This window comes from Bradyrhizobium sp. SZCCHNR1098 (assembly GCF_032489375.1).
Taxonomy (GTDB): Bacteria; Pseudomonadota; Alphaproteobacteria; order Rhizobiales; family Xanthobacteraceae; genus Bradyrhizobium.
Genome location: NZ_JAUEXY010000001.1, coordinates 1 through 57255 on the forward strand (window position 1 = coordinate 1; position 57255 = coordinate 57255).

The window sequence follows — 57255 nt, forward strand, 5'->3', positions numbered from 1 at the left end:
ATCCTCCGAGGGCCGGATGGTTCGGAAATCCAATCCTAACCCTTCTTGACCACCCGCCGCCCCATAGGATCTGTGGTACCTGCCGCCTGCATTTTTCTCGCAGGCGGGCCACGGGCCTCAGTCGAGGTCCGGCCTTCCCTGCGCCCTCACGCTCAACGAGGGCCGACGGACCAGCACACCCCGGACATCCGATGTCGCGGGAACGTGAAGACGCGGCCTGCGTATCCTTTGATAGGCCGGACCACGGGGCCGGATCCCGGCAGACGCCGCTTGAAATCAAACCATCACAGAGGGCACTTAGGGTGCGGATTTGGCCGGCAGCCCCGCCGGCGCGAACCAGCCCTCAGCGCCACGACAAGGAGACGTCCGGAGCCGTCGGCTGCGGACGACGAGACGAGACACGCGGATGATGCTTCAGGACCTCCGGACAACCGTGCTGCGCGACGCAGTGCGCCCCAACGTCTGGGACGTGGTCGCACTGATCATCGTGGTCGGCGCAATGGTGCTGATCGTCTATGGCGGTGAGCAGACCACGCAGCCGCTGTCGGCGCTGGACGTGGTCCCGGTCTCGCTCGATCCGGCCAACCTGCCGCTCTACGCGCTGCGCACCACCTTGCGCATGCTGCTCGCAATCACCTGCTCGCTGGTGTTCACCTTCGTCTACGCCGCGCTGGCGGCCAAGAGCCGGCGCGCCGAGATCGTGCTGATCCCGCTGCTCGACATCCTGCAGTCGGTGCCGATCTTGGGCTTCCTGACGTTCACCGTCGTGTTCTTCATGAACCTGTTCCCCGGCAAGGTGCTGGGCGCCGAGCTCGCCTGCGTGTTCGCGATCTTCACCAGCCAGGCCTGGAACATGACCTTCAGCATGTACCAGTCGATGCGCAACGTGCCGAAGGATCTGGAGGAGGCGACGCGCAGCTTCCACCTCTCCGGCTGGCAGCGCTTCTGGCGGCTCGACGTGCCCTTCGCGATGCCCGGCCTGATCTGGAATGCGATGATGTCGATGTCCGGCGGCTGGTTCTTCGTCGTGGCGTCGGAGGCGATCACGGTCGGCAACACCACGGTCACCCTGCCCGGCATCGGCTCCTACGTCGCGCTCGCCATTCAGCAGAAGGACCTTCCGGCGATCGGCTATGCACTGCTGACCATGCTGCTGGTCATCACGGCGTATGACCAGCTGCTATTCCGTCCGATCGTGGCCTGGGCCGACAAGTTCCGCTTCGAGCAGACCGCCTCCGGCAATCCGCCGACCTCCTGGATGCTCGATCTGTTCCGGCGCACCCGCGCGCTGCGCTCGCTGTCGGTCCCGTTCGCAGCGGTCAACCGCACCTTCTCGAACCTGCGCCTCAACTGGCCCCGCGCCTGGAGCGGCCCCGTCCGCCACGCGCCGCCGTCGCAGCTCGTCGACGGCCTCTGGCTCGCCGTCGTCATCCTCGGCTGCGCCTATGCCGGTTGGAAGACCTATCTCTACCTCTCGGCAACGCTGGCGCTCGCCGATATCCTCTCTGCGATCGGCTACGGCCTGATCACGCTGGTGCGGGTGGTGGTGCTGATCGCGCTGGCGTCGCTGATCTGGGTCCCCGTCGGCGTCTGGATCGGGCTGCGGCCGAAGCTCGCCGAACGGATGCAGCCGCTGGCGCAATTCCTCGCCGCATTCCCGGCCAACCTCGCCTTCCCGGTGTTCGTCGTGCTGATCGTGCGCTACGGCCTCGACGCCAATGTCTGGCTGAGCCCGCTGATGATCCTGGGCACGCAATGGTACATCCTGTTCAACGTCATCGCCGGCGCCAGCGCCTTCCCGACCGACCTGCGCGAGGCCGCCGCGAGCCTGCAGCTGACCGGCTGGCGCTGGTGGTTCAAGGTCGTGCTGCCCGGCGTCTTCCCCTACTACATCACCGGCGCCATCACCGCCTCCGGCGGCTCGTGGAACGCGGCGATTGTCGCCGAGGTCGCGAGTTGGGGCGATACCCATCTCACCGCGAGCGGCCTCGGCGCCTACATCGCCGCGGCCACGGAGCGTGGTGACTTCCCCCGCGTCGTGCTCGGCATTGCCGTGATGTGCATTCTCGTCACTCTGTTCAACCGGCTGCTGTGGCGGCCGCTCTACGCCTTCGGCGAACGCCGGCTGCGGCTGGGCTGACCGGGAGAATTTGTCATGCGCGACCAGGTCAAAGACACATCGCTGATCGAGATCAAGAGCGTGAGCCGGCTGTTTCCGAAGGGCAGCGGCGAGGATCTCGTGGTGCTCGAGAAGGTCGACCTCACGATCCGCGCCGGCGAGATCGTCGGCCTGCTCGGACGCTCCGGCTCCGGCAAATCGACCTTGCTGCGGATCATCGCCGGCCTGGTGTCGCCCTCCTCCGGCGAAGCGCTCTGCCGCGGCGAGATCATCGCCGGCCCCCCGCGCGGCGTCGCCATGGTGTTTCAGTCGTTCGCGCTGTTTCCCTGGCTTACCGTGCTGCAGAACGTCGAGCTCGGCCTGGAGGCGCTCGGCATCGAGGCCGCTGAGCGGCGCAAGCGCGCGCTCGCGGCGATCGATCTGATCGGCCTCGACGGCTTCGAATCCGCTTTTCCCAAGGAGCTGTCGGGCGGCATGCGCCAGCGCGTCGGCTTCGCCCGCGCGCTGGTGGTGCATCCCGACCTCCTGCTGATGGACGAGCCGTTCTCGGCGCTGGACGTGCTGACCGCCGAAACACTCCGTACCGACCTCATCGATCTCTGGACCGACGGCCGGCTGCCGATCAAATCGGTGCTGATGGTGACGCACAACATCGAGGAGGCGGTGCTGATGTGCGACCGCATCCTGGTGTTCTCCTCCAATCCCGGCCGCGTCGCCGCCGAGTTCAAGGTCGACCTGCCGCATCCGCGCAACCGGCTCGATGCGGCGTTCCGCCAATTGGTCGACAGCCTCTACGCGCGCATGACGCAGCGGCCCGAGCCGAAGCTGCCGAGCACCGCGAGCGCCGGCGTCGGCATGGTGCTGAGCCACGTGTCCTCGAACTCGATCTCCGGCCTGGTCGAGACGCTTGCCGGCGAACCCTATAATGGGCATGCCGACTTGCCCGTGCTGGCGGGCCATCTGCAGCTCGAGGTCGACGAGATCTTTCCGTTGGCCGAGGCGCTGCAGCTCTTGCGCTTCGCCCAGCTCAGCGAAGGCGATCTGACCTTGACCGAGGCCGGACGGCGGTTCGCCCATCTCGATACCGACGAACGCAAGAAGCTGTTCGCGCAGCATTTGATGGAGAACGTGCCGCTGATGGGGCTGATCCGCCGCGTGCTCGACGACCGCCCCGCGCACGCAGCACCAGCGGCACGCTTCCGCATCGAGCTCGAGGACTACATGTCCGAGCACTATGCCGACGAGACGCTGCACACCATCGTGTCATGGGGCCGCTATGCCGAGCTGTTCGCCTATGACGAGCAGTCCGAAACCTTCAGCCTGGAGAACCCGCATTGAGGCCAACGGCGTCACGGCGCGATCGTGAGGGTCGCTTTCATGTTCGGGTGAAAGCGGCAGTAGTAGTCGACCGTGCCCGCCTTCTTGAGGACCGAGCTCACCGTCTTGCTCGGCGGCAAAGTGACATCGAAGGCGCCATCCCGCGCCGTGGCCGTATGAGCCAGCGCATCCTTGTTGACCCATTCGACGGTGTCGCCGACCCTGGCCGAAACCACGGCCGGCGAAAACGCGAGCTTGTCTATCGTAATCCGGATCGTGGCCGCGCGCGCCGGAACGCTCACCGCGGCAAGCACGACCACACTCAGGAAGGCGAGACGTCCCGACAGCATCGGCTGATCCTACTTCAGATCCGCCGCGACATGCTCGGCGTGCTGCTCGTGCCCCTGAAACAGCTTGAGGCCGGTCTGCAGCAGCTCCTTCAGCTCGGAATTGCTCGCCGACGGAATGAGCTGCGTTTCCAGCGCGCCATTCACCGTCTTGTGGTAGGCGACCTCGTTGGCGATGTAGGCCTTGTCGAACGCGGCGCCCTTGAGTTTGCCGAGTTCGTCGAGCTTCTCGCTCGCCTGCTTCGACAGCGCGCGGCTGGTGTCGTTGTCCTCAGGCGTGACCTTCAGCTTCTTGACGAGCGCGAGGGCCTGTTTGTTGACCGCCTCGTGGTCGCGCACCATGCCTTGGGCGAACTCCTTGACCTCCTTGCTGCTGGACTTGTCCAAGGCCTGCTTCGCCGCCTTGATGTCGATTTCACCGGCCGTGTAGGCGATATGGGCGATCTGCGGATCGTTGAGCTTGGCGCCCTGCGACAGCGCGACACTGCTCGTGAGGCAGAGCACGACGACCGTCGTGCCGATATGCTTGAACATGGCTCTCATCTCCTGTGCCGCCGGACCTCGTGGCCGGCGGATGAATGGCTGCACAGGGATTGGATGAAAAACGGGAGCCGACGTTCCCAAGAATCTTCAGCTCGGACGTGCCAGACGCTCAAGCACGGCATCCGTCAGCCGCTCGCAACGCGCGCCAGCGAAGGGAAACGCGTCCATAAGGACGGGGCCGATCTCTTTTTCGACGTTCTCGCGCAACATGCCGCGGGCGCGATGCAGGCGCGTCTTGACGGTCTCGGGCTTCAACCCCAGCAAGTCCGCGGTCTCGTCGATGCTCATCTCCTCGATCACGCGGGCGATGAACACCAGGCGAAACGGCTCGGACAGTTCATCGATGGCCCGCTCGACGACGGCCTGGATCTGGCGCTGTGCCACAGACTTCTCCGGATCGCTCGACGTGGCGGGAAATTGGATCACCTCGGCCCCAGGTTTGTTCTCTCGCTCCGCATCCAGTTGCAATGCCGGTCGCTGGCCGCGCAGCCGCCCCATCGCTTCGTTCATCGCGATGCGAACCAGCCACGTCGACAGGCTGGACTGGCCGCGAAACTCGTCCAGATGGGTGAGTGCGCGGACATAGGTTTCCTGCACGACGTCCTCCGCCTCGCTGTCGTTGCGCAGGATGCCGCGGGCGATCCGGAACAGGCGGCGGTTGTTGGCCTGCAGGATGGCCCGAATGGCCGCCTCGTCGCGGGCTTTTGCCCGTCGGATCAGGTCATCCTCGGCGGTCGTCGCCGCAGAGACTGTGGTCGCTATGGTCCAAGGCATTGTCGATCATCCCAACTGAGCACGCATGGCTTAGATGGAATTCGAGCCCGAAGGTTCCCAAAAAAGATTGCGCGAGACGCTTCACTGCACCGCCGCGAACGTATCAGGCCGCGCCAGCGCCCAGGCATCACGGAAGCGGATGTCCTGCGTACCCTCGAGCAGCTCACCCGGCCGCAGCGCCGGATAGAGTTTTGCGAAGGAGGAGACCTCGGTGGTCGACGTCCGCTGTGAGAAGTGGATGGGACGCAGGTCCTGCGGATGTTCCAGGCCGGCGGCAGCGAGCAGCTCGGCCAGCGCATGCAGGGTCGCATGATGATAGTTGTAGACGCGATCGATCTTGTGCGGAACGACCAGCGCGCGGGCGCGCGTCGGATCTTGCGTCGCAACGCCGGTCGGGCAGCGGTCGGTGTGGCAGCTCAAGGACTGGATGCAGCCGAGCGCGAACATGAACCCGCGCGCCGAGTTGCACCAGTCGGCCCCGATCGACATTGCGCGGGCCATGTCGAAGGCGGTGGCGATCTTGCCGGCGGCGCCGATCTTGATGCGGTCGCGGATGTTCATCCCGACCAGCGCGTTATGCACGAAGTTGACGCCCTCGCGCATCGGCATGCCCAAATGGTCCATGAACTCGAGCGGCGCCGCACCCGTGCCGCCTTCATTGCCGTCGACCACGATGAAGTCGGGATAGATGCCGGTCTCCTGCATCGCCCTGCAGATCGCCAGGAATTCCCAGGGATGGCCGATGCACAGCTTGAAGCCCGCGGGCTTGCCGCCCGACAGCCGGCGCATCTCGCCGATGAACTGCATCATGCCGATCGGCGTCGAGAACGCGCGGTGCGCCGCCGGCGAGATGCAGTCCTCGCCCATCGCGACGCCACGGATCTTGGAGATCTCCTCGGACACTTTGGCAGCCGGCAGCACGCCACCGTGGCCAGGCTTGGCGCCCTGGCTGATCTTGAGCTCGACCATCTTGATCTGCTCGGTGGCTGCGACCCGCGCGAACGCGTCGGCGTCGAACGTGCCGTCATGGCGGCGGCAGCCGAAATAGCCGGAGCCGATCTCCCAGATGATGTCGCCGCCCATCTCGGCATGGTACGGGCTGAAGCCGCCCTCGCCGGTGTCGTGCGCGAAGCCGCCGCGCTTGGCGCCACCGTTGAGCGCGCGCACCGCATTCGGGCTCAGCGCCCCGAAACTCATGGCCGAGATGTTGAACACCGAGGCCGAATAGGGCTTTGCACAATCGGGGCCGCCGATGGAGATGCGGTATTTTTCCTCCGCACGCGGCTTGGGCGATATCGAATGGTGCATCCATTCATAGCCCTCGCGGTAGACATCCTCCTGGGTGCCGAACGGGCGCTTGTCGAGCACCATCTTGGCGCGCTGATAGACCACCGCACGGGTGTCGCGCGAGAACGGCATGCCGTCCTTCTCGCTCTCGAAGAAATACTGCCGCATCTCCGGCCGCATCTCCTCGAGCAGGAAACGCAGATGCGCCGCGATCGGGTAGTTGCGCAACACCGCGTGGCTCTTCTGCATGAGATCGCGGACGCCGAGCAAGGTCAGCGCGCCGAAGATCAAGAGTGGGATGAGGACGAGATCGAAGATTTTGCGGTCGTAGATGCCGAGGATCAGCAGCAGGGCGGTCGCCGTGGCGCAGATCGTCAGCACGATGAAGCGCGGCGAAAACGGGAGCAGCAGCGTATCCATGGGAGGCCTCGAGGCGGCTCGTGGAAGGTCTGGTGTCACCATACTACGCGTATCGCGAAGCAATCGTTACACAAGCGCGCGCAATCGGCCATCGATGATATCACATCATCGATAGCCGCCTTCTGTCGACTGCCGCGCTGCGAGATCGAGCCGCAGCGCCGGGCGGGCCTCCGAGACTCCCGGCGCCGATATGCACTGTTCGAAGACGGCAGCCGCTTACCCCTGCGCGAACAACCCCGAATGCGCCTCGCGCAGCTGCCGCTTCAGCAGCTTGCCGCTGGGGTTCTTGGGCAGCGCATCGACGAACACGATCCGCTTCGGCGTCTTGAAGGTGGCGAGACGGCTCGAGGCCTGCTTCAGCACCGCCTCCTCGGTCAGCTCGCAGCCGGACTTGACCACGACCATCGCCACCACGGCCTCGACCCAGCGCGGATGCGGCAGGCCGACGACGGCGACCTCGGACACTTCGGGGATCAAATAGAGCGCCTCCTCGACCTCGCGGCTGGCGACGTTCTCGCCGCCGGTCTTGATCATGTCCTTCTTGCGATCGACGATGGTGATGTAGCCCTCCTCGTCGATGGTCGCGAGATCGCCGGAGTGAAACCAGTCGCCCTGGAAGGCCGCGGCGGTGCGCTCGTCATCGTGGAAGTAGCCGAGCATCAGATGCGGCGAGCGGTGCACGACCTCGCCGACCAGGCCCGGCGCGACGTCGTTCATCTCATCGTCGACAACGCGGGTCTCGACATTGAGCACGGCGCGGCCGCAAGACCCCGGCTTGCGCAACTGATCATCGGGTCCCAACATCGTCGCCAGCGGCGCGATCTCGGTCTGGCCGTACAGATTCCACAGCCGCACCTTGGGCAGCCGCTGCGCCAGCTCGCGCAGCACCTCGACCGGCATGATCGACGCGCCGTAATAGCCCTTGCGCAAAGTCGACACGTCGGTGGTCTCGAACAGCGGCGAGCGCAGGATCGAGATCCACACCGTCGGCGGCGCGAAGAACGAGGTGATGCGATATTTCGCGATCAGCGGCAGCAGATTATCGGGCGTCGGAAACGCCGTGATGATGTTGGTGGCGCCGACATAGATCGAGGGACCGAAGAACACGTCGAGCTGCGCGCAATGATACAGCGGCAGCGCGTGCAGGGTGACGTCATCGGCGGCGATGCCAGCATCGACGATACAGCTCACATACTGCCAAATGACGGCGTCATGGGTGAGCATGGCGCCCTTCGGCAGCGACTCCGTACCAGAGGTGTAGACGATCTGCGCGACGTCGCTTCCGGCGATCTCGACGGCAGGCACCGTCGCCGTCGACGCCGCGAGCTCCGCAAAGTCGATCATGCCGCTTTGCCGCTCGCTCGGACCTTCTGACGGCAGCCAGATCAGCTGCTCGACCGCCGGCACCAGTGCCTTGGCGGCGCGCGCCACGCCGGCGAAGCCGCTGTCGGTCGCGAGCAGCCGCGCCCCGGCGTGCTTGAGGATGTAGGCGACCTCCTCCGGCTTCAGCATGAAGTTGATCGGCACCAGCACGGCGCCGAGCCGCGCCAGCGCGAAGCGCAGGGCGGCAAAGGCATGCGAGTTGCGCGCGAGGATCGCGACGCGCTCGCCCTTGGCGACCCCCTGGGCGGCGAGGCCGGCCGCGAGGCGGTCGACGATGGCGTTGAACTCGGCGTAGGTCCAGCTGATCTCGCCGCAGATCACGGCCGTCTTGGTCGGTGTCCGCGCCGCGCTCCGCCGCAGGAGATCACCGAGCGTCTGTCGCCGTACGATGGAATCCATGCTCATCCCCTCTGTCATCACGGGGATGGCCGCCACGCGGGCAATCCAAGTCCCCTCCCTGTTTCGCGCCGGACGTCTGAAGGCCCGGTCTTGGCGCCGAAAATCGCACGGCCGCTCGGACGCGCGCAAGGAGGATATTGCCAACGAAAAGAGCGCCCCGATTGCGTCGAGGCGCTCTTTCAGAAAAGTCGCAAACGAAGGGTCGGCGGCTCAGCGCTCGACGAAGGCCTTCTCGATCACGAAGTGTCCGGGCTGGTTGCCGCTGCCTTCGAGGAAGCCGCGCGACTCGAACATGGTCTTGAGCTCCTCCAGCATCGCCGGGCTGCCGCACATCATGATGCGGTCCTTGGCGATGTCGAGCTCATGCTGGCCGATATCGTTGAAGAGCTGCTGCGACGAGATCAGGTCGGTGATGCGGCCGCGGTTACGGAACGGCTCGCGGGTGACGGTCGGATAATACTGCAGCTTGCCGTCGAGCAGCGGCCCGAACAGCTCATCCTCGCGCAGCTTCGCGACGACGCTCTCGCCATAGGCGAGCTCGGCGACCTGGCGGCAGCCATGGACCAGCACGATGCTCTCGAACCGCTCGTAGACGTCGGGGTCCTTGATCAGGCTGGCGAACGGGGCAAGGCCGGTGCCGGTCGACAGCAGCAGCAGCCGGCTGCCGGGCAGCAAATTGTCGGGGATCAGCGTGCCGGTCGCCTTGCGGCCGACCAGGATGGTGTCGCCTTCCTTGATCTGCTGCAGCCGGGAGGTCAGCGGGCCGTCCTGCACCTTGATGCTGAAGAACTCGAGTTCCTCCTCGTGATTGGCGCTGGCCATGCTGTAGGCACGCAGCAGCGGGCGGCCCTCGACCTCGAGGCCGATCATCGCGAACTGACCATTTTGGAAGCGGAAGCCCGCATCGCGGGTGGCTCGGAAGGAGAACAGGGTGTCCGTCCAGTGGTGAACGGAAAGAACTTTCTCTTTATAGAACGCGCTCATGTCGTTTGTTTTTTCACGTGGGCTGAAGTTGGAAGAAACAAGTCGTGACGGAGGCAGGACCGCAAAAACCCTATAGATCCAGCGATTTCGGCGCCTGATGTACGTGAAAACAGCGAATAATCAACCCGCATGGACGCACCATTGATCACGATCAAATGCATGCCGGCTGATGCCCGGATTCGCCTCGATCGGCCGTTCGTTCGTACACAAACGATAATGGTAATTTACTTGCCGAGATTCCAATTTTCCAGCACTTTAATTCCGCATCCTGGCCCAATCCTTGAGCAATGATTAACCATCCGCAGACCCAGCTCGCCGCCATCACCCGCTACTGCGTCGAACGAGGCATCGCGCTCGACGTGCGGGAGGACGGCTGGCTGCTGGTGCTCGAGGATGCCAACCGGCGTCACCTGATCTTCGGCTATGATCTCGGCCTGAACAGTGCGGTGGCGCACAGACTGGCCTGTGACAAAGCGGCGACCTCGGCGCTGCTGAGAGCCGACGGGATTGCCGCAGTTCCACACGCGTTCTTTCTTGCTCCGGCTCTTGGTGGCCAGCCCGGGCAGACGGCCGAGGCCGCGCTGGCGCTGCTGGAAACTTATCCGCGCGGGCTGGTGGTCAAGCCCAACGAGGGTACCTCTGGACGTATGGTGGTCCGCGTCACGGGAAAGGATGAACTGCTGCGCGCAGCGAACCGCATCTTCGGGACCGGCGCGAACGTTGCGATCGCACCGCTCATGGACATCGTTGACGAAGTCCGTGTCGTGCAGCTCGATGACGCGTCCATGATCGTCTACCGCAAGCAGCGCCCCACCGTGACCGGCGACGGCGTGCAGCCGCTGCTCGATCTCGCGCTGTCGGCGACTCCGGCCACGGGGCACGCACAGCTCCTGCGGCGCCTCGATGCGGAATTCGACGCGTCGGCCTTGCGCGCGATCGTGCCGCGCGGCGAGCAGCGCCTGCTGAGCTGGCGGCACAATCTCGAGTTCGGAGCTCACCCCGAGCTGCTCGAACCAGGCGCGCAGCGGGACCTCTGTGCCGCGCTCGCGACCGCGGCGGCACGCGTCATCGGCATCCGCTACGCATCGGTCGACCTCGTGCTGGCCGATGGGCGCTGGCAGGTGCTCGAAATCAATTCGGGCGTGAAGATGGAGGCGCTCGGCCGGCATGCGCCGGAGCTGGTCGAAAGCACCTATATCGCCGCACTCGACGCGATCTTTGGCAGAAGCCCGTCGGGGTGACCTGCGGCCGCCGGCTCGATCTTCAGCAATAAGATTTCCCTGGCCTCGATCGAAATGAGGGATTAGTCTCCGATCCAAACTAAACAGTATACTGTCAATGTGGAGGACGCCCTTGCGCATCGCCGTGCTCGGCGGCGGCCCTGGCGGGCTGTATTTCGCCTATCTCTGGAAGAAGCGGCACCCCGCCGCCGTGGTCGATCTGTTCGAGCAGAACCCGGCCGGGGCGACCTGGGGCTTTGGCGTCGTGTTCTCCGACCAGGCGCTCGAATTCCTGCGTGCCGACGATCCCGACACCGTGGATGCGATCGCGCCGTGCATGGAGAGCTGGCGCAACATCACGCTCAATCTGCGTGGCGAGAACGTCGAGATCGACGGCGTCGGCTTCTCTGCGATCGGCCGGCTCGAACTCTTGAAGCTGCTGCAGGCGCGCGCCGAAAGCGTCGGCGTCGTGGCCCGTTACGGCACGATCATCCAGTCGCTGGATCAGCTCGCAGGCTACGACCTCATCGTCGCTGCCGACGGACTGAACTCGCTGGTTCGCCGCAGCTTCGAAGGCGATTTCGGCTTCTCCGTCTCCTACTCCAGCAACAAGTTCGCCTGGTACGGCACGTCGAAGACCTTTGCCACGCTGTCGCAGACCTTCGTCGCGACCGACCGCGGCAGCTTCAACGCGCACCATTATCGCTATGCGCCGGACATGAGCACGTTCCTGGTGGAATGCGATCGCGCCACGTGGCACGCCTATGGCTTCGCCGAGATGTCGGTCGACGAATCCCGGCGCGTCTGCGAGCAGGTGTTCGCCGCCACGCTCGACGGTCGCGCGCTGGTCTCCAACCGGTCGGTGTGGCGCAATTTTCCCTGGGTCTGGAATGAGCACTGGTGGCACCGGAACATGGTGTTGATCGGCGACGCGCTGCATACCGCCCACTTCTCGATCGGCTCCGGGACGCGGCTGGCGATCGAGGATGCGATCGCGCTCGCCAAGGCGCTCGATGCGGAGACCTGCCTCTCGGATGGCCTCGCCCGCTATCAGGCCGAGCGGCAGCCGATCGTGAAGAAGCTGGTGGCGGCGGCCCGGACCAGCGCCGAGTGGTACGAGTCCTTCCCGGCGCACATGACGCTCGGCCTGATGGAATTTGCCTACAGCTATATCACCCGGTCCGGCCGCATCGACGACACGCGGCTGCGAGCCATGGCCCCGCAGTTCATGGCCCGCTACGAGGCATCTCGGAACACGGGAGCACGCGTATGACGCGAGAGATCGCCGACCACGTTCCGCGCGACAGCGCCGGCGCGCGTGAGATCGGCTTCGCGATTCCCGCCCGCTACAATGCCGGCCGCGTGCTGTTCGACAATCTCGCAAAGGGCAACGCGGACAAGCCCGCGCTGATCGGCCCGGCCGGTCAGCGCAGCTATGCCGAGCTGTGTGCCGAGGCCTGCCGCTGGGGTAACGGTTTCACCTCGCTCGGGCTCAGCCGCGGCGACCGTGTCCTGCTGTTCCTCGACGACACGCCGGCCTATCCGGCTGCGTTCTTCGGCGCGGTACGCGCCGGCTTCGTGCCGCTGCTGATCAACACATTGACGCCGCCGGATTTGCTGCAATTCTATCTCGCTGATTCCGGCGCCAAGGTCGCGGTCGCCGATGCCGAGTTTGCCGCACGATTCGACGCGCAGGCCTGCGCCGAGACCGCGCTGCGCACACTGGTCGTCGTCAATGGCGAGGCGCCGGCTACCGCCGCCGCAACGACGGTCGCGGTCGATGCGTGGCTGCCAGGCTTCACCGATCAGCTGCCAGAGGCCGACACGCACCGCGATGAGATGGCGTTCTGGATGTATTCGTCCGGCTCGACCGGACGTCCCAAGGGCATCGTCCATCTGCAGCACGACATGGCCTTTAGCGAGCAGGCGTTCGCCCGCAACGTGCTGCGGCTCAAGCCGGACGACGTCTGCTTCTCGGTGCCCAAGATCTTCTTCGCCTACGGCTTCGGAAATGCGATCACCTTTCCATTCTCGGCCGGAGCGACGACGCTGCTGCTGCCGGGCCAGCCGAAGCCCGCCGCCATCTTCGATGCGATCAGCCGCTTCCGTCCGACCGTGTTCTTCGGCCTGCCGACGCTCTACACCGCGCTCACCAAGGCTGAGGGTGCGAAGGAGGCGGACTTCTCGTCATTGCGGCTCGCGGTCTCCGCGGCCGAGGTGCTCTCGGCCGAGGTCTTCAACGGCTGGAAGAGCCTGACCGGCCTGGAGATCGTCGAAGGTCTCGGCTCGACCGAGGTTCTTCACGTCTATCTCTCGAACCGCGAGGACCGCAAGAAGCTCGGCGCCGCCGGACTGCGCGTTCCCGGCTACGAGATCGCGCTGCGCGACGGCGAAGGACGCGAGGTCGCCACCGGCGAAGAGGGCATTCTCTGGGTGCGCGGCGACTCCAACACGCCGCTCTACTGGAACCGTCCGGACAAGACCGCGGAGACGATCCGCGACGACGGCTGGATCTACACCGGCGACCGTTTCGTGCGCGATGCCGACGGCTTCCATTTCTTCCGCGGCCGCGCCGACGACCTGGTCAAGATCTCGGGCCAATGGGTCTATCCGCTCGAGGTCGAGCTCTGCCTCGCCGAGCATCCCGATATCAGGGAATGCGCCGTGTTCGCGCATGAGCTATCGGATCGGCGGATGAGCCTGAAGGCCGTGGTGGTGACCAATGGCCGATCGCACGACGCGTCGGCAATGACGAAGGCGCTGCAGGACTACGTGAAGGCGAAGCTGCTGCCTTACAAATATCCGCGCGAGATCGTCTTCATCGACGAATTGCCGAAGACGGGCACCGGCAAGATCGACCGTCAGGCGGTGATGCGGCTGTGAGCCTATGCCTTCCGCCCGACAACCGCGGACTTCCGCGATCAGCCGGTCTTGCCGAGATGCTCGAGCGCATCCTCGGCACGCAGCGGCACCCGCGAGACCTCGTTGTTGAGATCGACGAGCTGCGCCAGCAACGCCATCAGCATCTTGCGATCCGCGGCCTTCAGCGGCGCCAGCATGCGGGCCTGGGCGCGATCGACCGCGGGCATGATCGCTCGGAGCAGCGCGCCACCTGTCCTGGTCAGATAAAGCAGCTTGACGCGCTTGTCCTCGGCCGACGGCCTGCGCTCGATATGACCCTTGCTCTCCAGCCGCTCGATCACGCTGCCGAGCGTCGAACGGTCGAAGGCGATCACCGCCGACAACCTGGTGGCATCGATGCCCGGGTGCGTCTGGATCGCGACCAGCGCTGCATATTGCACCGGCGTCAGGTCGAACTCCCGGCACTCCTCGACGAAGATCGACACCGCAATCTGCTGCATCCGCCGGAACAGATAGCCCGGCTTGGTGTAGACTGCGTCCATCGTGATGTCGGGCGGCCTACTCGGCATCGGCCTGACGCTCCGGAGCAGCATCGGCGAAAGCCGGCAACGCCTTCGCCGCGGCTTCGGCCTGCAGCAGGCGCGGGAACGCTGCGACATCGACGCCGAAGCGACGTGCATTGCCAAGCTGCGGCACCAGGCAGAGATCGGCCAAGGTTGGCGTCGCGCCGAAGCAGAATGGGCCAGGCTCATGCTTGATCAGCGCTTCGCACGCAGCGAGGCCCTCGCGGTTGGCCCAGCCGGCCCAGGCCGTGACCTTGTCCTCGGGCAGGCCGAGCTCACGCAGCCGCACCAGTACCTTCAGGTTCTGCACCGGATGGGTGTCGCAGGCGAGCACCTGCGCGAAGGCACGGACCTGGGCGCGGCGCAACGGATCCTTCGGCAGCAGCGGCGGCTCGGGATGGGTCTCGTCGAGCCATTCGATGATCGCAAGCGACTGGATCAACGCGGCACCGCTGTCGTCCTCCAGGGTCGGGACGAAACCCTGCGGGTTGAGCGCGAGATAGGCGGGCGCGCGCTGCTCGCCCTTGCGGAGGTGATGCGGCAGATGCTCGGCCGTGAGACCCTTGAGATTGAGCGCGATCCTGACGCGATAGGATGCGCTGCTGCGGAAATAGCCGTGCAGCTTCATCATGGCAGTCCTCCCGAATTGATAGCTCTGGTTGCAATTGACGGTAGCGGAATTGACAGTATACTGTCAATCAAGAATGACATCTGATCGGGAGGCGCGTATGGCCGCAGTTTCGACCCCGGAACGCGAGGCGTTCTACAAGAAGATCGACGGCGAAAACATGACGGCGCTGTGGACCGTGATGAGCGATCTCATCACGCCCGAGCCAAAGAGCGCCTGTCGCCCGCATCTGTGGCAGTTCGCGGCGATCCGCGACTACATGGTCGAGGCCGGACGGCTGATCACGGCGAAGGAGGCCGAGCGGCGGGTGCTGATCCTGGAGAATCCGGGCCTGCGTGGGCAGTCCAAGATCACCACCTCGCTCTATGCCGGCGTTCAGATGGTGATCCCGGGCGACGTTGCACCCGCCCATCGGCACAGCCAGTCCGCATTGCGCTTCGTGCTGGAAGGCAAGGGAGCTTTCACGACCGTCGAGGGCGAGCGCACCCTGATGGAGCCGGGCGATTTCATCATTACCCCGTCGATGACCTGGCACGATCACGGCAATGAGACCACCGAGCCGATGTTCTGGCTCGACGGCCTCGACATTCCCCTGGTGCAGTTTCTCGACGCATCGTTCGCGCAGGGCTCGCAGGAGGACCAGCAGAAGGTTGCGCGCCCCGCGGGCGACAGCTTCGCCCGCTACGGCCACAACCTCCTGCCGATCGACGCCAAGCGCAAATCCAGAACATCACCGATCTTCAACTATCCCTACGCCTATACGCGCGAGGCGCTGGAGAACGCGAAGCGGAGCGAGGAATGGGACGCCTGCCACGGGCTGAAGCTGAAATTCTCCAACCCGGAGACCGGCGATTTCGCGATGCCGACGATCGGCACCTTCATCCAGCTGCTGCCGAAAGGCTTCAAGACTGCGCGCTATCGCTCGACCGACGCGACCGTGTTCACCGCGATCGAAGGCAAGGGCCGCAGCCGCATCGGCGACCAGACCTTCGAATGGGGACCGCGCGATCTGTTCGTCGTTCCGAGCTGGCAATGGGTCAGCCATGAGCCGGACGAGGATGCCGTGCTGTTCTCGTTCTCGGATCGCCCGGTGCAGGAGAAGCTCGACCTGTTCCGCGAGGATCGCGGTAACGCGTGACGGGCCAATCAGCGCCAGCGCAGGAGCCGCGCTTCCAGCATGCTGATCAGCCGGCCGACGGCGAGGCCGAACAGCGACAGGATCAGGATCCCCGCCATCAGCTGATCGGTCTGCATCAGATTGCCGGCCTGCAGCACGAAGGTGCCGATGCCGGTCTCGGCGCCGATCATCTCCGCCGAGACCACCAGCATCAGCGCCACCGACGCGGTGATGCGGAAACCGGCGAGGATCGAGGGCAGCGCCCCGGGCCAGATCACGCGGCGGACGATGGTCGGGAACGGCACGTCGAAGCTCTGCGCCATGCGGATCAGGTTGCGCGGCACCGCGTCGACGCCGCTATAGACCGAGATCGTGGTCGAGAAGAACACGCCGAGCGCGATCGTCGCGATCTTCGGCTGCTCGCCGATGCCGAGCCAAAGAATCAGCAGCGGCAGCACGGCGATCTTCGGAATCGGAAACAGCGCAGAGACGAAAGTGATGCCGATACTGCGCGCAATGCGCCATAGGCCGATCGAGAAGCCGACGACGATGCCGGTGGCGGTGCCGAGCGCCCAGCCGGATACGATGCGCACGAACGATGCCGAGACATGCAGCCAGAGCGCGCCGCTTTCGGCCAATCGATACAGGGCACGCAGGATCATCAGCGGCGCCGGCAGGAACAAGGGATTGACCAGGGCGAAGCTGCCGATCAGTTGCCACAGACCGAGAGCCGCCGCGAGCGCAAGCCAGCCGGCCCAGCGGCTTGCGGCCGGCGTGAAGCCGCCGCCCCGGAACGGCACCTTCCGGGCCTGCGTGCCGACGACCTCAGGCGGTTCGGCCGGGGAGCGTTCAAGCATTCTGAACCTCGCGCTCGGCATCGATTGCCTCGGTCCGGATCAGCCCCCAGAGCTCGTTCTGCAGGTCCAGCAGTTGCGCGCGTACCCCGGCATTGCCGCGGCTGCGCCGCGTCGCCGGGACGCTGACGACCTTCCGGATGCGGCCAGGACGACGCGACAGCACGACGATGCGGTCGGCAAGCCGCACTGCCTCCTCGAGATTATGCGTAACATAGACCGCGCCCATGGTGCCGTCGGCGAGCAGATCGACGAAGTCCTCCATCAGCAGCTCGCGGGTCTGCGAGTCGAGCGCCGACAACGGCTCATCCATCAGCAGGATCGCCGGGCGGACCGCCAGCGCCCGGGCAATGCCGACCCGCTGGCGCATGCCGCCCGACAACTGCTTGGGATAGACGGTCCGGAAGTCTGCCAGCCCGGTCCGCTGCAACGCATCGTTGACGGCGGCGGCGCGCTGCTGCGCCGACAGAGATGTATGGAGGAGCGGAAAGGCAACATTGTCGGCGACGCTTGCCCACGGCAGCAGCGCGAAGTCCTGGAACACGAACGTCAGGGGATTGAGGCTGCCGGGCGGCGGGGCTCCGCGCAGCAGCGCCTGACCTTTGCTCGGCTGCAACAACCCTCCGAGGATCGCCAGCAGCGTGCTCTTGCCGCAGCCGGACGGCCCAACGACGGCGACCACCTCGCCGGCTCCGACCGTGAATGATACGCCATCGAGCACTTCGAGCGCGTCGAAACGATGGCTGATGGTCTCGGCGATCAGGTCCATGTCAGGCGATCCCGCTGCAGTTCCGCGCTGCGCCCGCCTTCATCAATCCGGCTTCACAAGGTCTTTGGCGATGATCGCGGCCGCATCATAGCCCTGGTCCGCGAACCCCTGCGCCTGCAGCCATTTGATCTGGCTGTCGATGTTCTTCACATCGAGCTTGCCGTCAGGATCGATATAGGCGCAATTGCCGACCACCTGCTCGACCGGCAGGTTGGTGTACTTGCCGATGATTTCCAGCAATGGCCTGGTCTTGACGTCGATCGCGGCAGTGCCGTCCTTGACCGAGGCGAGCACGACATCATGATACTCGCGCTCGGCGCGCTGAAGCGACGCCAGCAGCTTGCCGACCAGCGCCGTGTTGGCCAAGATTTTCGGCCCCGCGAACACGCCGCTGACCTGCCACGGCGTCTCGTCGCCAACCCAGCCAAGATGCTTGACGGCGCCCTCCTCCATCAGCTTGCGCGCGACGGAAACCGGCATCAGCGCCGCGTCGACGGTCTCACCCTTGATTGCCGCCGACATGTTGGACATCGATTGCAGCGGCACGATCTTCACGTCGGCGAGCTTGAAGCCGTATTTGTCGGCCAGCAGTCCCACCGAATAGTGAAAGCTCGACCCGACCTGGGTCATCGCCACGCGCTTGCCGGCAATATCCTTCGGCGCCTTGAGACCTGCCTCGTAAGCCTTGTTGCTGGCGAAGTAGCCGATCAGCGGAAACCCGGGGCGGTCACGGCTCATGCCGGCGATGATCTTCAACGCGCCCTTGCCTGCGAGGTTATACAGTCCTGCGGTGAAGGCGGTCACCCCGACATCGACGTCGCCGGTGGCCGTCGCCACGGCGATCGGTTGCGCTGCATCGAAAAACTTCAGCTCGACGTCCAGGCCAGCTTCGCGGAAGTAGCCCTTGTCCAACGCGATGAACACTGGCGCGGACGAGGACAGCCGGAGAACGCCGATCCGGAGCTTGGCGTCGTCGGCCAGCGCGGTGCTGATCGATACGAGGCTCCAGAGCAGCCCCAGGACGACGCCAACGTATCGGAACATCACACTCTCCAAGATCTGGCGACCCGCACACCCGGCCTCACCCACGACGCCGACTTGTTGCAATATTTCGAGCTTGATGTCGCGCCAAATTTTCGGGAGTCGGGAGATCGCAGCCTCAGAGGACGGGCGTCTTGCTCCAAGCCGGCTCGTCCATCACGGTAACGCGTGTTGAGCTAAACGCCCTTGCAGTCGGCGGTCCGGTCCTTCCGCGACCGTGAGCTTCTTGCAGGCGCCGTGAAACGTCTCGATCCCCTTCAATCCATCCTCTGCACGGACCGACTTGGCCGGCAGGCTCGCCGCGCCGAGGGCCAGCAGCCAAACGGATGAAGCTGTCTTTCTCATCACGATCCTCTGACAAAGTGGATATTGCCGAGCAGGCCGGATTTGCCGCGTAGACCGTACGGTGGCGAGTGACGACCGGCGACGCAGCGACGAGCTCTCCTGCTGGCTCATCCTGCTTGCGCACAGAGGTGACGGCCTCAGAAGGTCTGCATCACTGGCTTCTCCCCATTGGACAGAAATAGCCCTTCAAAGCGGCCGATCTCGCTGTCGGCCGTGCATTCGATCAGGTCGGGTCCCTTGAAGGGATTGCCGTGACGGCATTGCCCCTTCGCCGTCACCTTGTTGATCGTCTTCCGACTTTGGCCAATGATCATCATATCGACCGGCGTGACGAACTTGTCCGGTCCGGGTTGCTCCTGCAGATCGCCGCGGTTCGAGAACGTGACCACGCTGCCGTCGAGCAAGGTGAAGTAGAAGCCGGTGCGCTGATCGTCATAGTCGGTATTGAGCAGCGCGCCCTTGCATTCGGAGCTGCGATCCTCTCCCGCGACGATGAGCTTCTGGCAAGTCCCCTTCACGACCACCATGCCGGTGAGCCTGGCATCGGCGCGCGACGGAGCTGCAGAGAGCATCAGCACGCCGAGCGCGCATACCGACACCGCCAACACTGCCGACCTCATCGAACTCCCCTCCCTTTTATTATAACTATGCCTCAACCTCTGGTGACGGAGAAGTTCTATTTTTGTTCTCATGCCATTTTTCTCCGAAAGAGGCGCTCGGCGCGTCAGCCGGCACGCGCTTCCAGAGTCTCCAGCCACGCCGCAAACGCCTCCGTCAGGTCCTCCATGACGGCCTGATCATTCCGGCCGGAGCGCGCAGGCACGTGGAAGGCGTGGTCGGCCTGATCGATCCAATGCACGGTCGCGCGCGGTCCCAGCCGCTTCACGACGGGCGCGAGCAGCTCCATCTCCGCCAGCTTGTCGCGCGTCCCCTGCAGGAACAGCATCGGGACCTCGATCGGAGCGAGATGATCGGCGCGCATAATGGAGGGCTTGCCGGCGGGGTGAAGCGGAAAGCCGAGAAAGGCGAGCCCGGTCACGCCTGGCAGCGGCGCTGCACTCTGCGCCTGCGACGTCATGCGCGCTCCGAACGACTTGCCGCCCGCGACGAGCGGCAGCCCCGGACAGAGCCGCGCGGCCTCCGCCACGGCAGCCCGCACCGCGGCGTGGGCGAGCGCGGGCGGATCCGGGCGCTTGCTGCCTTTCTCCATGTAGGGAAACTGAAAGCGCAGCGTCGCGATGCCGCGTGCAGCGAGGCTTGCGGCCGCCTGGTTCATGAAGACGTGGGTCATGCCGGCGCCCGCGCCATGGGCGAACACGAAGCAGGCGCGCGCCTCCGCCGGAGACATGAACAGCGCGGACACGACGCCCGCGCCGTCGATGGGAAGTGTGAGGGAACGCGGCTGGTGCTCGGTCATGCCGCAGAGTGTGAGCCTGCGCTCCTTGCGTCAACTCCAGTCGCCACCGACTTTGCAGCTCAGGCCGCGGTCCGGATCGTCTGCAGGAAGTCGGCGACATTGCTCTTCAGCGAAGCGGCCTGCTGCTGCAGCGCGGCGGCCGCCGCCAGCGCAGCTTCAGCGCCGGCATCGGTCTGCCCGGCCACGTTACGCACGTCGCCGATCTCCTGCGTGACCGCCGCCGTGCCGCTGGCCGCCTGCTCGACGTTGCGGGCGATCTCGCTGGTCGCAGCCCCCTGCTGCTCCACCGCGGCGGCGATCGCATTGGAGATCTCGGCAATCTCCCGCACGGTCGTGCCGAACTGGGCGATCGCGCCGACCGTCTCCTGCGTCGCGCTCTGGATGGTCGCGATCTGGCTCGAGATCTGCTCCGTCGCCTGCGCGGTCTGCGAGGCGAGGTTCTTCACCTCGCTCGCGACGATCGCAAAGCCGCGGCCGGCCTCGCCGGCGCGCGCCGCCTCGATGGTGGCGTTGAGCGCCAGCAGGTTGGTCTGGCTCGCGATCGCCTGGATCAGCTGCACGATGGTGCCGATCCTCTCCGCCGCGCTGGACAGCCCGTCGATCAGCTCGGATGTCCGCTGCGTCTCGTGCGTGGCCCGGGTCGACACCGTGACCGAGCGCTGGACCTGGGAGGAGATCTCCCTGATCGAGGCCGCGAGCTCCTGGGTCGCCGAGGCCACGGTCTGCACATTGACGGAGGCCTGCTCGGCCCGGCTGGCGACCGCTTCCGCAAGGCCACGGCCGCGTTCGGCGACGCGCGCCAGCTCGCTGGCGCTCTCGCCCATCTCGGTCGCACGCCCGCCGACGCCGGTGATGACGCCCTGCATGCCCTGCTCGAATCGACCAGCCAGATCGGACATCATGCGGGCGCGCTCGGCCTCCGCAGCTTCACGCTGTGCCGCGGCCTCCTGCTCCATGCGGCGTACAGCAAGCGCATTGTCACGGAAAATCTCCACGGCGCGCGCCATCCGGCCGATCTCGTCGCGCTGCTCGCCGCCGGGAATCGGCTGATCCAATTCGCCGGCCGCCAGCGACTGCATGCGGTCGGTCATGCCGCGGATCGGGTTCGACACGCTGGCGCCGATCAGCCAGGCCAGCACCGCTCCGAATATCACGGCTGCGGCTGCCGTCACGATGATGGTCTGCTTGGTATCTTCGACCGCGACGCCGGTCCTCGCGGCCTGCTCTGCGCGCGCCGCACCGAGCTGCTGGTTGATCCGGCTGACCTGGGTATCGATCGAGGCGCTCGCCTTGGCGAGCTCCGCCTGCTTGGCGCGCAGGTCAGTGGCCACCTTGATCACCTCCTCGAGCGCAGCCGCATCCGCCGTGAGAGCCTCTTTCAGCGCAGCAACCAGCGCCTTCAGCTTGGCATCATCGACACCCGCGATCTCGGCCTCCGCATCGGCAATCGCGAGCTTCGCATAGACGAAGGTGAGCCTGGCATCGTCGGCATCGCCATTCGACAACGTGTTGGTATAGCGCATCACCGCGATGCGGACCGCGTCGACGACGCTGGCCAGACGCAACGGATTCATCAACGGCTCGCTGCCCGCGCGATTGGCGAGGGCAACCTGGATGCCGCCCATGTTGATTCCGGCGACGGCGCCCAATGCGTCGGTCTTGGTCGTCGCCGCGCGCAGGCGGTCCACGGCCTCGGCCGCGGCAGCGAACGATGAGCGATAGGCCGCCAGCGCGCTTCGCACCGGGCCCATGCCGTCAGCCAGCACCTTCAGCCTGCCGGACTGCTTCTCGACCTGATCGGCGAGACCGCCGACGGCGTCGATGGCCTTGCTGGCCGCATCCTTGTCACCGACGTTCCAGGTACGGATGAATCTCTCAACCGCGCCGTTGGCAGCGAGCAGCGCGGCACGCACCTGCGACATGCCGGCGTCCCCGGCCGCGCTGGTGACGAGTTCGTCCACGGTGCCGCCGATGCGCCCGACCTGGATCATGGCGAAGCCGCCGAGCAACACCAGGAAGCTCAGGATCAAGGCAAAGCCGCCGAAGATTCGCGGGCGGACACCGATCCAAGACATCAGAGAAGACAATTTCATCGATTTGCCCGGCTGTTTCACGGAGTGGACCTGATAGTGGCGAGCAGCTCCTTGCCGAAGCGCTTCTCGAAGTCGGGATCGAGCGGCCTGACCGCATCGACGAAGGTCTTGCGATCGAACGTCTCGATCACCTCCATGCCGCCCTTGCGCAGCTCATCGAGCTTCTGCGCATCGAGCTGGGCCTGCCAAGTGACCTCCGCAGCCGCCTTGGCGGCGGCAACCAGCGCGTCACGGTCCGCCGCATCGAGATGATCGAACATCGCGCGGTTGGCGACGAAGGCGATCGGCGCGAAGAAATGGCCGGTGAGCGTCAGATATTTCTGCACCTCGTCGAAGCGATTGGCCGCGATGGTGGCGACCGGATTTTCCTGACCGTCCAGACGACCGTCCTTGAGCGCTGCATAGACCAGCGGAAAATCCATCGGCATCACGTCGGCACCGAGCGCCTTGAAGGTCATCTGGTAGACGGGATTGGGGATCACGCGGATCTTGAGGCCCTTGACGTCATCGACGGTACGGACCGGACGCTTCGAGTTGGTGAGATTGCGAAAGCCCTGCTTGCCCAGCGCCAGCAGCACCAGTCCCTTGTCGGCGAACTTGGCGCCGATCGCGGCGGCGACCGGCCCTTGCGCAACCGCCTTGGCATGCGCGGTGTCACGGAACAGGAACGGGATGTCGAAGACGCCAAGCTCGGGAACGACCGCGCTGGCGATGCCGCCGGACACCACGGCCACGTCCACCGCGCCGCTCCGGGTCGCAGCCAGCACCGCCGCCTCGCTGCCGAATGCGTTGCCCGCACGCTCATCAATGATGAGCCGCTTGCCGGCCAACGCCTGCAGCTTCACGCGAAATTCGTCCGACCCGATCTGCTGCGGGTTCTGAATCTGCGAGTTGAAGACCAGCGACACCATTCGCGGAGACGCCGTCGCCGCTTGGGGTCCGAGCAGGGTTCCCACCAATGCCAAGAAACAAACTTCAAGCAGCTGTCTGCGCATGAAACACCGGGTTCGTTTTTCCTCGATGCACAACTACCAGCGAGATATGGTTAAGATGTTAAGACGCGATTCCCGTCTTGCCCGCTTCAGCCATTCACTCCCTGATAGTCACATGCGATACGGCCGTAAAACTACGGAGACCGCCGAGTTCACCTGTCGATCCAAAGCCTGAGGCGCGGCGCGATACTTGATTTCTATTTATCGAAAATGGTGAGACCAAGCCGCTACGCAAGAGCGGCAGGCTCGATCATCGGCGCATGGCCCCTGACAGCATCACTCGCGTGCCGGCAACCGTAGGAACAGCCATCAGCAGTGCATCGGCGACGTCCGCCGCCGCGATAGGCTTGTAGTTCGCCGGAATCAGGAAGCCGATGATGCTGTTCAGCCTGTTGCCCCATTCCTCGCCCGGACGACTCGGCTGTCCGAGCTCCGCCCGCGGGCCGACCAGCAGCGAAGGCCGCGCGATCACCAGGCCCTCGAAGGGCAGCGCGGTCAGATCGTCCTCGAACTCGCCTTTCACCCGGCTATAGAAGACGGGCGAGCTGCTGTCGGCGCCCATTGCGCTGACCAGACCAACGCGTCTCGTGCCGCTCGCGAGCGCGGCCTTGGCGACGGCGAGGTTCGCGTCGTGATCGATGGCGCGGAAGGCGGCCTGGCTCCCGGCCACCTTGATCGTGGTCCCGAGTGCCAGATAGAGCTCGTCGGCCGGCGGCAGGGACGGCAGCGCGGTGAAATCCACGACATGCGCCGTCAGCTTGGGCGAATGGTCAGGCGGCGCGCGGCGGCCGACGACATGCACGCGATCCACTGTCGGGTCGGCAAGCAGGCCGCGAAGAAGCTCCCGTCCCACCAGCCCGGTCGCGCCGGCAATGATCACGGTCCGGTTCGTCATGCTCGGTCTCCACTCGCGGCCCGCCGAGCAAGGTAAGCATCACCGCACAGATAGGGAAGACCGACACGCCGCCGAATGGCATGACGCTGCAGACATGACGCCGCAGAGGGGGCATGTCCTCCGCGGCGCCTCATCGCCATCCGCCTCAGGCGCCCTTGCGCCGCTCCGCCGCCTTGGCCATCGCCGCCGCAAGCGCGCCGCCGCCCGACGACTTCTCCTCACGCGTGGTCATGCGGGCCGCTGGCGGCCGTGCGCTGGTCCGCTTCTCGCCCTTCGCCGGCAGCGGATCAGACAGCCGAAGCGTCAGCGAGATGCGGTTGCGCGGCACGTCGACGTCGAGGACCTTCACCTTCACGACCTGCCCCGGCTTCACCACCTCGCGCGGATCATTGATGCGCTTCTCGGACATCGCCGAGATGTGGATCAGGCCGTCCTGGTGCACGCCGATATCGGCAAAGGCGCCGAACGCCGCGACGTTGGTGATAGTCGCCTCCAGGATCATGCCGGGCTTGAGATGGGTGATCTTCTCGACGCCCTCCTGGAAGGTGGCCGTCTTGAACTCCGGACGCGGATCGCGGCCGGGCTTCTCCAGCTCCTTGATGATGTCGGTGACCGTCGGCACGCCGAAGCGCTCGTCGGCGAACTTCGTCGGGCTCAACGCCTTCAGCACCTTGGTCTCACCAATCAGCGCCTTGATGTCGCTCTTGGTCGCCTCGAGGATCTTCTTCACGATCGGATAGGATTCCGGATGCACGCCGGAGGCGTCGAGCGGATTGTCGCCGTCGCGGATGCGCAGGAAGCCGGCGCATTGCTCGAACGCCTTCGGTCCGAGCCGCGGCACTTCCTTCAGCTTGTCGCGGCTCGGGAACGGGCCGTTGCTGTCACGGTGCGCGACGATGTTCTGTGCGAGGCTCTCCCCGATGCCCGACACGCGTGCGAGCAGCGGCGCCGAGGCGGTGTTGAGGTCGACGCCGACGGCGTTCACGCAGTCCTCGACGGTGGCATCGAGCGCGCGTGCCAGCTCATACTGATTGAGGTCGTGCTGATACTGGCCGACGCCGATCGAGGCCGGCGGTACCTTGACGAGCTCGCCGAGCGGATCCTGCAGGCGGCGCGCGATCGAAACGGCGCCGCGGATCGACACGTCGAGATTGGGGAATTCCTTCGCGGCGAACTCCGAGGCCGAATAGACCGACGCGCCGGCTTCCGACACGATCGCCTTGGTCAGCTTGAGATCCGGCTTCAGCTTCATCAAATCGTTGACCAGCTTCTCCGTTTCACGCGACGCAGTGCCGTTGCCGATCGCGACCAGCTCGATGCGATGCTTGATGCAGAGCTGCACGAGCGTCAGCATGCTCTCGTTCCACTGCCGCTGCGGCTCGTGCGGATAGATCGTGGCGTGGTCGACGAACTTGCCGGTGCGGTCGATCACCGCGACCTTGACGCCGGTGCGGAAGCCGGGATCGAGGCCGAGCGTGGCGCGGCCGCCGGCGGGAGCAGCGAGCAGCAGATCACGCAGGTTCGCCGCGAACACGCGCACCGCCTCCTTCTCCGCCTCCTGCCACAGCCGCATGCGGATATCGAGCGCCAGCGAGGTCTTGATGCGGGTGCGCCAGGCCCAGCGCACGGAGTCGGACAGGAACTGATCGGCCGGGCGGCCCTGCCGCGAGATGCCGAAGGTCACCGCGATGCGGTTCTCATACAGCGACGGGTCCTTCGAATCCTCCGGCTCGCCGTCGCCGAAATCGAGCTGCAGCACCTCTTCCTTCTCGCCGCGCAGCATCGCCAGGATGCGGTGCGACGGCAGCTTGGTGAACGGCTCGGAGAAGTCGAAGTAATCGGCGAATTTCGCGCCCTCGGTCTTCTTGCCGTGCCGCACCGTCGCCTTCACCGCGCCGCGGGTCCACATCTCCTCACGCAACGAGCCGACGAGATCGGCATGCTCGGCGAAGCGCTCGACCAGGATCGCGCGTGCGCCTTCCAGCGCCGCCTTGACGTCCTTGACCGGATTGTCGCCGTCCTTCTTGATGAACGCCCTGGCCTCGACCTCCGGCGCCTTCATCGGATCGCCGATGAGCATGTCGGCGAGCGGCTCGAGTCCGGCTTCCTTGGCGATCTGCGCCTTGGTGCGGCGCTTCTCCTTGAACGGCAGATAGATGTCCTCGAGCCGGGCCTTGGTGTCGGCGGTCGCCAGCGCCAGCTCGATCTCCGGCGTCATCTTGCCCTGTGCCTTGATGCTCTCGATGATCGCGGTGCGCCGTGCATCCATCTCGCGCAGATATCGCAACCGTTCCTCCAGCGTGCGCAGCTGCGTGTCGTCCAGCATGCCAGTCGCTTCCTTGCGGTAGCGCGCGATGAACGGCACGGTCGCGCCGCCATCGAGCAGGTCGATCGCGGCCTGGACCTGGGCATCCCTGACGGCGAGCTCAGCGGCGATGATGGAGGCAAAATTCGACACGGTGTTCTTCCGAGATTCGTGACGGGGCTGATTGGATAGGAGTGCACGCGCGCCAGCGCAAGCGGCTGGCGGACGCTCTGTGGGCAACCGTGACAAAAAAGACCGGTTGCGAATCATGTAAAACGCTGCCGCGACCGGGCCATCGCGTTGCACATGAGGCGCAAATCACTGATTCTTGCAGGCTGAGGGACGATTCGTGCAGGCCACGGCTGCGACATATCTCGACGATCTCAATCCGGAGCAGCGCCGCGCCGTCGAGCATGGCGGTGCGCTGGCCGCACCGGGCCCGCCGCTGCTGATCATTGCCGGCGCGGGATCGGGCAAGACCAACACGCTCGCGCACCGCGTGGCGCATCTGCTCGTCAATGGTGCCGATCCGCGCCGTATCCTGTTGATGACGTTCTCGCGCCGCGCGGCGAGCGAGATGAGCCGCAGGGTCGAGCGCATTGCCCGCAAGGTGCTGGGCGGCAAGGCCGAGCCGATCACGGCCGCGCTCACCTGGGCCGGCACGTTTCATGGCCTGGGCGCGCGGATGCTGCGCGACTACGCTGAGCGCGTCGGCCTCGACCCCGTGTTCACGATCCATGATCGCGAGGATTCCGCCGACCTGATGAATCTGGTGCGGCACGAACGCGGCTTGTCCAACACGCAGCGACGCTTTCCGACCAAGGGTACCTGCCTTGCGATCTATTCGCGCTGCGTCAACGCCGACATGCCGCTCGACGAGGCACTGGTGCGGCATTTTCCGTGGTGCGCGGAATGGGCCGGCGAGCTGAAGGGCCTGTTCGCGGCCTATGTCGAAGCCAAGCAGGCCAACGCCGTGCTCGACTACGACGATTTGCTGCTGTACTGGGCGCAGATGATGGCGGACGAAGCCATCGCGCGCGAGATCGGCGATCGCTTCGACCACGTGCTGGTCGACGAATATCAGGACACCAACCGGCTGCAATCGCAGATTCTGCTCGGCTTGAAGCCCGACGGCGCGGGACTGACGGTGGTCGGCGACGACGCGCAGTCGATCTACGCCTTCCGCGCCGCCACCGTGCGCAACATCCTCGAATTTCCCGATCAGTTCAGCCCGCGCGCCGACATCATCACGCTCGACCGCAACTACCGATCGACGCAGCCGATCCTCACCGCGGCCAACGGCGTGATCGGGCTGGCGCGCGAGCGCTTCACCAAGAATTTGTGGACGGACCGCACGAGCTCGCGCAAACCGCAGCTCGTGACGATCAGCGACGAGACCGACCAGGCGCGCTACATCGTCGAGCAGGTGCTGGCGAAGCGCGAGGAAGGCATCGTGCTCAAGCAGCAGGCCGTGCTGTTCCGAACGTCGTCGCACAGCGGGCCGTTGGAATTCGAGCTCACGCGCCGCAACATCCCGTTCGTGAAGTTCGGCGGGTTGAAGTTCCTCGATGCCGCCCATGTCAAGGACGTGCTGGCCTGCTTGCGCTTCGTCGCGAATCCGCGCGACCGCATCGCCGGCTTCCGCGTGCTGCATCTGATCCCCGGCATCGGACCCGCGTCGGCGCAGCGCCTGCTCGATGCCATCAGCGAGAGCGCCGATCCGATCGCACGGTTGTGCGAGCAGCCCGCGCCGGCCCGCGCCGGCGAGGATTGGACGGCGTTCGTGCGTGCGTTGGAGCAGTTGCGCGTCTCGGAATGGCCCGGGGATATCGAGCGCGTCAGGCACTGGTATCAGCCGCATCTCGAACGCGTTCATGAGGATTCGGAGGTGCGAACCGCCGACCTGCTGCAGCTCGAACAGATCGCGAGCGGCTATCCGTCGCGCGAGCGTTTCCTCACCGAGCTGACGCTCGACCCGCCCGACGCCACCTCCGATCAGTCCGGCGTGCCTTTGCTCGATGAGGACTATCTGATCCTCTCCACCATCCATTCCGCCAAGGGCATGGAGTGGAATTCCGTGCACATCCTCAACGTCGTCGACGGCTGCATGCCCTCCGATCTCGGCGCCGGCACGAGCGCCGAGCTGGAAGAGGAGCGCCGGCTGCTCTACGTCGCCATGACCCGCGCCAAGGACGACCTGCATCTGCTGGTGCCGCAGCGCTTCTTCGTCCATGGCCAGCCGGTGCGCGGCGATCGTCATGTCTATGCCTCGCGCACGCGGTTCATTCCGGAAGCGCTGGTGCCGCTGTTCGAACGCACCAGCTGGCCGCGGGCGCAGCCCGGCGCGGCGTATGCGAGCCAGGGTCCGCGCATCGACCTCGGTGCCCGCATGCGCGAGCGCTGGCGGTGAGCGGATCCTTCGCCCTCCCTGCTACGAACTGGGCCCTTGCTGCTTGCGCAGTTTGCGTCGTTTGGCGGGATCTCTCGCCGCGCAAGCGGGGCGAGGTAAGCACCGCGCTCGCCGCAGGATCTAATTTCATGACGTCTCGGCTTTCCTCTCCTTCCACTGCGCCCGAAACCACGCCCAGGTCTGCCGCGTCACCGCAATGTAGCCCTCGCCGCGATACTTGATCTCGCCGTCGACGATCGCATGCAGCTTCGGCAGCGCGTGGAACGGCACCGCGGGATAGGCGTGGTGCTCGACGTGATAGGGCATGTTCCAGGCGAGCCAGTGCACGGCGCGTGTGGTGAAGGTGGTGCGGGTGTTCTGGAAGGCGCTCCTGGTATGGTCGCAGCCGGTGTGTTCGGCGTAGAGATAGGGTCGCAACACCAATTGCCCCAGCAGCAGCGGCAGCACCCAGACCCACAGCAACAGCGCGCTGTGCAGCGCGAGCGAGCCGAGCAGCAGCAGCGCGTAGCCGGCGGCATAGGCGCGCGCCTCGCGTACGATGGTGGCGCGGCGGCCGGCAGGCACCCATGGCACCGTCACCTCGCCGGTGATCGCATGTTGCAGCAGCAGTCGCAGCCGGCCGGCCACCTGGACCAGGCCGGAATAGGCAATCGCGAGTTGCGTCTCCGAGCGCGGCTTGGGGCCGACGATCAGCTCCGGATCGCGCAGGGGATCCTGGGTGTGGCGGTGATGCTCCCAATGGAACAGGCAGTAATATTCATAAGGCAGTCCGATCAGGAAGCCGGAGAGATAGCCGACCGCGAGGTTGAGCCTGCGGCTGTCGAAGGCGGTCTTGTGCGCGGTCTCGTGCACCGCCATGAACAGGAACGCGATGAGCACGCCCTGCACCGGCAGCAAGGGCAGCGTCCACAGCACACCATGCGTCGATGCGATCGCTCCGATCAGCGCACCCACGCCGATGATCGCGCCGTAATGGCTGAGCGTGCGCAGCGCGCCCTGCATGTTGGAGCGCGTGCAGAGCTGCTGCAGCACCGGCGGTGTCAGCAGCTTCGGACGGGGCGCGAATTCGTCGGTGGGCACGTCGGTCATGTCGAACTCGGGTGTCAGCTCTGGAGAAGGGCGGAGACGTTGGCGTTGATGAAATCGCGGTCCGCCGGGATGCGGATCGGATTGCCCGCGCGGTGGCCGTGGATCGAGGGGATCGGCCGCAGCGCCGCGGAGCGGGCGTTCACCAGCTTGGGAAGTTCTCGCTCGTTGTCGCGCCAATCGAAATAGCGGTCGGTCTGGCCCGGCATCAGCAGCATGCGGGCGGTGATCGCGCCGAGCGCACGGTCGAGATCGCCGCCGAACGCCGCGCAATTGCTGATGTCGCCGCCCTGCCAGATCGCGATCTGCACCAGCAGGTTGTTCGCGTCGCGATGCGCGAAGGCTAAGTCCCAGGTGGCGGCGAGATAGTCCTCCTGCGAGCCAAAGCCCTGCTCGCGCCAGACCTCGTCGCGGTAGAACTCGTAGGACATCGCCCAGCCCGCATAGATGCGCCCCATCGCGCGCAGGCCGGCCATCGGCTTCTCGGCAAAGCGGCCGTTGCGAAACGCGGGATCGGCCATCAGCGCCGCCTTCACCGCATCGAGAAACAGGTGATTGTAGGGCGAGCAGCGCGCGCTGCCGCACACCACCGCCGCACGCTCCACCATGTCCGGATGACAGGCGGCCCAGTGATAGGCCTGCATGCCGCCCATCGACCAGCCATAGACCAGCGCGATCCGGCCGATCCCGAACTGCTCCTCCACGAGCCGCCGCTGCACCGCGACCGCATCGTGATAGCTGATGGACGGGAACGGCGCGTCGCCGAACAGCTCGCGCGTATTCGAGGGCGACGACGACAGGCCATTGCCGAACAGGTTGGGAATGATGATGAAGTAGCTGCTCGGATCGAGCGCGCCGCCGGGTGCGATCAGCCACTCGGTGTCGACGTGCTGGGCGCCGAACGAGGTCGGATAGAGGATGACGTTGTCCTTGGCCGCGTTCAGCGTGCCATAGGTCTTGTAGGCAAGCCGCAGCGACGGGAACGTCACGCCCGACTGCAACACGACGTCGCCCGCCTCGAAGATCTGATAGTCGCCGCCTGTCGTCATGCGCGTGTGTCCGGGTGAGAGGTGCCTTGAGCCTACGTGATGCGTCACCGGCTCACACGCCCATTTTTTGGCATGGCATGACCGCGCAAGAGGCGCGGGCAGCAATCGCATCAGCCGAGGCCATGGGTTCGCATTCCCGCGGCCTCTCAAGCCCGAGCTTTGTCCGGATCGCGTGCCCTCTGAAACGTGAGGGCGCAGGGAAGACCGGGAGCTCGCCGCCCCCATGGCCCGCCTGCGAAAAAAATGCAGGCGGCAGGAACCACAGGTTCGGCTGGGACATCCCGGCCTTCCCTGCACGATGGTCTTAACAGCTGCTTCGCGCTCTCCCTGGGGACCGGCAGTGTTGCCCCCATCGTCGGCGTGATGCGCTTCCGCACCATCATCCGGCTTGACCTCAGCATCGGGAGGCCAGGACCACGCGACTTGACTGTCCGCAACGGATCGTTCGTCGGCGCGACACCGCGCTGCGACCGGCTACGGCCACCGCATCCCCGCCTCGCGTCTCGTGACGACCGCGCGTACGCCCCTCATCGATGAGGCAGGATGGACGCAGTAGAGCATATTTTCTGGAAAAACGAAAGCAAAATTCTTGTCGGTCGTCCGGACCGTCTGATCCGCCCGGTATGACGACCACGTCATTCCGGGGCAAGGCCGAGAGGCCTTGAACCCGGAATCTCGATATCGTCTTGCGTCCATTCTGAACGACTTCGAGATTCCGGATTCAATCGTCAACACGCAGCCGCTCCGCGCCTGCGCATCGACGATTGCCCCGGAATGACGGAGAATGGCGACGGCCCAACCTTCTCATGATGCGCTCAAGCTCACGGAAACCTTGTGTTTCGCTTTCCTCCGCTTGCAATCCGGCTACGCCCCTTCCAGCTGACGAGCAGAGGCCGTATGACGGCCCGACGCAACGGAATGAGACATGAGCACAGCAATCGAATTCGGCCTGGACACGTTCGGCGACGTCACCCGCAACGCGGAGGGCGCGATGACCGCCCATGCCCAGGTGATCCGCGACGTCGTCGAGGAGGCGGTGCTGGCCGACCAGCTCGGGCTCGATTTCATCGGGCTCGGCGAGCACCATCGCGGCGATTTCGCGATCTCGGCGCCGGAGGTGGCGTTGGCGGCGATCGCCGCACGCACCACGAAGATCAAGCTCGGCTCGGCGGTGACGGTGCTGAGCTCGGATGACCCGATCCGCGTGTTCCAGCGGTTCTCGACGCTCGACGCGGTGTCGAACGGCCGCGCCGAGGTCATCCTCGGCCGCGGCTCGTTCACCGAGTCCTTCCCGCTGTTCGGCTTCGATCTGAAGGACTACGAGGCGCTGTTCGAGGAGAAGCTCGATCTGTTCGTCAGCCTGCTACCGCAGCAGCCGCTGACCTGGCAGGGCCAGTTGCGCCCGCCGCTGAGGGATCAACTGGTCTATCCGCCGGTCGAACATGGGCGGCTGAAGGGCTGGATCGGCGTCGGCGGCAGTCCCGAGTCCGTGGTGCGCGCCGCGCATTACGAGCTGCCGCTGATGCTCGCGATCATCGGCGGCGACCCGAAACGGTTCGCGCCCTATGTCGAGCTGTACCATCGCGCGCTCAAGCAGTTCGGCCGCGAGACGAAGCCGATCGGCGTGCATTCGCCGGGCTATGTCGCCGACACCGACGAAGTGGCACGCGAGGAGCTGTGGCCGGACTACAAGACCATGCGCGACCGCATCGGCCGCGAGCGCGGCTGGCCGCCGATGGGCCGCGACGAGTTCGTCCAGGAGGCCGATCACGGCTCGCTCTATGTCGGCTCGCCGGAGACCGTGGCGCAGAAGATCGCCGCGACGATCAAGGCGCTCGGCCTGTCGCGGTTTCAGCTGAAATACTCAGCCGGTCCGCTGCCGCATGCGAAACTGATGCGGAGCATCGAGCTGTATGGGCGGGTGGTGGTGCCGAGGGTGCGGGAGTTGCTGGGGGAGGGTTAAGATATCCTGCGGAGAAGGACGAGCGCGAGACCACGCACAACCGTTCTGAGTGAGCCCAGCGTTAGAATTTGTCCACCGGCAGATGTGCAGAGGTGCAGGTTTGATCAGTGACGATATTCATATTCTGCAGACGTTTCGCGAGCCGCTGATCGGTCTGCCCCTGTCTCATCTCTGGCGTGGCGCCGGATCGGCTATTTTTTTGGAGTTCGGACGGCTGACAGAACGTACGTATCTCCGTCGGGACGGGACCTCCCCCAATCCGCTTGGAGAATTCGGACTGATGATCCAGTGGAGCTGGCGCATCGAAGACAAGAAGTCGATCATGTGCGGAAGCTGGAGCGAGGAGCCGTTGTGGGAGCCAACGTTTGATCGCATTCGTAAGAAGGCTGTTTCGGACCTATCTATTTTCGGTCGGTTGCCTGAAATCGTCGTGGCTCTGTCGGATGATCTTTACGTCTCGTCATTCATGACCGCTGAAGGCGATCCACAATGGACACTCTTCGACAGACGGAACGTGGGCTTGAGGACGTTAAACGTCGAGCGAGCGCGCCTAAAGCTGGATGTTGATCCGGCTCCTTGAGTTTCTTTGCGCGCGCGACACCCACTGCTGTCGTCCCGGCCTCCGAGCCGGGACCCATAACCCCATCTGGCTATTTGTTGCACGCGTCGCCACCATCGCGCGCCACCGAGAGATCACGCGGTATGGGTCCCGGGTCTACGCCCGGGACGACAGCGGAGAGGTGGACAGAGCACCCTCCACAACGCAGCGCTCCGTCAGGATGCGTCGAACAAGTCAGGCAGCAGCAACTCCCGCTCCCCCGCCGCAACACGCGCCAGCTCTGCTGCCGTCCGCGCCAGCACACCGTCCCACGCCATCGGCTGCCCCTGCCTGAACAGCCGCATGGTCGGATACCACGGGGTGTCGGCGCGGTCGCGCAGCCAGCGCCAGTCGAGCGCATAGGGCAAGAGCACCCAGACCGGGCGGCCGAGCGCGCCGGCGAGATGCGCCACCGACGTGTCGACGGAGATGACGAGGTCGAGCGCGGCAACGGCGGCCGCGGTCTCGGCGAAGTCGCTCAGCAGCGGCGCGAGATCGATGACGTCGGTGCCAAGCTCGGCGAGCCCTAGCGCATCGTCCGGCCGCGGCTCCTTCTGCAAGGAATAAAGCTGCACGCCCGGCATCACCAGCCGCGGCAGCACCGCCTGCGCGGTGAGCGAGCGCTGGCGGTCGCCCTTGTGCCTGGGATTGCCAGCCCAGACGACGCCGACTTTCAACGACGGCGCGCGCCCGAGCACGTTGCGCCACGCGGTCACCTTGATCGGATCGGCCGCAAGATAAGGCACCTCGGCCGGAATCGTCTCCAGCGTGGTACCGAAGATGCGCGGCAGATCCATCAGCGGCGCCTGCAGGTCGATTGGCGGCAGCGGCGCGCCGCGCGGCACCACGGTCACGCCCTCCAGACAGCGCAGCAGCGGCGCGATCGCCGGCTGCACCTGCAGCACGATATTGCCGCCCATCGTCTTGACGCGATCCACATAGCGCACGAATTGCAGCGCATCGCCGATGCCATATTCGGCGAACAGCAGCAGCGTGCGTCCGTCGAGCGGCTCACCCTGCCATTCCGGCGCGTCGAAGCGCGGCATGCCCGCGGAGAGATCAGGACGGTCGCGGCCCCAGCGATGCTCGGCGAAGCCGTTCACGAGGTCGCCGCACATCAGCAGGAAATGCGCGTGGTTGTAGCGGGCGAGCGCGTTGTCGGGCGCGAGCGAAATCGCGTGATGCGAGACTGCCAGCGCGGCGTCGATGTCGCCGGCATTGCGCAGCGCCACCGCGAGATTGGCGTAGCCCTTGGCATAGGCCGGATCGGCGGCGACGGCGCGGCGATGCGCCGCGACGGCCTCGATAGTCTCGCCGCGCATCTCATGGATGATGCCGAGGTTGGTATGCGCCGGGGCGTGATCGGGCTGCAGCGCCAGCGCGTGCTCGCAGGCGGCGATGGCGGCGTCGAGCTGGCCTGTCCCGCACAGGCAGGCGGCGAGATTGCTGAGCACGACCACATCGGTGGGATCGAGCGCCGCGGCGCGGCGATAGGCCTCGACGGCCTCGGCCGGGCGGCCGGCCTCGTGCAGCGCGTGCCCCAGCAATCGCGCGGCCTTGGCATCGCCCGGCGCAAGATCGCCGGCGCGGCGGTAATGGATCGCGGCGTCAGCGTAGGCGCGCTGCTTGTAGAGCACGTCGCCGAGGGCGAGGTGGAGGCCCGCATCGGCCGGCTGCGCCGCCAGCGCATGCAGATAGGCGGGCACGGCCTCGTCATATCTGGCCTGGTCGGCGAGCACATGGGCCAGCGCCCGCCATGTGCCGGGAAAGGACGGATCGCGCTCGCGCAGCGCGCGATAGGCCGCTTCCGCCTCGGCAAGCCGCCCCTGCCGGTTGAAGGCGAGCGCGAGATTCCAGCGCGCGCGCAACAGCGCCGGATCGAGCGCCAGCGCGTGGCGATAGGCGGCTTCGGCCTCGGTAAAGCGGGCGAGCTCCAGCAGCGCGCTGCCGAGCTTGCTGTGGATGGCGGCATCGTGCGGCCTCAACGCTGCGGCGCGCGCAAAGGCGTCGGCAGCGCCGTCGCGCTCACCTTTCACCGCCAGCGCGTCGCCGAGCGTCACATAGGCCGGCGCATGGTTGGGATCGCGTGCGAACACGCACGCCAGCAGCTCCGCGCCGTCTGCCATGCGGCCATCGGCGAAGGCGAGGATCGCGGACAGATGCAGCGCCGGCAGATGATCCGGCACCGCCCGGAGGATGTCGCTGCACAGGGCCTTGGCCGAACCGGCACGCCCGGCATTGTAGTGTTCCGCCGCCTCGATCAGCAGCCGCCCGACGGCAACAGCCCCCATGATGTCCTCAACCTCTCGCACTCGGATGCAGAGTTGAACGTGTGGCAGCGCGATTCCAGGCGAGACTCGGGGCCGAGCCGGCTCAGCCTGCCGCCACCTCCGTCCGCATGGCCGCCTTGCGGGCGCGCTCGACGTCGGGCGTGCGATAGGCCGCCTCCGGAATGGTGCCCAGTCGCGACTCGTGAAGGCGCGCGCCCAGGCCATAGAACTGCTGGAAGCTCATGATCAGCGGCCGCCATTTGTCCGGGTCGATGCGGTCACGCGTGCCGTCCATCAGGATGGCCTCGTCGACATGGACCCGCTGCACCCGCACCTCGAAGCACTGGATGTGCCCCCTCAGGATCGCGTCGTCGTCGGCGATGCCATGCACCGACTCGATGCGCGCTTCGAGCTGGACCGCGCATTCGGCGACGCGCGGAGCCGCAACGGTCTCCGACGCCGTTGCGGTCAGCCCGGCGGCGGCGAACTTGTCGGACAGGTGGCGATAGCCCTTGCGCTGCTTCATCGCCGGCACCGGGTCCGATCCCGTGGTCTGCGCCAGGCGATCGACGGCGGCGACGAGATCGACCGACGGCAGGTTCAGCACGCACTCGCCGGTGCGGCGCATGTTCTGCGGCGTCTTCGATCCGGCGGCGAGGCCCAGCATGCAGCGCCAGCCGAGCCAGAACGCCGACGACATCGGCGCGAGGTTGAAGCCGCCGTCCTCATTGACCGTGCTGATGAGGACGACCGGCGTCCCAAAATAAAGGATGCCCGGCTCGATGGTCGTGTGCATGGAAAGCTCTCCAGGGTGATGCATCTCGGCGGCGATTGCGCGCCGCACGGACGGGGCTCAGGCCGCCGTCTCACCCGGAGAAGTTCCTCGATGGCAGCGAACCGCTCCACCCGATTCCCGAACGGGCCGGATCACGCGTGCGCCGGGCTTGATCTGGAGAGGTCTGCGCGCGCAAGGCTGCGGCAGTTGGCGATCCCGGCATGACTCGAACATGCGACCTACGGTTTAGGAAACCGCCGCTCTATCCAGCTGAGCTACGGGACCGGAGCCTGCACCGAAGTGCACCTGCTTCGCCGCCTCCATAGCAGACCCGGCCACCGACCGGAAGCCTCTCCGGTCGTCGCCTGAACCGGACGGCCGGCCGTGGCACAACGACGCTCGGGTCCTGTGAGGGGAAGACGGCGGGAACGCGGCCGCGTGATCCCGGTTGAGGCGGGGCGCCTACCGATCACAGGCCCGTAGGGAGGGGTGGTTTGACTATCCGGAAGGCAGCCGATGGTCTAAGAGAACGGCGCCGATCCGGACCCCGGCCTTGGGATCGCCGTATTGGTCGTGCCTGAGCGCGTCACGCGGCCGGGCCAGCCGTCCGGCGCGACGAGATCCGCTTCATCCAGCGCGCCGGCCCATTTCAGCCGAGGGAAACAGACAAGTCGATGCTCATCCGGTCGGTCATTTCAGGCGCGCTCGCAGCTCTCCTCTCCGTCGCCGCCGCAAGCGCGCAGGATACCCGCCATCTGCTGGAGTCCAAGGAGTCGCTCTACAACAACATCTATGTCTATGAGCAGGCGCCCTACCGCAGCATGACGTTCGGTCACAACCGGCGCATCTATACCGAGAGCGTCTACAACACCCGCGACGAGCTCGATTTGCCGGTCGACTATACCCGCTTCATGACCGCGAGCGTGATGTATGCCAAGGACGTCCGCTCGATCCTGGAGATCGGCTTCGGCGGTGGCCGCACCGCCTGGTACCTGCACCGCTCCCTGCCCAAGGTGCAGGTGACCTCGGTCGAGCTCGATCCGACCGTGCTGGAGCTCGCCAAGAAATATTTCGGCATCAAGGAGGAGCCGAACTTCCACGTCGCCAACCGCGACGGACGGCTGTTCGTGCAGGAATCCAAGGAGCGCTACGACATCATCCTGATCGACGCCTATCGTGGGCCGTTCGTGCCGTTCCATCTGCTGACCAAGGAATTCTACCAGCTCGTCAAGGACCATCTCGCCGAGGGCGGCGTGGTGGCGCAGAACGTCGAGCCGTCGACCATGCTGTTCGACGCCGCGGTCAAGACCATTCACAGCGTGTTCCCGCAGGTCGACTTCTACGAGGCCGGCGGCAACATCGTCATGGTCGGCTATCTCGGCGACGAGCGGAAGCCCGAGGATCTCGCCGCGACAGCGCAGGAGCGCGACAAGGAGTTCGGCTTCCGCTACAATCTCGCCGAGATGCTGGCGCAGCGCAAGCGCATCGACATCGACGGCGGCCAGGTGATCGATGCAAACGCCAAGGTGCTGACGGACGACTTCGCGCCGGTCGAGGCGCTGAAGAGCATCGAGCGCCACAACAGGAAGCTGCCGTGAGCGCGCCGGTGTCACGCTCGGGCCTGCTGGCGATCTATCTCTGCTCGTTCCTGGTCGGCTGCGTGCTGATGGGCTTCGAGATGCTCGGCAGCCGCTATCTCAACCCGTATTTCGGCAGCGGCATCGGTGCCTGGGCCAGCCTGATCTCGACGGTGCTGTGCGCACTCGCGATCGGCTATTTCGCCGGCAGCGCCATCGTCGACCGGCAGCCGACGACGCGCACCATCGGCACCATGATCCTGATCGCCGCCGCCTACATGGCGCTCGTGCCGGCGACGGCCGACATCGTCATGGCCGACATCCTCGACACGGTCGGCGACGGTCCGGCGGCCACGCTGATGGCCTCGACCGCGCTGCTGCTGGTGCCGCTGACCCTGCTCGGCACCTTCTCCCCGATCGCCGTCAGCCTGTTGACGCGCTCGGCCGACGAGGCCGGCCGCGTCGCCGGATTGGTCTACGGCGTCTCGACCATCGGCAACGTCGTCGGCACGCTGGTCACGACCTTCGCGCTGATCCCGACGATCGGCTCGCGCGCGATCACCTATTATTTCGCGGTGGCGCTGGCTGGCTGCGCCGGCATCCTGTTCATTCCGTTCGGCAAGAAGACGTCCTGATTTTCATTTTGAAGAGCTTCTCGATGACTGAGTTCTGGCCTCGCCTGACCGCTACGGTGGCAATGGCGGCATTGCTGTTTGCATCCCCCGCGGCACGCGCCGCAGAGGCGCAGATCGAGCTCTGGGACGGGCAGCGCGCGATGGCCCATATCGCGGACCTGCTGAAATTCACGCCGCGCTCGATGGGCGAGCCGGGCCACCAGAAGACCATCGACTACATCAAGGCGGCGATGGCCAAGAGCGCGGCGGACGCGGTGCTGACGCAGAGCTTCACCGCCAAGGGCGATGACGGCAAGGCGATCCCGCTGACCAACATCATCGCCCGCTTCCAGACGCAGAACCCGCGCCGCATCATCGTCGCGACGCATTACGACAGCATCGTCAAGGCCTATCGCGACCCGAAATCGCCGGACGCACCGATGCCGGGGGCCAACAACTCCGCCTCGGCGGTCGCGCTGCTGCTGGAGACCGCACGCGTGCTGTCGCTGTCGCCGAAGCCCGACGTCGGCATCGACCTGATCTTCTTCGACGGCGAGGAGGGGCCGAAATCGCTCGGCGCCGGCGATCCGACCTGGCGTCCGCTGGGCTCGCCGCATTTCGCGGCCAATCTGAAGACCTATTATCCGGCGCACAAGCCGGAGAAGGCGGTCGATTTCGACATGGTCTGCGACAAGGATCTCAAGCTGCAGCCGGAGCCCTCGTCGCTCGGCTCGGCGCTGCCGGAGGTCAAGAAGTTCTGGAGCATCGGCAGCCGTATCGCGCCACAGGCCTTCTCGCCGGAGCCCACGGCGTATCCGATCAGCGACGACCACACGGCGCTGCAGCAGGCCGGGATTCCGAGCTTCCTCGTCATCGACTTCGACTACGAGCCCTATTTCAACACCACGCAGGATACGATCGAGCAGTGCTCGGCGCAGAGCCTGGAGACCGTCGGCCGCACCCTGCTGCGCTACCTCTATACGCCTTGATGCGCCCGAGCTGCGGCAGGCGGCGCGCTCACGCCGCCCGCGCCCGTGCCTTCAGCGGATCCGACGCGACCTCTGATGCGCGCGCCAACAGGCCGGGCACGAGCGCTTCGGCCGCCTCAGCGCCCGAGATCACCACGGCCTCGACGCCCGCTCCGGCATTGCCGCCGCCGGCGATGACGAGGTTGCGCAGCGGAGCCTTGGCGCCCTTCAGCCGTCCCGACCGGGCCACGCCATAGATCGCGCCGGCGCTGGCGAGGTCGTAGCGCGCATAGGTCACGGGGCTGGCATCGGTGCGGTAGACGATGTGCTGCGACAGGCCGGGAACGATGGTCTCGGCGGCCGCGACCATGGCATCGCCGAGCTGCTGCTTGCGCGCCTCGTAGTCCGGCGAGCGGCGCCACGCCTTCCAATCGTCGCCGCCCTCGCCCGGAAACCAGCCCTTGGCCTGCTCGTGAGGAACGAGGGTGATGATCGTCATCGTCGCATGTCCCTCGGGCGCCGCCGACGGATCGAGCTTGGACATCACCGCGAGGCCGATCCCCATCGGCGAGTCGAGATGCGTGGTGGGCGCGATGTCGGGCACCATGTCGAGGCCGAGATGCACCGAGAAGCACGACGTGGCCGGCGCGAGGGTGCGGGCACGCTCACGAAAGACGGCGGGCAGATCGTCGGGCCTCAGAAGCTCGGTCAAGGTGCGGCCGAGATCGGCATTCGAGACCACCGCCTGCGCGCGGACCGTGCGGCCATTGCCGAGCACGACACCGGCGGCACGGCCGTCCTCGACCAGAATGCGCGCGACCTTGGATTTCAGATGCACCTCGCCGCCCCGGGCAGTGACCGCCTCGGCGAGCACGTCCGCGAGGTGGCCGGAGCCGCCGACCGGATAAAAGCCGCCCTTGAAGTAGTAGCCGAAGATCGGGACCATCTGGGCGCAGCTCAGCTTCTCGCTGCCGTCGCCGAGATAGCCCGACAGCGCATTGAGATAGGCGATCAGCTCGGGATCGGAGACATGGGCGGCGACCAGCTCGTCAAACGGGCGGTTCATCCAGCGGTACGCCTGCGGATGCTTGCGCGGGAAGGCCAGCATCTCCTCCAATGTGGCCGGCATGCCGGGAATGCCGCTGCGACCCTGCCCCGTCGCATACATGCTCTCGAAGATGGCATGGATGGTGTCGAACAGCCGGGTCAGCCCGTCCGCGCTGGCCGGAAACATCTCGCAGAGCAGTCGGACATAGGCGCGCCAGTCCTCGGGCACGTCGATGCGGCGGCCGGCGAGACGGTAGGAGTGGATGACCCGCCGCCACTGGATGCGGTCGGCGACGCCGAGCCGGCGCAGCACGCTGTCGACCGGCCCGCCGGGCCAGACGCCGGAGAAATCGTGCGGCCCTGCATCGAAGCGATACAGCACCGGCTTGTTGTCGTGGTGGGCCTTGCGCAGATAAGTGTGGCAGAAGCCGCCGGGCACCACGTGGTGATCGAATACCTTCACCTTCAGCCCGGACTCCGCGAGCAGGGCTGCCGCCGTCAGCCCGCCGATGCCCGCGCCGATCACCGCGACGTCGCACTCGGTGTCGGCCGCTTGGGTGAAGCTCGGCGCCGGCCATTGGCACTCCTCGCGCGCGGCCCGCATACGCAGCAAGGCCTGGCGAATCGCGAAGCGCGGGCCGAAGATCGAGATCAGCGCGCCGCCGACGACGATCATCGTCGTGATCCAGGAGGCGACGCCGGCCCAGCGGCACAGGCCGAGCACGAGGAACAGGGCGCCCCAGAGCCCGGTCATCATCATGTTGATCAGGTGGAACTGGGGCGTCGCGGCGCTGTCGGCATAGGCCGACCGGGAATAGTCCGCGGTCCAGGGACGGCCGACGGCGAGCGAAGCGAAGCTGATGAGGCCGAGCGCTGCGAAGGACAGCCACAGCGCATTGCCGGCCGTCCAATTCGGCGCGACGTCGTTGGCGATCGCCAGCACGACGAACAGCGCGAGGCTTCCGAGTTCCAGCAGCGCGAGCTGGCCCCGGGAGGCTCGCCAGACGTTGCCGGCCAGCGCCAGGCCCAGCGCGGACCACACCGCCCATGCCGGCTGGTGCCAGGCTAGTAGCGCCCAGAACACGACGAACGGCAGCAGCGCCAGCTTGACCGTGAGGAACACCTTCATGGCAGCCTCCTCCGCGCCGGACGCGCGCAGTTTATCTTTCCATTGTCAAGATACTCATAGGAGCGCTCGCCCGGTTCCGTCAACACCAATCTTTCCAACGTCAAGATTAGTTTTGTCAACTACGGCGGGATGAAAATGGTGGAAAGATGCTGCGTATCGTTCCGGCGCCACAGCAAGGCGCGATTCACGAGCGGCACCGCCGTCAATGCCGACCCGACTGTGGCAACCAGATCACGGAACCACGGCAAATAAAGAAGAAAGTCGCAAATTACGCAGCATTGGAGTCACACCTCGCCGCAAAATGGCGACAATCTCCCGTCATCTGAGGCGGGGAGCCGCTGAGGATTGCCGTTCGTGTACCCACCCCGCCTGCCAGTACTGATCTTTGCAGCGATCACCTGCTTGCCCGCCGTGCAACCTCCACGCGCGCACGCAGAGTGGTGGAGCCGCTCCCCGACGGATTTCGAGGAATGCGCCGACGCCGCCGAGAAGTCGGCCTCCAAGGAGGAGAAGACGGCGGCGCTGGCGCAGTGCAACGCTAAATTTGCCGGGAGACGGAAGCCGGGCGGCGGCTATGTCTATTACGACTTCATGCAGGATCGCAGCTTCGACATTGCCGGTCCCAATCCCACGGCCGAAGAGCAGAAGTTCATCGACCAGCAGTATACGCAATACCTCGAGCGCCAGCGCCACGCCAACATGAGCTCGGCGATGATGTCGCGGCCGCAAACGCAGGACCTCCAGCCCTCGCTCAGGGACATGACGGCGCGGGCCGCGATCGAGCCGCCGAAGCCGGCCATGCCGGCCCCGCCGCCGCAACGGCCGAGCAAGCCGCCGGCTTCGTCCGCGCAAGGCGGATTGCCACCGCCGACGTCGAACGTGGAGGCACGCGCCCGCATCAAGGCGGCGCAATGTGCCAAGGACGGCTGGCGCCGCGATTCGTTCTCGTGCAACTTTCCGGTCCTGTCCGAGAAGCTCGACGAACTGAAGCGGATGTTCACCGGCCCGAGCCAGACCGCGGCCGCGCCGCCCGGGGCCAAGGCGCCGAAACGGGCCGAAGCCAGGAACTGAGCCGCGCGCGACACGTTCCCCCTACGCGACCATTCTGCACGCGGCTTGTAACGCCGCGTGCAAGCCCATAGGTTTTGTCGGCGTGGGGCGCAGGAGGCAGGGTCATGGGTCTACTCGATATCCTCAACGGCATGCAGAACGGCCCGAACGGGCCGAGTCATCCGACCACGCAGAAGAGCGGCGGCATGTCGCCGATGACGATGGCGATCCTCGCTTTGCTGGCGTGGAAAGCGGTGAAGCATTTCTCGCAGAATGGGCAGCAGCCGAACGCGGCGCCTGCGCCGGTCCCGCCGCCCCAGCCGACCGGGAATCAAGGCGGACCGCTCGGCGGTGCGCTTGGTGGCGGATTGAGTGGCGGCCTCGGCAACATCATCGCCGGCGGCCTGGGCGGACTGCTGGCGGGCGGCGCGGCCGGCAGCGTGCTGTCGGGCGGGCTCGGCGATCTCCTGCGCCAGTTCCAGGACAAGGGCCATGGCGACACCGCGAACTCCTGGGTCTCCCCCGGCGAGAACAAGCCGATCTCGCCCGGCGATCTCGCCAATGCGCTCGGCGCCGATCAGATCGATCAGCTCACCGCGCAGAGCGGGCTGTCGCGCGAGGAGCTGTTGAACGGGCTGAGCCAGTACCTGCCGAAAGTGATCGATCAGCTCACGCCGGACGGGCGGCTGCCGACCGAGCACGAGTTGGCGGGCCGGATCTGACGCTCCGCGATCGCTGACGGGAAGGACGACACTCATGCTGCACATTCTGATCGTCGGGCTGGTCGCCGGCTTCCTGGCGCGGCTTCTATCGCCGGGTCCCAACAATCCCTCCGGCTTCATCCTGACCATCGTGCTCGGAATCCTCGGCGCGTTCCTCGCCACCGCCATCGGGCAGGCCATCGGCCGCTACGGCCCCGACCAGGGCGCGGGCTACGTGACCGCGACCCTCGGCGCGGTCGTGGTGCTATTCATCTGGAACAGGCTGGTCGCCAGCGGCACGATCCGCGATTTCAATCGGTAACCGCCTCACGCCACGTCATTGCGAGCGACCACAACGGCCGCTCGCCATGACCATTTCACCCCAACAGATGCATCCCCGCATCCATGCGCACGACCTCGCCGGTCATGTGGCCTGATGCCGGACTCGCCAGGAACGCCACGAGCTGCGCGATATCCTCGGCGGATGAAGCCGCGCGCAGCGGCACCCGCGCCACCACGGCATCGCGCACCTGCTTGGCACCGGCCTCGCCGCGGCCCTTGGTGAACCAGGGCGTATCGATGTAACCGGGGCAGACGGTGTTGACGCGGATCGCAGGCGCCAGGGCGCGGGCCAGCGATAGCGTCATCGTGTTCAGCGCGCCCTTGCTGGCGGCGTAGGCAACCGACGAGCCGACGCCGCTGATGCCGGCCACCGACGAGACGTTGACGACCGCGGACGCACGCACCGTCGCCTTGGCCGCCGCTTCCAGCAGCGGCCGCGCGGCGCGCACCATCTGGAAGGGGCCGATGGTGTTGACCGCAAAGATGCGCTGGAAATCCTCAGCCGAAAGGCCGTCGAGCTGATCGTGCGGTACGTGCTTGGTGGTGCCGGCATTGTTGACGAGCGCATCCAGCCGGCCCCAGGCCGCAGCGGCGGCGACGATCTTGCGGCAATCCTCGTCGCGCGACACGTCGCCTTGGACGACGACGATCTCGGCACCTTCCTTGCGGCAAAGATCGGCGGTCTGCTCGGCCTCACTCTTGCTGTTCGAATAGTTCACGACGATGCGCATGCCGGCCTTCGCCAGCAGCAACGCGGTCGCGGCTCCGAGACCGGACGCCGAACCCGTCACGATCGCGCACAGACCTTCAGCCATTCCGCACCTCCCTGTTTGCTTTGCTTCTTCTTAGCCAACATCGCTGCATCTGCAAAATCGGCACAATCTCCGCAGCGCGGAAATCGCTCGCCTCCATGCGGCGAGCGGACGGGGCCCTGCAGCGGGCTACGCTTGTCAGGACCGTCGCTTGCGCTCATCATGCCGGCAAAACATCGCCGGCGCGCGCAGGACATGGCGCGCCGAGACCGACGACAACGAGGGCGAGGAGCGCTGTGGCGGAAGCTGAGAACATCGTCGTTGCGACCGCGGAAAAGATCTTCGCCGATCTCGCCGACCCGCAGACGATCAATCACGACAAGGACGGCCGCTGGACGGCGCCGCTGTGGCGGGCGCTGAGCGAGGCCGGCCTGCCGCTCGCCTGGGTGGGCGAGGAGTTCGGCGGCGCCGGCACTGACCTCGCCGACGGCTTTGAGATCATCAATGCCGCCGGCCGTTTTGCGATTGCGGTGCCGCTGGCCGAGACGCTGCTCGCGGGCTGGCTGCTGCAGCAAGGCGGCATTGCCTCGCCCGACGGCCCCATGACGATCGCGCCGGCTCATCCGAGGGACCGGATCACGCTCGACACCGACGGCACATTGTCCGGCCGCGCCCGCGGCGTGCCGTTCGCCAGGACGGCGCAGCATGTTGCCGTGCTCGCCCAGGGCGGAGACGGAGTGTCGATCGCGCTGGTCGAGACCGCGCGCCTGCGCATCGAGGCGGGCCTCAACCTCGCCAACGATCCCAGCGACACGGTGACGTTCGACACAATCACGCCGCTGGCATGCCGGCCAGCACCGGCCGGCTTCGACGCCACGACCTTGATGCTGATGGGCGGCGTCGCCCGCGGACTGCAGATCGCCGGCGCGCTGGATCGGCTGCTCGCGATCAGCGTGAACTATGCGGGTGAGCGCGTGGCCTTCGAGAAGCCGATCGGCAAATTCCAGGCGGTGCAGCACAACCTGGCACGGCTGGCCGGTGAGAGCGCCGCCGCGAGCGCGGCCGCGACATCGGCCGCGGATGCGATCGCGCGGGCCACCGCATTCGACGACGCGGTGTTTCTCGAAGCCGCCGCGGCCAAGATCCGCTGCGCCGAGGCCGCCGAGAAGGGTGCGGCGATCGCGCATCAGGTCCACGGAGCCATCGGCTTCACCACCGAGCACATCCTGCACCGCTTCTCGCTGCGCGCGCTGGCCTGGCGCGACGATTTCGGATCCGAGAGTCACTGGGCCGTGGAGCTCGGCAATCGCGTCGCCGCGCGCGGTGCCGATGAGCTGTGGCCGCTGGTCGCCTCGCGCTGACGACGAAGAGGATTGTCGCATGACTGCACTTCGTTTCGATCCGATCCGCCTGCCGAGGGAATGCGAGGAGCTCCGCAAGGAGGTGCGCGCCTTCCTCGCTGATGAGATCGCGGCCGGCACCTTCAACCCGTACCAGCCCAAGCGCGAGGATGCCGACGCACGTGAGTTTGCGGCCCGCGTCGGCGCGCGCGGCTGGATCGGCATGACCTGGCCGAAACGATATGGCGGCCACGAGCGCTCGTTCCTGGAGCGCTATGTCGTGACCGAGGAGATGCGCGTCGCCAACGCGCCCGTCAGGCGCTTCTTCGTCGCCGACCGGCAGAGCGGCCCGATCCTGCTGCGCTACGCACCCGAGCATATCAAGATGGACATCCTGCCGCGCATCTGCCGCGGCGAGCTGTGCTTCGCGATCGGCATGAGCGAGCCGAACTCCGGCTCGGACCTGTTCGCAGCCAAGACGCGCGCGACCAAGACCGAGGGCGGCTGGCTGATCAACGGCTCGAAGATCTGGACGACGTCGGCGCACATGGCCGACTACATGATCGCGATCTTCCGCACCTCGCCGTCGACCAAGGAGAACAGGCGTCATGGTCTGACGCAGTTCCTGGTGAACATGAAATCGCCCGGCATCAAGGTGAATCCGATTGGCCAGATCACCGGACAGAAGGAGTTCAACGAGGTCGTCTTCACCGACGCCTTCGTGCCCGACGACCATCAGCTCGGTGAGATCGACGGCGCCTGGAAGCAGGCGACCTCCGAGCTCGCCTATGAGCGCTCGGGACCGGAGCGCTTCCTCGAAACCTATTACGTGCTGACCGAGCTGGTGCGCGCGGTCGGTCCCGATCCGGACACGCGCAGCGCCGAGGGCATCGGCCGCCTGGTGGCGCAGCTGCATGCGATGCGGCGGATGTCGGTGTCGGTCGCCGGCATGCTGCAGGCCGGCAAGGAGCCGGTGGTCGAGGCCTCGATCGTCAAGGACGTCGGCACGGTATGGGAGCAGCAGCTGCCGCACCGCGTCCGCGACCTCGCCGCCTTCGTCGAGGAGAACGCAGGAAATCGCGAAACCTTGGAGAACCAGCTGACATTTGCGATGCAGACCGCACCGAAGCTGACGATCCAGGGCGGCACCACCGAGGTGCTGCGCGGCATCATCGCCCGCGGGCTGGGACTGAGGTGAGGCAGACAGCATTCCGGCGGTCGCGAACTGATAGCGCTGGCAATGACGCCCGGAAAGCAGAATCGGAGACCACAACCATGACCCACTTTCCTGACATCGGCGTCGAGATCCACGGCCATGTCGGCCTGATCGAGATCCGCCGGCCGCCGCTCAACTTCTTCGACATTTCGCTGATCAACCAGATCGCCGACGCGCTCGAAGGCTTCGACCGCGACATCGAGATCCGCGCCTCGGTGCTGGCGGCGCAGGGCAAGGCGTTCTGCGCCGGCGCCAACTTCACCGATCCGGCGCGCCAGGCGCAGGAAGCGGCCGGCGCCAAAGGCGATCCGGCCGACAGCCTCGGGGCGATCAACCATCTCTACATGCAGGCCGTGCGGATCTTCCGCTGCAAGAAACCGGTGGTCGCCGCCGTGCACGGCGCCGCAATCGGTGGCGGGCTCGGCCTCGCCGTCTCGGCCGACTTCCGCGTCACCTGTCCGGAAGCGCGCTTCTCCGCCAATTTCACCAAGCTCGGCTTCCATCCCGGCTTCGGGCTGACGGTGACGCTGCCCGAGCTGATCGGCAAGAACAACGCCGAGCTGATGTTCTACACCAGCCGCCGTGTCACCGGCGAAGAGGCGCTGAAGATGGGGCTCGCCAATGAATGCGTGCCGCAGGACCAGGTGCGGACAGCAGCGATGAAGCTCGCCGCCGAGATCGCCGAATGCTCGCCGCTCGGCCTGCTGTCGACCCGCGCGACGATGCGCGCCAGCCTCGCCGACCGTGTGATGGCAGCAACCGAGCACGAGCTCGCCGAACAGACCCGGCTGCGCGCGACCGAGGATTTCAAGGAAGGCGTCAAGGCAACGGAGGAGCGGCGCTTCGCGAACTTCAAGGGGCGGTGACGAGCCTCGAGCTTCCAACGTCGTCATGGCCGGGCCATGACGAGCAACTAACTGGCGACCGCCCCCTGCAACGCGAAGGCAACGCCGCCAATCGTGAAACAACCGCCTGAAACCGCATAGCCACGGGCGCGCGCTGCGTCGGCCACACGTGCAGCATCGGCGACGCGGAACGTCAGGCCGCTCATGAGTTCGCGCTCGCCGGGTTCGACACGGATACGGGCGTTCGGCAATTTCAACCGCTGAACACCATCGCTGCCGGCAGACGGCACGACATCGAGAATGCGCCCCCAATGCGCGGCGAGCGAGGCTGGCTCGGGGCTCCGCAGCACCACCTCGGTCATCGCCGTCGTCACGTCGCTGCGGATCGCGCGCGTCCAATCCGACCCGGCGGGCGGATAGGCGCCAAGCACATCGTCGCTGCCCTCGGTGTGATTGAGCTCGATGAAGGCGGCGCGGCAGTCACGCGGATGCAGTTGCACGCCGTGATAGGGCGGATGATCGATCACGTTGGCGGTCCGCACACCCATCTCGTTGGCGCGGGCGGCGCGGCCATCGGGATCATCGCAGGAAAAGATCGCCATGTAGCCGCCGCGGCCGCCGGTCTTGTCGAGGAAGCGTCCCGCCGCGGTGTCCTCGCGGGTCGGCGCAATCACCTCGAGCAGGATCGGCCCGACCGGCAGCAGCGCATTCTCCAGTCCGTATTTGGCGACATGCGGATCGCGGTAGCAGACCTCCAGCCCCATGATCGCGGCGATGTCCGAGACCACCGGCTCGAGCCGGGGCGCGACCAGGCAGATCTGACGGAGGTGGAGGTAAGCCATCGCAGCCCTCTTTGCGGAATCCCCTGTTCACACAAGCCCGCGGCGTCATTGCGAGCGACGCGACGCAATCCAGAGCTCAGGCCATAACCCTGGATTGCATCGCGTCGCTCGCAATGACGGAGAACGCGGAGCTACCGACCCTGAAACACCGGCGCGCGCTTCTCGACGAAGGCTTTCGCCGCCTCCTTGTGATCCTCTGTGTCGCTGCAGCGCGAGTGATGCATCGCCTCGGCGTCGAAACAGTCCTCCAGCGTCATCGTCTCGGCATTGTTGATGTTGCGCTTGATGTAGCCGAGCGTCACGCTCGGCCCCTGCGCCAGCGACAGCGCCAGCGCGCGCGTGGCGGCTTCGACCTCGGCGTCGGGCACGACCTTGGTGACCATGCCCAGTGCGAGCGCCTCCTGCGCCGTCAGGACCGGCGAGGTCAGATACAGCTCCCGCGCCTTAGCGCTGCCGAGCAGTTGCGTGAGGAAGTAGGTGCCGCCGAAATCGCCCGACAGCCCGACCTTGGCGAAGGCCGTCGTGATCTTGGCCGACTCGCCGGCCACCCGCAGATCGCAGGCCAGCGCGATCGACAGGCCGGCGCCGGCGGCCGCGCCGTCGATCTGCGCCACGACCGGCTTCTGCATCTGGTGCAGCAGCCGCGACACCTCCATGCGCTCGCGCAAGGTCGTCACCTTGGTCTCGAACGAGGGCGCGGTCTTGGCCTCGGCCATCGCCTTGACGTCGCCGCCGACGCAGAAGGTGCCGCCGGCGCCCTTGAGCAGCACCGCGCGCACCTCGGGATCATTGGCCGCGCGATGCGCCGCCTCGACCAGGCCCTTGGTCAGGTCGCTGTTGAGCGCGTTGCGTCGCTCCGGACGGTTCATCGTGATCGTGAGCAGGCCGGAGTCGAGATGCTGCAGAACTGTCGTGTTGGTGGTCATGGCCGGCGCTCCTTGTTGATTCCCGGTGTTATGTCTCCCGTCATTCCGGGGCGACACGGCGGCGTCGAACCCGGAATCCCGAGCTGATGGACTCACATCGAGGTTCCGGGTTCAACGCTGCGCGTTGCCCCGGAACGACGGATGTCGTGGCAGAGTTTGCGCCTTGCTCAGGCGCGCCCCGGAATGCCGTGGCCCCGGCCGTCACTTCTTCACAAGCGGGCAGCGCGACGCCTCGATCGGCTGGAATGCCTCGTCGCCCGACACGGTCGCGAGCAGCTTGTAGTCGTCGGACTTCCCCTTCGATTCCGACGGCTTCTTGACCTCGAACAGGTACATGTCATGCACCATGCGTCCATCCTCGCGGATGCGGCCGCCCTTGGCGAACATGTCGTTGATCGGTGTCGCCCGCATCACCTTCATGACGGCGTCCGCATCGGTCGTCCCGGCCGTCTTCACGGCTTTCAGATAGTGCGTGACGGAGGAATAGACGCCGGCCTGGGCCGAGGTCGGCACGCGCCTGGTGCGCTCCAAGAAGCGTTTGGTGAAGGCGCGGGTGTCGTCGTTGAGATCCCAATAGAACGCTTCCGCGACCAGAAGCCCCTGCGCCGTCTCGAGCCCGACGCTGTCGATGTCGGAGACGAAGGCGAGCAGCGGCGACAGCTTCTGGCCGCCTTTGCTGAGGCCGAACTCCGCCGCCTGCTTGATCGCGTTGATGGTATCGCCGCCAGCATTGGCGAGCCCGATCACCTTGGCCTTGGAGGCCTGGGCCTGGAGCAGGAAGGAGGAGAAGTCCGACGTATTGAGCGGATGACGCACGCTGCCGAGCACCTTGCCGCCCGACTTCACCACCACGGCGGTGGTGTCCTTCTCCAGATCCTGGCCGAAGGCGTAATCCGCGGTCAGGAAGAACCAGCTGTCGAGGCCGGACTTCACCGCCGCCAATCCCGTGACATTGGCCTGCGCGAAGGTGTCGAACACGTAGTGCACGGTGTACGGGCCGCAGGCCTCGTTGGACAGCCTGACAGAGCCGGGACCGTTGAAGATGATGATCTTGTTGCGCGCCTTGGCGATCTCGCCGGCGGCCAGCGCGGTGGCGGAGGCTGCGACATCCCAGATCATCTCGACGCCCTGGTTGTCGAGCATGTCGCGCGCGATGTTGGCGGCGAGATCAGCCTTGTTGAGATGGTCGGCCGCGATCACCTCGATCTTGCGGCCCAGCACCTCGCCGCCGAAATCCTCCACCGCCATCTTCGCCGCGGTCTCGCTGCCGGGACCGGTGATGTCGGCGTAGAGGCTCGACATGTCGAGAATGCCGCCGATCTTCAGCGGCGGCTTGCTCTGCGCATGCGCCACGCCCGCAGAGAACGTCAGCGCCGACGCCAGCATGAACAGCGACGCCGCCGCGCCGCGGATGGTTCTGCTCATCGATATCCTCCCTGCCGGGCACGTCGCTACATGGCGACGGCCTCGTTGATAGTTCGCATCATGGCGCACGCTTTCGCATGCGGCAAGCGCTCAGCACGCTCAGCAAAGGCGTCGCCGGTCGCCGCTTTCCGCTCAGTGGAATGGAAATTTCGTGCGATGATGCAGCATGGCGAGAGTGCGCAGAATGCAGAGCAGATGGAGGCCGATTGCGCTCGGTGCGAGCGTCGCGATCATCGCGATGATGTCGGCGAGCCACGCCTCGCCGTGCATGTTCGCCGAGCTCGGCGAAGGCCACGTCAGCGAGATCATCGATGCACGCAGCGTCCGTCTCGACGACGGTCGCGAGGTCAGGCTCGCCGGCATCGAGGTGCCGCCGGAGGAGCAGCGCGCGGCAGCGATCGATGTGCTGGGCATCCTGCTGCGCGGCCGCGACGTCGTGCTGCGCGGCGAGGACGACACTCCGGACCGCTACGGCCGGCAGCGCGCCTTCGCCTTCGTGGCCGGTGCGGGCCAGCCGGTGCAGAGCGAGCTGCTCCGGCAGGGCGCCGTGCTGCGCGGGATCGACCTGCCGGACCGGGATTGCGCCCTCAGCCTGGGTGCGGCGGAAGCCGAGGCACGCAGCGCCGGACGCGGTCTCTGGAAGATTGGGACCGTCATAAAAAACACGGAAAGTCCAGACGATATTTTGTCTCGCCTAGGGCAATTTACGGTTGTCGAAGGGAAGGTGTTGTCCGTACGACAGACGGGGACAACAACTTATCTGAACTTCGCTCGTAGCTGGACACGGGGCTTCGCGGTGACTATTCCAAAGCGTATGATGGCGGTATTGGAAGGTGCCGGCATCGACGTCAAATCACTTGCGAATCGACAGGTTCGCGTGCGCGGTTGGATCGAAGCGCATGCGGGTCCGAGACTGGAACTGACGCAGATCGCCCAGATCGAGATTTTAAGCGGGAATTGACCGCTGAGGTACGTGAGTAGCGACGTGAGCCTGTCTGTTCGAAAGCGCATGACGGTGATGAACTGCGGTTCGTGGATCGCACCGGCGTTGCTGTGCCTGGGACTGGCGTTGTCCGGTTGCAGCGACATGGGCAAGTTGCAGCAGGCGACGGCGCCGATGCCGACGCCGCGGCCGAAGCCGGCGATGGTGCAGACGACGCCGGCGAGCGATCGCGAGCACGAGCGTATTCTTGCAACTTATGGCGGCGCCTATGAGGATCCCCAGCTCGAGGGCCTGATCGGCAAGATCGTCGACCGGCTGGTGGCGGTGTCCGATCGTCCGGACCAGGGCTACAAGGTCACGATCCTGAACTCCGGTGCGGTCAACGCCTTCGCGCTGCCGACCGGACAGCTCTACGTGACGCGCGGCCTGATCGCGCTCGCCAACGACACCTCCGAATTGTCGTCGGTGCTGAGCCACGAGATGGCGCATGTGCTGGCGCGCCATGCTGCGATTCGCGAGGACCAGGCGCGGCAAGCCGCAGTGGTGACCCGCGTCGTCTCCGACATGGGCAACGATCCGGACCTGACGGCGCTGGCGCTCGCCAAGACCAAGCTGACGATGGCGAGCTTCTCTCGCACCCAGGAGTTCGAGGCCGACGGCATCGGCGTCGGCATCTCCGCCAAGGCGAAGTTCGATCCCTACGGCGCGGCGCGCTTCCTGAGCTCGATGGAGCGCAACGCCGAGCTGAAGGCCGGCAAGGTGGCGATCGACCCGCGCGCGCAGGACTTCCTGTCGTCGCATCCGGCGACGCCGGAGCGGGTGCAGAACGCTGCCGCCATCGCCAAGCAATACGTCTCCCCCGAGGCCAGGGAGCATGACCGCGAGACCTACTTGGCTGCGGTCGACAACATCGTCTACGGCGAGGACCCGAGCGAGGGCTTCGTGCGTGGGCGACGCTTCCTGCATCCGAAGCTCGGCTTCACCTTCCAGGCGCCGGAGAACTTCACGCTCGACAACACCGCGCAGGCGGTGATCGGCGTGCGCGAAGGCGGCGCCCAGGCGATGCGCTTCGACGTGGTGCGCGTGCCGGCCCAGCAGACGCTCGGCGACTATCTCAATTCCGGCTGGATGGAGAACGTCGACAAGTCGGCGACCGAGGAGCTGACGATCAACGGCTTCCCGGCGGCCTCGACCTCGGCGAGCGGCGATCCCTGGCAGTTCAAGGTCTACGCGCTGCGCGTCGGCAGCGACGTCTACCGCTTCATCTTCGCCTCGCGCCAGAAGACCACCGAGAGCGAGCGCAATGCGCGGGAGACGGTGAACTCTTTCCGCCGGCTCAGCCTGGAGGAGATCCAGTCGGCGCGGCCGCTGCGTATCAAGGTGATCACCGTGCAGCCGGGCGACACGGTCGAGTCGCTCGCGCACCGCATGACCGGCGTCGACCGTCCGGTCGAGCGCTTCCGCGTTCTCAACGGCCTCGACGCCCGCGCCCAGGTCAAGGTCCGCGACCGCGTCAAGATCGTGGTGGAGTGACGGGCTGAGGGACGGATTCCCCGCTTGCCCCGGCGGGGTTGATGCCATGCCAGGACGGCCACACCACAACTGTCGTCCCGGGCAAGACCGGCAACGCGACAGCGTTGCCGGGCGCCGACCCGGGATCCATAACCACAAGTGTAAATGGCTTGAGCGCTGGAGCTCCAGCGCGCGTCCTTGCAGGCGCCCGGGATTATGGGTCCCGGCGTTCGCCGGGACGACAGCGGAGCAAGTGCGACCAGCGCCCCACCTTCGCACGCAGTCCATCGCCAACTCGCGAACGGCGAGCACGTCTACACCATGGCCATGAAGCGGTGCCGTCGACGTGCATCCCAAACAAAAAGCCCGACCTTTCGGCCGGGCTTTCGTAAGCAACTAATTGGAAAACGCGCTAACGGTCGATCAGGCGGCCTCGTCGGCCACGGCGGTGTCGTCGCCGTCGATATCATCGCCCTCGGCGTCGGCATCACCTTCGGCGACCGCATCGGCTTCGGTCTTGGCACCGCGGCGCGGGCTCTTGGCGAGCTGCGTCTCGATCTCCTTGACGGCCTCGGTCTCGGTCGAGTGCTGCACGACGGCGATCTCGCGCGACAGACGGTCGAGCGCCGCTTCATAGAGCTGGCGCTCGCTGTAGGACTGCTCGGGCTGCGACTCCGAACGGTAGAGATCGCGCACGACCTCCGCGATCGCGACGATGTCGCCCGAATTGATCTTCGCTTCGTATTCCTGGGCGCGGCGAGACCACATGGTGCGCTTGACGCGGGCGCGGCCCTTCAGCGTCTCGAGCGCCTTCTTCACCAGCGCCGGGTCGGACAGCTTGCGCATGCCGACATTGGCGACCTTGGCGGTCGGCACGCGCAGCGTCATCTTGTCCTTGATGAAGTTGATGACGAACAGCTCGAGCTTGGCGCCCGCGATCTCCTGCTCCTCGATGGCCAGGATCTGGCCGACGCCGTGAGCCGGATAGACGACGAATTCGTTGGTCTTGAAGCCCTGGCGCTGGGTCGGCAGCTTCTTTTCCTCGACGCGCGGCGCGGCCGCGGCGGGAGCAGCCGGCTTGGCGGCGACAGCGGGCTTGGCAACAGGGGCAGCAGCTGCGGGAACGGCGGTCTTGGTGGCAGCCTTGGGCGCAGCGGCGGCCTTGGCAGGCGCAGCCTTGGCAACAGAGTCCTTTGCAAGAGTGGTCTTCGCGGCGGATGCTTTCGCGGCAGTCTTGGCAGTCTTTTCAGGCATTGCGCTTCTTTTGTTCTTAGTGGACTTGGCAGCCGAGGCCTTCGCGGCAGCCCGAATCTCCTTTACAGGAGCCCGGGCACGGCCCTTGGAAACGCTGCGGCTGGCCGCGGCGGCTTTTTTTGTACTCTTGGAAGCACTCTTTTTACGCGTTTTCTGTGACACAGCCTGCGCGCGGAACTGCCACGCCCCTGTTTGATGTTGCGGGAACCTAAAAGGGCGGCCAAAAAAGGTTACGCATGGCCGGGTTCGGCTCTGAGAATGTGCTATATATAGCACATTTGCCGCAAAAATCAATGATTTAGAGGCCGCAGGGGCGGTATTGTGACGGATCCACGAAGTTAGGGTTAAGTGAAGCGTGCCGGAATAGAACAACTCATGCAGCGCGTCCCGCTCGCCGCAAGAGGTGTTCTAGGCCATTGTTTCCGCGTAACGATTTCGATCGGCGCGACGGCGCCCCGCAGGCCGGGGCGCGCTGGTGAACGCGCAGGTCGCGAGACGACCGTCAGTCTCCGGCGCCGGGCTTCGACGAAAAATATTTCTGGAACTTTCCATCCTCGCCGTCGTGCTCCTTGGCGTCGGCCGGCGGGTCCTTCTTCTGGGTGATGTTGGGCCAGGACTTGGCATATTCGGCGTTCACGCCCAGCCACTTCTCCAGCCCCGGCTCGGTATCCGGCTTGATCGCGTCGGCCGGACATTCCGGCTCGCACACGCCGCAATCGATGCATTCGTCCGGATGAATGACCAGCATGTTGTCACCCTCGTAGAAGCAGTCTACCGGGCAGACCTCAACGCAATCGGTGTATTTGCACTTGATACAGTTTTCGGTGACGACGTAAGTCATCCAAGGCTCCGGAACGGATCGACAATTCGGCTGGCTTGGACTAGCGCAGGACGTGTTGTGCCGCAAGTGAAGCGGGGCGAAGAACTGAACCGGAAATTGCTCTGGCGCAACCGATCTGGCGCAACCGATCTGGCGCAATCGATCAGGATCGTCCGCCATCCAGATCATCGTACAGTCCGCGCACGGAGGCAGCATCGCCGCGGCGCTCGGCAAAGCCGGTCACCTTGAGCACGCGCACGCTGCGGTCGAGCGCGATGGTCAGCACGTCACCGGTCTTCACCCCGTGGCCGGGCGACGTCTCGCGCACGCCATTGATCCGGACATGGCCCGACGACACCAGTGCCGCGGCGCTGGTGCGCGCCTTCACCAGCCGCGCATGCCACAGCCATTTGTCGAGGCGCTGGCGCTCTGACGGGGTGCCGGACGTCGGCGTTGTCCTTCCAACCTATCTTGCCAACCGATCTTGCCGCTCAATCCTTGCGGTTGTTCGCCGCGAGCTGCTCCTTGAGCGCGGCAAGCTTGGCGAACGGCGAGTTGGGATCGACCGGACGGTCGCGATCCCGGCCTCCGCCGCCACTCGAGGCGTAGGGCCGCAGCGCCGGACCGCTGTCGCGCTTGTCGCGACCGCCCTTGCCGAAGTCACGGCCGCCGCGTCCCTCACCACCGAACTTGCCGCCCTTGTTGCGATCGCGGTTCTGGTCGCGCCCCTTGGCGTCATGGTCGCGGCGCGGCCCGCGCTCCTCGCGCGCCGGCGCCGATGCGCCCTCGGCTGAAGCCGCACCAGCCTCCGGCGGGCCCTTGCGGAAGTCCTTGCCGAACTCCTTCATCCGGTCGCGTCGGCCCTGGCCGCGGTGATGGCGCTCGCGCGCCTCGCCGCCCTCGGCCGGAGCCGTCCCGGCAGGCGCCTGCCCGCCGCCGGCACCCTGCCCGCGCTCGTGCTGCGGACGGTTGGGCCGGCCGCGATGATGATGGTCGTGGCGCGGCCTGCGCTCCTCCGAGCGCCCGCCCGGCCGCCAGACCTCGACCAGGACGGGCTCGGCGGCAGCCGCGGCCTCGGCGGGAGAAGCCGCGGTGGCGGTAGATCCAGCAGCAGCTTCAGTCCCGGC

General features: G+C 66.0%; 50 protein-coding genes, 1 tRNA gene and 1 pseudogene (1 of these 52 only partly in view). 20 read left to right on the forward strand and 32 right to left on the reverse strand.

Annotated elements, in window-relative coordinates; all coding sequences use genetic code 11:
* Nucleotides 1-406: 406 nt before the first annotated feature.
* Both QX135_RS00005 and QX135_RS00010 read left to right on the forward strand, forming a co-directional pair.
* The gene (locus tag QX135_RS00005) at nucleotides 407-2140 is read left to right on the forward strand and encodes an ABC transporter permease subunit (protein WP_316177532.1); all 1734 of its coding nucleotides are present in this window, start codon (nucleotides 407-409) and stop codon (nucleotides 2138-2140) included.
* Nucleotides 2141-2155: 15 nt separating this feature from the next.
* The gene (locus QX135_RS00010) at nucleotides 2156-3457 is read left to right on the forward strand and encodes a nitrate/sulfonate/bicarbonate ABC transporter ATP-binding protein (protein WP_316177534.1); all 1302 of its coding nucleotides are present in this window, start codon (nucleotides 2156-2158) and stop codon (nucleotides 3455-3457) included.
* Between the two features lie 11 nt (nucleotides 3458-3468).
* Here the strand turns inward: QX135_RS00010 and QX135_RS00015 are convergent, their stop codons facing one another.
* The 6 genes from QX135_RS00015 to QX135_RS00040 all read right to left on the reverse strand — a co-directional run bounded on the left by QX135_RS00015 (nucleotide 3469) and on the right by QX135_RS00040 (nucleotide 9573).
* Nucleotides 3469-3786, reverse strand: coding sequence for a cupredoxin family copper-binding protein (locus QX135_RS00015; RefSeq protein WP_315775644.1), 318 nt, complete (start codon nucleotides 3784-3786; stop codon nucleotides 3469-3471).
* A gap of 9 nt (nucleotides 3787-3795) precedes the next feature.
* Nucleotides 3796-4317, reverse strand: coding sequence for a DUF4142 domain-containing protein (locus QX135_RS00020; RefSeq protein ID WP_316177537.1), 522 nt, complete (start codon nucleotides 4315-4317; stop codon nucleotides 3796-3798).
* 96 nt (nucleotides 4318-4413) lie between these two features.
* Entirely contained in the window at nucleotides 4414-5100 is a 687-nt protein-coding gene (locus QX135_RS00025; RefSeq protein ID WP_315735060.1) for an RNA polymerase sigma factor, read from the reverse strand.
* A gap of 81 nt (nucleotides 5101-5181) precedes the next feature.
* The gene (locus tag QX135_RS00030; RefSeq protein ID WP_316177540.1) at nucleotides 5182-6807 is read right to left on the reverse strand and encodes an FMN-binding glutamate synthase family protein; all 1626 of its coding nucleotides are present in this window, start codon (nucleotides 6805-6807) and stop codon (nucleotides 5182-5184) included.
* Nucleotides 6808-7023: 216 nt separating this feature from the next.
* On the reverse strand, nucleotides 7024-8589 hold the full coding sequence (locus tag QX135_RS00035; RefSeq protein WP_316177541.1) for an acyl-CoA synthetase: 1566 nt from the start codon (nucleotides 8587-8589) through the stop codon (nucleotides 7024-7026).
* 210 nt (nucleotides 8590-8799) lie between these two features.
* Nucleotides 8800-9573: a ferredoxin--NADP reductase gene (locus tag QX135_RS00040; protein WP_315735067.1), complete on the reverse strand. Its 774-nt coding sequence runs from the start codon at nucleotides 9571-9573 to the stop codon at nucleotides 8800-8802.
* Between the two features lie 287 nt (nucleotides 9574-9860).
* Between QX135_RS00040 and QX135_RS00045 the strand changes: the two genes are divergently transcribed.
* The 3 genes from QX135_RS00045 (at nucleotide 9861) to QX135_RS00055 (ending at nucleotide 13676) form a co-directional block, all read left to right on the forward strand.
* Nucleotides 9861-10814: a RimK-like protein gene (locus tag QX135_RS00045; RefSeq protein WP_316177543.1), complete on the forward strand. Its 954-nt coding sequence runs from the start codon at nucleotides 9861-9863 to the stop codon at nucleotides 10812-10814.
* A gap of 112 nt (nucleotides 10815-10926) precedes the next feature.
* A complete protein-coding gene (locus QX135_RS00050) occupies nucleotides 10927-12066 on the forward strand; it encodes an FAD-dependent monooxygenase (RefSeq protein ID WP_316177545.1) in 1140 nt (379 codons plus the stop codon).
* The gene (locus tag QX135_RS00055) at nucleotides 12063-13676 is read left to right on the forward strand and encodes a benzoate-CoA ligase family protein (protein WP_316177546.1); all 1614 of its coding nucleotides are present in this window, start codon (nucleotides 12063-12065) and stop codon (nucleotides 13674-13676) included. The genes QX135_RS00050 and QX135_RS00055 overlap by 4 nt, the downstream gene beginning before the upstream one ends.
* 38 nt (nucleotides 13677-13714) lie before the next feature.
* Here the strand turns inward: QX135_RS00055 and QX135_RS00060 are convergent, their stop codons facing one another.
* Entirely contained in the window at nucleotides 13715-14224 is a 510-nt protein-coding gene (locus QX135_RS00060) for a MarR family transcriptional regulator (protein ID WP_315735076.1), read from the reverse strand.
* Nucleotides 14214-14846: a maleylacetoacetate isomerase gene (gene maiA, locus QX135_RS00065; RefSeq protein ID WP_316177873.1), complete on the reverse strand. Its 633-nt coding sequence runs from the start codon at nucleotides 14844-14846 to the stop codon at nucleotides 14214-14216. Before maiA ends, QX135_RS00060 begins: the two co-directional genes overlap by 11 nt.
* Nucleotides 14847-14946: 100 nt before the next feature.
* Between maiA and gtdA the strand changes: the two genes are divergently transcribed.
* Nucleotides 14947-15984 carry a gentisate 1,2-dioxygenase gene (gtdA, locus tag QX135_RS00070; protein WP_316177549.1) on the forward strand — a complete coding sequence of 346 codons (1038 nt, stop codon included), beginning with the start codon at nucleotides 14947-14949 and terminating at the stop codon, nucleotides 15982-15984.
* Between the two features lie 8 nt (nucleotides 15985-15992).
* Here gtdA and QX135_RS00075 read toward each other — a convergent pair whose 3' ends face one another.
* The 10 genes from QX135_RS00075 to QX135_RS00120 form a co-directional block, all read right to left on the reverse strand.
* On the reverse strand, nucleotides 15993-16820 hold the full coding sequence (locus QX135_RS00075) for an ABC transporter permease (RefSeq protein WP_316177551.1): 828 nt from the start codon (nucleotides 16818-16820) through the stop codon (nucleotides 15993-15995).
* Nucleotides 16813-17586 carry an ABC transporter ATP-binding protein gene (locus tag QX135_RS00080; protein ID WP_316177553.1) on the reverse strand — a complete coding sequence of 258 codons (774 nt, stop codon included), beginning with the start codon at nucleotides 17584-17586 and terminating at the stop codon, nucleotides 16813-16815. Before QX135_RS00080 ends, QX135_RS00075 begins: the two co-directional genes overlap by 8 nt.
* A 42-nt stretch (nucleotides 17587-17628) precedes the next feature.
* A complete protein-coding gene (locus QX135_RS00085) occupies nucleotides 17629-18630 on the reverse strand; it encodes an ABC transporter substrate-binding protein (protein ID WP_315783236.1) in 1002 nt (333 codons plus the stop codon).
* A gap of 153 nt (nucleotides 18631-18783) precedes the next feature.
* A complete protein-coding gene (locus QX135_RS00090) occupies nucleotides 18784-18972 on the reverse strand; it encodes a hypothetical protein (protein WP_315735088.1) in 189 nt (62 codons plus the stop codon).
* A 137-nt stretch (nucleotides 18973-19109) separates the two neighbouring features.
* Nucleotides 19110-19592, reverse strand: coding sequence for a hypothetical protein (locus QX135_RS00095; protein WP_315735090.1), 483 nt, complete (start codon nucleotides 19590-19592; stop codon nucleotides 19110-19112).
* A gap of 104 nt (nucleotides 19593-19696) precedes the next feature.
* Complete coding sequence (locus tag QX135_RS00100; RefSeq protein WP_315783238.1) at nucleotides 19697-20389, reverse strand: alpha/beta family hydrolase; 693 nt, start codon at nucleotides 20387-20389, stop codon at nucleotides 19697-19699.
* Nucleotides 20390-20448: 59 nt separating this feature from the next.
* A complete protein-coding gene (locus QX135_RS00105) occupies nucleotides 20449-22464 on the reverse strand; it encodes a HAMP domain-containing methyl-accepting chemotaxis protein (RefSeq protein ID WP_315783240.1) in 2016 nt (671 codons plus the stop codon).
* 35 nt (nucleotides 22465-22499) lie between these two features.
* On the reverse strand, nucleotides 22500-23393 hold the full coding sequence (locus tag QX135_RS00110; RefSeq protein WP_316161136.1) for a TRAP transporter substrate-binding protein: 894 nt from the start codon (nucleotides 23391-23393) through the stop codon (nucleotides 22500-22502).
* A 331-nt stretch (nucleotides 23394-23724) separates the two neighbouring features.
* Entirely contained in the window at nucleotides 23725-24369 is a 645-nt protein-coding gene (locus QX135_RS00115; RefSeq protein ID WP_315783244.1) for an NAD(P)H-binding protein, read from the reverse strand.
* Nucleotides 24370-24514: 145 nt separating this feature from the next.
* On the reverse strand, nucleotides 24515-26827 hold the full coding sequence (locus QX135_RS00120) for a Tex family protein (RefSeq protein WP_316177556.1): 2313 nt from the start codon (nucleotides 26825-26827) through the stop codon (nucleotides 24515-24517).
* Between the two features lie 196 nt (nucleotides 26828-27023).
* Between QX135_RS00120 and QX135_RS00125 the strand changes: the two genes are divergently transcribed.
* Nucleotides 27024-29084 carry an ATP-dependent helicase gene (locus tag QX135_RS00125; protein ID WP_316177558.1) on the forward strand — a complete coding sequence of 687 codons (2061 nt, stop codon included), beginning with the start codon at nucleotides 27024-27026 and terminating at the stop codon, nucleotides 29082-29084.
* A 126-nt stretch (nucleotides 29085-29210) separates the two neighbouring features.
* Here the strand turns inward: QX135_RS00125 and QX135_RS00130 are convergent, their stop codons facing one another.
* A complete protein-coding gene (locus QX135_RS00130) occupies nucleotides 29211-30173 on the reverse strand; it encodes a fatty acid desaturase (RefSeq protein WP_315812039.1) in 963 nt (320 codons plus the stop codon).
* A gap of 14 nt (nucleotides 30174-30187) precedes the next feature.
* Nucleotides 30188-31219 (reverse strand): alpha/beta fold hydrolase, encoded by a 1032-nt coding sequence (locus QX135_RS00135; RefSeq protein ID WP_316233895.1) that lies wholly within the window; start codon nucleotides 31217-31219, stop codon nucleotides 30188-30190.
* A gap of 925 nt (nucleotides 31220-32144) precedes the next feature.
* On the opposite strand from QX135_RS00135, the gene QX135_RS00140 reads away from it, so the two are divergent.
* Nucleotides 32145-33182, forward strand: a complete 1038-nt coding sequence (locus tag QX135_RS00140; protein WP_316233896.1) for an LLM class flavin-dependent oxidoreductase — start codon at nucleotides 32145-32147, stop codon at nucleotides 33180-33182.
* A 100-nt stretch (nucleotides 33183-33282) separates the two neighbouring features.
* A complete protein-coding gene (locus QX135_RS00145; RefSeq protein ID WP_316177565.1) occupies nucleotides 33283-33762 on the forward strand; it encodes a hypothetical protein in 480 nt (159 codons plus the stop codon).
* A 194-nt stretch (nucleotides 33763-33956) separates the two neighbouring features.
* Here QX135_RS00145 and QX135_RS00150 read toward each other — a convergent pair whose 3' ends face one another.
* The 3 genes from QX135_RS00150 to QX135_RS00160 all read right to left on the reverse strand — a co-directional run bounded on the left by QX135_RS00150 (nucleotide 33957) and on the right by QX135_RS00160 (nucleotide 37110).
* Entirely contained in the window at nucleotides 33957-36071 is a 2115-nt protein-coding gene (locus QX135_RS00150; RefSeq protein ID WP_316233897.1) for a tetratricopeptide repeat protein, read from the reverse strand.
* An 82-nt stretch (nucleotides 36072-36153) separates the two neighbouring features.
* Nucleotides 36154-36846 (reverse strand): flavin reductase family protein, encoded by a 693-nt coding sequence (locus QX135_RS00155; protein WP_316233898.1) that lies wholly within the window; start codon nucleotides 36844-36846, stop codon nucleotides 36154-36156.
* Between the two features lie 187 nt (nucleotides 36847-37033).
* A tRNA-Arg gene (locus QX135_RS00160) sits at nucleotides 37034-37110 on the reverse strand.
* A gap of 389 nt (nucleotides 37111-37499) precedes the next feature.
* Between QX135_RS00160 and QX135_RS00165 the strand changes: the two genes are divergently transcribed.
* From QX135_RS00165 to QX135_RS00175, 3 genes are read left to right on the forward strand one after another with little or no spacing between them, the layout of a single operon-like run.
* Nucleotides 37500-38423 (forward strand): fused MFS/spermidine synthase, encoded by a 924-nt coding sequence (locus tag QX135_RS00165; RefSeq protein WP_316233899.1) that lies wholly within the window; start codon nucleotides 37500-37502, stop codon nucleotides 38421-38423.
* On the forward strand, nucleotides 38420-39037 hold the full coding sequence (locus QX135_RS00170; RefSeq protein ID WP_315756936.1) for a fused MFS/spermidine synthase: 618 nt from the start codon (nucleotides 38420-38422) through the stop codon (nucleotides 39035-39037). Before QX135_RS00165 ends, QX135_RS00170 begins: the two co-directional genes overlap by 4 nt.
* 23 nt (nucleotides 39038-39060) lie before the next feature.
* Nucleotides 39061-40005 (forward strand): M28 family peptidase, encoded by a 945-nt coding sequence (locus QX135_RS00175; protein WP_316177571.1) that lies wholly within the window; start codon nucleotides 39061-39063, stop codon nucleotides 40003-40005.
* Nucleotides 40006-40033: 28 nt separating this feature from the next.
* Here QX135_RS00175 and QX135_RS00180 read toward each other — a convergent pair whose 3' ends face one another.
* Complete coding sequence (locus QX135_RS00180; RefSeq protein WP_316177573.1) at nucleotides 40034-42160, reverse strand: FAD-dependent oxidoreductase; 2127 nt, start codon at nucleotides 42158-42160, stop codon at nucleotides 40034-40036.
* Nucleotides 42161-42514: 354 nt separating this feature from the next.
* On the opposite strand from QX135_RS00180, the gene QX135_RS00185 reads away from it, so the two are divergent.
* The 3 genes from QX135_RS00185 (at nucleotide 42515) to QX135_RS00195 (ending at nucleotide 44233) form a co-directional block, all read left to right on the forward strand.
* A complete protein-coding gene (locus tag QX135_RS00185) occupies nucleotides 42515-43231 on the forward strand; it encodes a hypothetical protein (RefSeq protein WP_315735127.1) in 717 nt (238 codons plus the stop codon).
* Nucleotides 43232-43335: 104 nt separating this feature from the next.
* On the forward strand, nucleotides 43336-43932 hold the full coding sequence (locus QX135_RS00190; RefSeq protein WP_316177575.1) for a YidB family protein: 597 nt from the start codon (nucleotides 43336-43338) through the stop codon (nucleotides 43930-43932).
* 34 nt (nucleotides 43933-43966) lie between these two features.
* Nucleotides 43967-44233, forward strand: coding sequence for a GlsB/YeaQ/YmgE family stress response membrane protein (locus tag QX135_RS00195; RefSeq protein WP_315735131.1), 267 nt, complete (start codon nucleotides 43967-43969; stop codon nucleotides 44231-44233).
* Nucleotides 44234-44288: 55 nt separating this feature from the next.
* On the opposite strand, the gene QX135_RS00200 is transcribed toward QX135_RS00195, so the two are convergent.
* The gene (locus tag QX135_RS00200) at nucleotides 44289-45068 is read right to left on the reverse strand and encodes an SDR family oxidoreductase (RefSeq protein ID WP_316177578.1); all 780 of its coding nucleotides are present in this window, start codon (nucleotides 45066-45068) and stop codon (nucleotides 44289-44291) included.
* Nucleotides 45069-45301: 233 nt separating this feature from the next.
* On the opposite strand from QX135_RS00200, the gene QX135_RS00205 reads away from it, so the two are divergent.
* The 3 genes from QX135_RS00205 (at nucleotide 45302) to QX135_RS00215 (ending at nucleotide 48427) form a co-directional block, all read left to right on the forward strand.
* Entirely contained in the window at nucleotides 45302-46366 is a 1065-nt protein-coding gene (locus tag QX135_RS00205) for an acyl-CoA dehydrogenase family protein (protein ID WP_315783272.1), read from the forward strand.
* 19 nt (nucleotides 46367-46385) lie between these two features.
* Nucleotides 46386-47543: an acyl-CoA dehydrogenase family protein gene (locus QX135_RS00210; RefSeq protein WP_315735136.1), complete on the forward strand. Its 1158-nt coding sequence runs from the start codon at nucleotides 46386-46388 to the stop codon at nucleotides 47541-47543.
* Nucleotides 47544-47620: 77 nt separating this feature from the next.
* On the forward strand, nucleotides 47621-48427 hold the full coding sequence (locus QX135_RS00215; protein WP_315735138.1) for an enoyl-CoA hydratase/isomerase family protein: 807 nt from the start codon (nucleotides 47621-47623) through the stop codon (nucleotides 48425-48427).
* A gap of 47 nt (nucleotides 48428-48474) precedes the next feature.
* Here the strand turns inward: QX135_RS00215 and QX135_RS00220 are convergent, their stop codons facing one another.
* The 3 genes from QX135_RS00220 to QX135_RS00230 form a co-directional block, all read right to left on the reverse strand.
* The gene (locus QX135_RS00220) at nucleotides 48475-49248 is read right to left on the reverse strand and encodes a VOC family protein (RefSeq protein WP_316177582.1); all 774 of its coding nucleotides are present in this window, start codon (nucleotides 49246-49248) and stop codon (nucleotides 48475-48477) included.
* A 131-nt stretch (nucleotides 49249-49379) separates the two neighbouring features.
* Nucleotides 49380-50174: an enoyl-CoA hydratase gene (locus tag QX135_RS00225; RefSeq protein WP_316177584.1), complete on the reverse strand. Its 795-nt coding sequence runs from the start codon at nucleotides 50172-50174 to the stop codon at nucleotides 49380-49382.
* 201 nt (nucleotides 50175-50375) lie between these two features.
* Nucleotides 50376-51560, reverse strand: coding sequence for an ABC transporter substrate-binding protein (locus tag QX135_RS00230; RefSeq protein WP_316177875.1), 1185 nt, complete (start codon nucleotides 51558-51560; stop codon nucleotides 50376-50378).
* A gap of 223 nt (nucleotides 51561-51783) precedes the next feature.
* On the opposite strand from QX135_RS00230, the gene QX135_RS00235 reads away from it, so the two are divergent.
* Nucleotides 51784-52560: a thermonuclease family protein gene (locus tag QX135_RS00235; RefSeq protein WP_410052015.1), complete on the forward strand. Its 777-nt coding sequence runs from the start codon at nucleotides 51784-51786 to the stop codon at nucleotides 52558-52560.
* A gap of 48 nt (nucleotides 52561-52608) precedes the next feature.
* Complete coding sequence (locus QX135_RS00240) at nucleotides 52609-54075, forward strand: M48 family metalloprotease (protein ID WP_315735734.1); 1467 nt, start codon at nucleotides 52609-52611, stop codon at nucleotides 54073-54075.
* Nucleotides 54076-54477: 402 nt separating this feature from the next.
* On the opposite strand, the gene QX135_RS00245 is transcribed toward QX135_RS00240, so the two are convergent.
* The 4 genes and pseudogenes from QX135_RS00245 to QX135_RS00260 all read right to left on the reverse strand — a co-directional run.
* The gene (locus QX135_RS00245) at nucleotides 54478-55308 is read right to left on the reverse strand and encodes a CarD family transcriptional regulator (RefSeq protein WP_315715249.1); all 831 of its coding nucleotides are present in this window, start codon (nucleotides 55306-55308) and stop codon (nucleotides 54478-54480) included.
* Between the two features lie 502 nt (nucleotides 55309-55810).
* Complete coding sequence (gene fdxA / locus QX135_RS00250) at nucleotides 55811-56149, reverse strand: ferredoxin FdxA (RefSeq protein WP_315715248.1); 339 nt, start codon at nucleotides 56147-56149, stop codon at nucleotides 55811-55813.
* A gap of 142 nt (nucleotides 56150-56291) precedes the next feature.
* Nucleotides 56292-56558: pseudogene (locus QX135_RS00255) on the reverse strand (RNA-binding S4 domain-containing protein); the annotation flags it as partial.
* A gap of 61 nt (nucleotides 56559-56619) precedes the next feature.
* Nucleotides 56620-57255, reverse strand: partial view of a helicase-related protein gene (locus QX135_RS00260; protein WP_316177586.1) — the 3' portion only. 2922 nt of this gene lie beyond the right edge of the window; 636 of the gene's 3558 nt are visible here — the last part of the coding sequence; its start codon lies beyond the right edge, outside the window; it ends in the stop codon at nucleotides 56620-56622.

Coding starts and splice junctions, on each gene's coding strand:
- QX135_RS00005 (WP_316177532.1), top strand. CDS start 407: ATGATGCTTCAGGACCTCCGGACAACCGTGCTGCGCGACGCAGTGCGC.
- QX135_RS00010 (WP_316177534.1), top strand. CDS start 2,156: ATGCGCGACCAGGTCAAAGACACATCGCTGATCGAGATCAAGAGCGTG.
- QX135_RS00015 (WP_315775644.1), bottom strand. CDS start 3,786: ATGCTGTCGGGACGTCTCGCCTTCCTGAGTGTGGTCGTGCTTGCCGCG.
- QX135_RS00020 (WP_316177537.1), bottom strand. CDS start 4,317: ATGTTCAAGCATATCGGCACGACGGTCGTCGTGCTCTGCCTCACGAGC.
- QX135_RS00025 (WP_315735060.1), bottom strand. CDS start 5,100: ATGCCTTGGACCATAGCGACCACAGTCTCTGCGGCGACGACCGCCGAG.
- QX135_RS00030 (WP_316177540.1), bottom strand. CDS start 6,807: ATGGATACGCTGCTGCTCCCGTTTTCGCCGCGCTTCATCGTGCTGACG.
- QX135_RS00035 (WP_316177541.1), bottom strand. CDS start 8,589: ATGGATTCCATCGTACGGCGACAGACGCTCGGTGATCTCCTGCGGCGG.
- QX135_RS00040 (WP_315735067.1), bottom strand. CDS start 9,573: ATGAGCGCGTTCTATAAAGAGAAAGTTCTTTCCGTTCACCACTGGACG.
- QX135_RS00045 (WP_316177543.1), top strand. CDS start 9,861: ATGATTAACCATCCGCAGACCCAGCTCGCCGCCATCACCCGCTACTGC.
- QX135_RS00055 (WP_316177546.1), top strand. CDS start 12,063: ATGACGCGAGAGATCGCCGACCACGTTCCGCGCGACAGCGCCGGCGCG.
- QX135_RS00060 (WP_315735076.1), bottom strand. CDS start 14,224: ATGCCGAGTAGGCCGCCCGACATCACGATGGACGCAGTCTACACCAAG.
- maiA (WP_316177873.1), bottom strand. CDS start 14,846: ATGAAGCTGCACGGCTATTTCCGCAGCAGCGCATCCTATCGCGTCAGG.
- gtdA (WP_316177549.1), top strand. CDS start 14,947: ATGGCCGCAGTTTCGACCCCGGAACGCGAGGCGTTCTACAAGAAGATC.
- QX135_RS00075 (WP_316177551.1), bottom strand. CDS start 16,820: ATGCTTGAACGCTCCCCGGCCGAACCGCCTGAGGTCGTCGGCACGCAG.
- QX135_RS00080 (WP_316177553.1), bottom strand. CDS start 17,586: ATGGACCTGATCGCCGAGACCATCAGCCATCGTTTCGACGCGCTCGAA.
- QX135_RS00085 (WP_315783236.1), bottom strand. CDS start 18,630: ATGTTCCGATACGTTGGCGTCGTCCTGGGGCTGCTCTGGAGCCTCGTA.
- QX135_RS00090 (WP_315735088.1), bottom strand. CDS start 18,972: ATGAGAAAGACAGCTTCATCCGTTTGGCTGCTGGCCCTCGGCGCGGCG.
- QX135_RS00095 (WP_315735090.1), bottom strand. CDS start 19,592: ATGAGGTCGGCAGTGTTGGCGGTGTCGGTATGCGCGCTCGGCGTGCTG.
- QX135_RS00100 (WP_315783238.1), bottom strand. CDS start 20,389: ATGACCGAGCACCAGCCGCGTTCCCTCACACTTCCCATCGACGGCGCG.
- QX135_RS00105 (WP_315783240.1), bottom strand. CDS start 22,464: ATGTCTTGGATCGGTGTCCGCCCGCGAATCTTCGGCGGCTTTGCCTTG.
- QX135_RS00110 (WP_316161136.1), bottom strand. CDS start 23,393: ATGGTGTCGCTGGTCTTCAACTCGCAGATTCAGAACCCGCAGCAGATC.
- QX135_RS00115 (WP_315783244.1), bottom strand. CDS start 24,369: ATGACGAACCGGACCGTGATCATTGCCGGCGCGACCGGGCTGGTGGGA.
- QX135_RS00130 (WP_315812039.1), bottom strand. CDS start 30,173: ATGACCGACGTGCCCACCGACGAATTCGCGCCCCGTCCGAAGCTGCTG.
- QX135_RS00135 (WP_316233895.1), bottom strand. CDS start 31,219: ATGACGACAGGCGGCGACTATCAGATCTTCGAGGCGGGCGACGTCGTG.
- QX135_RS00140 (WP_316233896.1), top strand. CDS start 32,145: ATGAGCACAGCAATCGAATTCGGCCTGGACACGTTCGGCGACGTCACC.
- QX135_RS00150 (WP_316233897.1), bottom strand. CDS start 36,071: ATGGGGGCTGTTGCCGTCGGGCGGCTGCTGATCGAGGCGGCGGAACAC.
- QX135_RS00155 (WP_316233898.1), bottom strand. CDS start 36,846: ATGCACACGACCATCGAGCCGGGCATCCTTTATTTTGGGACGCCGGTC.
- QX135_RS00165 (WP_316233899.1), top strand. CDS start 37,500: ATGCTCATCCGGTCGGTCATTTCAGGCGCGCTCGCAGCTCTCCTCTCC.
- QX135_RS00175 (WP_316177571.1), top strand. CDS start 39,061: ATGACTGAGTTCTGGCCTCGCCTGACCGCTACGGTGGCAATGGCGGCA.
- QX135_RS00180 (WP_316177573.1), bottom strand. CDS start 42,160: ATGAAGGTGTTCCTCACGGTCAAGCTGGCGCTGCTGCCGTTCGTCGTG.
- QX135_RS00190 (WP_316177575.1), top strand. CDS start 43,336: ATGGGTCTACTCGATATCCTCAACGGCATGCAGAACGGCCCGAACGGG.
- QX135_RS00195 (WP_315735131.1), top strand. CDS start 43,967: ATGCTGCACATTCTGATCGTCGGGCTGGTCGCCGGCTTCCTGGCGCGG.
- QX135_RS00200 (WP_316177578.1), bottom strand. CDS start 45,068: ATGGCTGAAGGTCTGTGCGCGATCGTGACGGGTTCGGCGTCCGGTCTC.
- QX135_RS00210 (WP_315735136.1), top strand. CDS start 46,386: ATGACTGCACTTCGTTTCGATCCGATCCGCCTGCCGAGGGAATGCGAG.
- QX135_RS00215 (WP_315735138.1), top strand. CDS start 47,621: ATGACCCACTTTCCTGACATCGGCGTCGAGATCCACGGCCATGTCGGC.
- QX135_RS00220 (WP_316177582.1), bottom strand. CDS start 49,248: ATGGCTTACCTCCACCTCCGTCAGATCTGCCTGGTCGCGCCCCGGCTC.
- QX135_RS00225 (WP_316177584.1), bottom strand. CDS start 50,174: ATGACCACCAACACGACAGTTCTGCAGCATCTCGACTCCGGCCTGCTC.
- QX135_RS00230 (WP_316177875.1), bottom strand. CDS start 51,560: ATGCTGGCGTCGGCGCTGACGTTCTCTGCGGGCGTGGCGCATGCGCAG.
- QX135_RS00235 (WP_410052015.1), top strand. CDS start 51,784: ATGCAGAGCAGATGGAGGCCGATTGCGCTCGGTGCGAGCGTCGCGATC.
- QX135_RS00240 (WP_315735734.1), top strand. CDS start 52,609: ATGACGGTGATGAACTGCGGTTCGTGGATCGCACCGGCGTTGCTGTGC.
- QX135_RS00245 (WP_315715249.1), bottom strand. CDS start 55,308: ATGCCTGAAAAGACTGCCAAGACTGCCGCGAAAGCATCCGCCGCGAAG.
- fdxA (WP_315715248.1), bottom strand. CDS start 56,149: ATGACTTACGTCGTCACCGAAAACTGTATCAAGTGCAAATACACCGAT.